Source organism: Alkaliphilus metalliredigens QYMF (genome assembly GCF_000016985.1).
Lineage (GTDB): Bacteria > Bacillota > Clostridia > Peptostreptococcales > Natronincolaceae > Alkaliphilus_A > Alkaliphilus_A metalliredigens.
The window spans coordinates 3,859,154-3,916,824 of sequence record NC_009633.1; the positions used below are offsets into that span (position 1 = coordinate 3,859,154).

Sequence of the window (57,671 nt, forward strand, 5' to 3'; positions counted from 1 at the left end):
AGCAGGAGTCCAAATATTAAAAATAATATAGAGGCCATAAGAATGTTACTTTTCAAGGAATCTAAAGAAGATAAAATTTCCTCCGTAGGAACAGTAACTGCCAGGGACCAATTTGTATTTCCTACAGGTGCAAATGCAGCGAACTTTTCTATACCATCATAGTTATATTCATCAAAACCAGTTTCACCAGTGGTCATTCTATTTACAATTTCAGCCAAACTCGTTAGGGATGGATCTGTTTCTGCCATCTCTATGGTGTTATCAGCCGATCTAACAGCTTCTTCTGCATAATGAGCTACTGTTGTTCCCACCTGATTTACCATAAAAGCCGTGCCAGTATCCCCTAACACAATATCATTTGTTATGGCACTGAGTTCGTCACCATGTCTCGCTCCAATTAAAACCCCAATTATATTGCCTCCCTCTTCTTGAATGGGAACAGCATAATTAACAATCAGCGTAGTATTATCTTCTCTACTTATTATAGGATCTGTCACTACTGACTTTCCTCCCAGTGCTTGTTGATAATAGTCTCTTTCCTTCAGATTAATGGTGATGCCTGCCATCGTAAGTGTTTCTCCTTCTGTATCTCCTATACCTAAGGATAGATATCCTCCTCTTTTAGCTTCTTTTTCCAAGTAAAACATCTTTTCCTCAGGTAAAATATTAGGATCTGCTATTTCAGCTGTATTAGCTATGGTAAGTAATTCACTAAATCGTGTATTAATACGTTCCTCTACTACCCTAGCTGACTCTGTTGCAGTTTTTGTTGATAGTTCTTCCGCTACTGTGTATACAGCATTTGTAGAAGTGAAGTAAGCAACCCATCCTAATCCTATACAGACAAGAATTAATAATCCGCCTAGCATTATCCCTAACTTTGTCTTTATGCTTGTCATATTGATCTCCCCCCTAGTTAAACTATTAACAATATTGTATTATACATAGCAGTTTTTAGCAATCTTTATTGTCGTATTATGTAATATAATATCTTAATTCCCCTCATTTTCCATACTTATAAAAGTAGTTACTCCTAACTTAAGTGACTTCCCACCAGGAACTCTCTCGAAGAGCAGACCCAAGGGGATAGGACTATTGTTCCTACATCTGGGTCTCTACAGCTTTACTCACCTTACGAAGTCTTCCTTTAATAGGTTTATTTTGCAACTCCTCAAGAACCAATTCACCTTTATCATTCAATATTTCTACAAAGGTAGAGACATCAACTACATTGATGATTCCGATATCATCTGCAGTTACACCTTCTATGCTACACAGTGTACCCACAATGTCTACTGGTCTCATCTTTGTTTTCTTACCTGCGTTGATATGTAATTTCAAAATTTCTTTGCTTAGTGGTGCACCTTTTGTTTCTTTGACTTCGGGTTTGGTATTTATTTTTTCTACAAATTCCTCTTTTGAATCATTCACCGTTTCGATCTCCGGTCTTTGCATTAAAGGAATCTCTTTACCGATATATCGATGTATATCCTTTAAAAACTTATCTTCGTATTGTGTCACAAAGGTAATGGCTCTACCTTCCCTGCTGATACGTCCAGTTCTACCAATTCGATGCACATAGCTTTCTTTGTCTTGTGGTATATCATAATTAATGACAAGGGAAATATTATCTATGTCTATCCCCCTAGCTGCAACATCCGTTGCTACCAAATATCTGAAATAACCTTGTTTAAACTCATTCATAACTCTAACTCTATCACGTTGCTCCATTCCACCATGAATCTTTTCACAAGTATAGTTTAGCCTGATTAGCTCATCATTAACTTCATCTACTCTTTGCTTTGTATTACAAAATATGATACAGCTATCAGGGTTTTCTACTATGGTTATATCGCTTAAGAGCTTCATTTTATCTCTATACTCTACAGTATATCTTTCTTGGGAAATCCTATCTACCGCTGAACTTTCTTCTTCTATTTCAGCATGTATCGGATCTTTCATATACCGATTAGATAAGGTCTCTATGGCACTGGGCATCGTAGCTGACAATAACATTGTGACACGTTTTTTCGACAAATCCTTTATGATTGTCTCTATTTGATCTACAAATCCCATATTAAACATTTCATCAGCTTCATCTATCACAAGATACTTTATTTGTGATGTATCAAATGTCCCTTTTTCCATATGATCTATAATACGTCCAGGGGTACCCACCACCACATGTGTCTTTTGTTTCAATTCCTTTTCTTGATGATAAAAAGGAGCCTTCCCATAAACCGCAGCCACTTTAAGCCTTTTGAACCTACCTATATTAAACATGTCTTCTTTAACTTGAATAGCCAACTCTCTTGTGGGTACAAGCACCAATGCCTGGGGCTTGTTTTCATCCCAATCCACCAATTGGCAAATAGGAATGGCAAATGCTGCAGTCTTTCCGCTTCCAGTTTGGGACTTAACTATGATATCCTTATGCTCTAGTATTGCTGGTATCACTTGTTGTTGTACTTTCGTAGGACTTTCAAAATTCAACATACTAATGGACTTTAATAACTCATCACTTAATTGATAATCGCTAAAATTTGACTTTATCATTTAATCAACTCTCTCTTTTAATATTTCTACTGTCATTATTATTAGGAATATTTATTTTTTTATGTTACTGCACTGAATTTCATGCTTTTTTTAATAAATTATTGAGTACCCAAAACCATAAGTCAGGGGAATATACAACCAACTTAACCTTCTTATCGTCTATTTATTACGATAAAATTCTTTAACATACTCTTCTCCTGATTGAAAGTCACTTCTATTCATGATAAATGCTTTTCCTATTTTAATCAGCATTCTTTCGGCTCTTATTCTATCTTCTATCTTGTTGATATCTGTGATGTCCTGAACTTTTGCATCTCCAACTACCCTTCTAATCATCTCAAGGCCTGCGAACCCAGCGGTGTCTGATAATATACCCTCTAGATACCACTCCATAAAACCTACTTCTTTTGCCATAACATCTGTTACGATCTCTTTATAAAGTTCAATGAATTTTTCCTTAAATAACAGGACAATTTCATCTATGGTACTTTCAATCCATTGAATAAATTCATTTGCGCCTTGACTTTTATCAGTTACATAGGCATTGACCCAAGCAAAAAACAAATTTCCAATTACATTTCCTAGATCATAACCAATTGGCCCATAAAAAGCAAACTCAGGATCTAATACCTTTGTTGACTGTTTTGTTACAAAGATGGAACCGGAATGAAGGTCTCCATGGATTAACCCTTGTGGATGATTCATAAATTGATGCTTTAATATACCCGCTTCTAGAATGAGTTTTTTATCTTGGTAAAGATTTTTTTCCATAAAGAGCAAGTTTTCTTCCAAAACAATGTTTCTACCTTTATAATTGATAAAAGGCTCTGTAAAGACAAGATCCTCTGAAATTTTACATAAATCTTTGTTTACATATCTTTTTACATTGTCTTTTTTCATTCCAGAGTCCATGACTAAATCCGTTGTTGGTAGAAGTGTATTCACAATAAACGTACTGATATGATCTGCTAGTCTAAGAAAAACCTTTCTTTCTAACAAAGCTTTTCTAAGGTTCTCATGATCACCTATATCCTCCATGACAAGGCAACACATAATGGGATCATATTGGTATACTTTAGGTACAAGGCCAGGAGCTAATTTCTCTTGCATCATTAAGACTTCCCCTTCGATTCGATTACGATCAACATCTAAGGGACGGCCTGATGACCTAAGTAGTGTATCAGCCTGCTTAACCACGACAGATGTTTTAGCGTTCACATCCCAAACACGAAAGACATAATTGATATTACCGTCCCCTATTTCTTCGGCTCTTAGTTTAGCCCCTTTTTCAAAAAAATCTAGCTTTTCCTTGACGTAAAGAATGACATCTTCTTCATCCATTTTAAAATGGGAGCTAAATTTAGACAATTGATCATCCCCTTATACGCACTCTTTATTTTAATAATAGTCCTCAACATCAGTTTCAAAATATCGATTTAAATCATAGGGACTAAAGATGCCCTTATCTGTCACGACACCACCCACTAAGTGGGGCGGTGTGATATCAAAGGATGGATAATATCCCTTCACACCCTCCATGGTGTTTTTAATTCCCCGAAATTCAAGGACTTGACTAGGATCTCTTTCCTCGATTTCAACCTGTGAAATATTATGTTTATCCTGATCTGGTATGCCCGTGACAAAATAGGGCACTTCAAAATGTTTGGCTACAATGGCTATTTGCAATGTTCCGATTTTGTTCACAACATGTCCATCTAAACAGATGGCGTCTGCGGCAGATGTAAAAACATCTATCCCCTTATTCTTCATCACAAATGCTGGCATATTGTCTGTTATGACGGTCACATCAAAACCTTGATCATAGGCTACACTGGCAGTGAGCCTAGCCCCTTGAAGGTATGGTCTTGTTTCTGGACAAAATAACTTTATGTTTTTATTCTGTTTTTTGGCTTGCTTTAACATCATACCAACGATTGTTTCACCAAAGCATTGGGTCATGATATTACCATTTCGTGGGAATAAATCCACTAGATACTTGGCTACGATCCCAATTCTAGCGTACCGATTGTTGATAGAATGAAGTGTATGCCGAAAGATTGCTTCATCAACTTTATCCCCGCTTTCCATTGCTTTGTGAGCGGCCTTTAAACATCCCTTTACAACCAAAGTCATTCTATTAGCTGTGGTAGGTCTAGCATTTGCCAATTTATATGCCGCATCCTCCAAGTAGTTCACCTGTTCTCCATAGGAACATTCACGACATTCATAAGCGGCTAAAGCCATGCCCATTCCTGCAGCCGTATAGGGGCCAGCACTTTGGGTTACCATATCGGCAATTGCCTTTGCTACTGCTTCATGGGTGTGACAAGTTACAAAGTTCACTTCAGTGGGATATATCCTTCTGTCTAGTATGCTTACTTTACCATTTTCATACCAAGCCACATTTTCATAACGTAGCATAAATGCTAAATCTTGATCAACTCGTTCCATACATTACCTGCCTTTCTGATAGGCTCATCCTTCTATTTTTTCTCCTTTACTTGTCCATAACTTTGAAACAATCCTAACATCTTATCCATCTCTTCATCTGCTAGAATCTTTGGTTGTCCTAGTGCTCTTGTTCGACAATAAATTTCAGCACAAAATTCAATTTCCTCTGCTTTATTGAAGGCATTAGGCAAGTCATTTGCACCGGTCAATAAACCATGATTCGCCAATAAAACAGCTTGTCGATCTTCCATAGCCTCATATGCATTTTCAGCCAGCTCTTTGGTGCCGAATGTTGCATATTTTGCACATCTGACATTTTTCCCACCTGAAATAGCCACTAAATAGTGTACAGCCGGTAGTTCCCAGTTCATACAGGCTAATGTAGTGGCGTATGTGGAATGGACATGTATGACTGCATTGATATCCGTCCTTCTCTCATAGAAAACCTTATGCATTGAGTACTCGCTAGATGGCTTCTGATTTCCATCCACTACCTTGCCATCCATATCCATTACTACAATATCTTCGGGATTTAATTTAAAATAATCAATCCCACTGGGTGTAATGGCCATAAATTGTTCTTCTCTAAAATAAACACTGATGTTTCCACCGGTTCCTTTTGTCAAATTACTTTGAATCAACTTTTTTCCATAGGCTACAATTTGTTCTCTTTCTTTTTCAAATATCAATGGAATTCTCCTTTCTAACGCTTCATTGAATCATCCTTGCAATATTTGCTGATAAACTACTGAGACACACCTTATTTGTATACATGTTCTACTAACGCACTTTCTTCTCCTAGTACTCCTAGCTCCAAGACACACTTTTAATCTGGGCCTTTTTTTCATTTTCTACTCATACATCATAGTCTATCTTACTTAGTCTATCTTATTTTCTATGTTTTGTGTTCAACTCATCTGAATATTATGCTATAATAAATTAAGTTCGATGTTTTTTTACATTTATCGACATTTTACCAAAAAAAATCTAGGAGGGCTCTTAATGAACAATGAAAAAGCATCAGTCAATCTAAACGATATTAAATTACAAGATGTTATCGACATTGGATTTTTGCAAAAGTTTCAGGATAATTTTGCCACTGCCATAGGTTTAGCAAGCGTTACTGTTGATACAGAAGGAACCCCTGTAACAAAGCCTAGTAGATATACTCGTTTTTGCAACTTTGTACATTCTACGGAAACAGGAGATAATCGATGTGCAGAATCTCATCGCAAGGGTGGTGAGGAAGCTGTACGATTAGGCAAACCCGTCACTTATGAATGTCATGCTGGATTAATTGATTTCGCAGCCCCTATTATGCTTGAAGGAAAGTTGATCGGAACAATTTTAGGAGGACAAGTATTAGAAAATTTTCAACAAGAAGAAAAATATAAACAAATTGCTTCTGAAATCGGTGTAGAAGAGATGAGTTTTGTAGCTGCTGCTAAAGAAATAAGAGAGATGTCAAATACAGAAATTCTTGCTGCAGCAGAAGTATTGTATGTTGTCGCTAACAACATGGCAAAAACCTGGTATCATGAGCATAAGCTGAAAAATGCAACAAATATATTGAACGAAAGTTTAAGTCAAATTGCCGCTACCATGGAACAGCTGGCAGCCTCTGCACAAGAAGTAAGTAGTTCTCAGAATAATTTAAATAAAGAAATTGAAAATGTTAATATCATGTCTCAACAAATTACCGAAGTTCTTGAGTTTATTAGAGAAATCGCAGATGAAACTCGGATGCTTGGCCTAAATGCAGCTATTGAAGCAGCAAGAGCAGGAACTGCTGGTCTTGGATTTGGAGTCGTTGCGGAAGAAATACGAAAATTATCTACTGAGTCAAAACAAACCGTTAGTAAAATAAAATCTTTTATTGATAATATCCAAACTTCTGTTACAAATACAGTAAGGATTGGAAGTGACACACTCTCAGTAACAGAGGACCAAGCTGCCGCTATACAGGAAGTCACTGCAAGTATAGAAGAAATAACTGCTTTAGCAGAAAGCTTAAATGAACTTGCCCATAATAATTAATCTATATTTTATAGTTCAAGCAATTGAATAATTAAAAGATCGGGGGTACTTATATGTCAAGTGTTCAATTTATTATATTTGAATTAGAACAACAACAATATGGCATTGAAATCGATTTTGTAAACGGCATAAATAAATTAAATGATTTGAAAATTTCCCACATTCCCAATTCCCCTACTTTCATTGAGGGCATTATTAACCTAAGAGGTAAAATCATTCCCCTATACAATTTGAGAAAACGTTTTCAATTTCAAAATAATACGATTCGAAAAAATGATGAAATACTTATTGCTATTGTAAATGATATTATGATCGGGCTCATCGTAGATGAAGTCGTCGACATTGTTAGAATTGAGGATACCGATATTGAGTCTACAGTTACACTATTTTCTTCTAATATTACCAACGAGTTTATCTCAAGTATCGCTAAAAAAGATGATCAAATGATTATTATTTTAAACGCAGAAAAAATCTTAACTGTAAAAGAACGAGATATCATTACTCCATTGATTGAAAAGTAAGAAACTAAAATAAACAATAGTTAAGCTCAACATATGTTTCCATCATTAGAAATTATGGTAAATTGGCCACACGAGTATACCATTTGAAATACATCCGCACTTCGTGAGGATGTATCTTTTTTGTCATCTATGTCATTCTCGTATAGAGACCTGCCACAATAAGGATAATCTATAGCTCACGGCCTCTCCTATCAAAAATGAATGGCACGTTTTGTTTAGTAAAAAAACAACATTTGAATCTGAGTAATACATATGGCCAATAGTACTGCCCCAATCAAGTCTACAGTAGGATGTATTAAAGGAGTTGTCAATATCATCATACCGACACTTATGATTAGTAAGCAAATACTTAATCCTATCATTACTCCTAGTTTCATAGAAAAAATCTTATCCTTATGGCTATAGGGATATATTATAAACCAAGTATCTTCTTTTAAACTTTTCCAGATTGATAATAAAAGATCTCCAATAAGATAGGCCATAAACACAATACCAATAGCATTCATGCTCCTTATGTCAGAAGGATCTCCTCCTCCAAAACCTCTATTAAACAAATAAATACTCGCAAAAGTACCTCCTATTATCTGAAGGAGAAACAATAGATTTCCCTTTCCCCTTAGAATGATCTTAAAATATAAAAGCAGTAATGCGCCTTTAGGAGTAAAGGGAATAAATTTCCTGCCACTAAAAATCCTGGTGGTTCTTTTCCTAAAAACTTTTTTGTTCTTGGATCCTTCTCCTAACAGAACAGTTAGACCCTTTACTCGTTTATTTACTTCTTCTTCTATGATCCTCTCCCAATCAATATATACTTTGTTTTTTATTAGAAAAGAAAGACTCGTCATAACTCCTAAAATGATAAGTCCAATACTTATTTGCATCGAACTTAGGGTTTTTAGATTATAGTAAAAAACAATGTAGCCTATGGCAAGACTACAAAAACCATAAAAAAGGTTTCTTATTATTCTTCTTTTCCATCTACCCCTTTGATTTTCTATAATAAACTTAGAATTTATTATAATTAGCTTAATAAAAATACCACCGAGCCATAGGGCAAGATACTTCATTATCTCTACTTGATAGTGAAGTCTATAGTAGAAATATAAAATGATCCAAAAAACACTCCACGTCCCAATATGAATAACCGCACTTAGTCTATGGGAATAACTAATGAACTGTCTTCCATTGATGCTCAAAGGTATTAAAAATACCTGATCTGCTGTTTTTAAGTATCCCTTAAGCTCTCCTCCCAATAACATCATCAGGACAAATGAATTTACAACCATTTTTCCTAAGGGATTTATTTCTCGAACAATGACTTCGTGAAATATTGGGTAAAATCCGTATCCAATGAATCCAAATATAAGCACAGCGTAAATAGCAATAACCCAGTCAATCTGAAAACTAATAAAACGAAAATGTAACTTATGCAAATACCCTATTCTTTTTTTCCAAATGGTAAATATAGGATTCATTCTTCCTCCACCAGCTTATCATAGATATCATTTAAACTACCATCCTCTAGATTTGATTCTTTCCTCAAATCCCTTAATGTTCCAGTAGTCACCACTTTTCCTTGATTGAAAAATATAAATCGATCACATATTTTTTCTGCCGCATCCAATACATGGGTACACATTAAAATTCCTGCCCCTGCTTCTTTTTTCTGTAACAGAAATGTTGTGAAGGAGCGAGTCGCCTTGGGATCCAGTCCCACAAAAGGCTCATCTACAATATAAATAGAAGGGTCATAAAGAAAAGCACACATAATCATTACCTTCTGTCTCATTCCCTTAGAAAAGGAATTGGGAAAATGATGTAGCTTGTCCTCTAAATGAAAAAGCTTTAATAAATAATTTTTTCTATTTTCAAAAATTTTCTTATCCATTCCATGAGACATAGCAGTAAATTCTAAATGCTCTAATAACGTCAGTTCGTCATACAACAGAGGATTTTCTGGGATATAAGCCATCTCCCCTTTGACTTGTTGTGGAGATAATTTAATATTTACGGCTCCAATAGTAATTTCACCATGTGTTAAGGGGATTATTCCCAAAATACTTTTGATGATTGTTGTTTTTCCTGCACCGTTTGGTCCAATTAATCCCACAATTTCTCCTGGTTCCACCTTAAAGGAAACCTCATGAAGAATAATATGCTTATCATACCCTGCGGATATAGCCTTCACTTCTAGTGTATTCATTACTTCCCCCCCTATTATTTTCTGGTCCACTTACCATGTTACCATAGGACAACCCATAAGGGTATAAGTTCATCAATTGATAAACTCTCATATCTTCCAATCATAGGCCGTAGGTCCCTATGACATCTATTCATATTACTTTTTAGTATCCTATAAATACAATACCACAATAAACCCCTATTAATACCAATATAGTTAAATTGAAAGTATAGTGGCAAATATAAATCAAACCATCGACTCCGCAACATGCACCGCAAACCACAAAACCCTACTTCACAAGAAGTAGGGTTGGTATTTAAGCATTACTTACATTTTTCAATTATCAAATCAATTGTTTCTTTTATGTTATCATCCGTTGAGTCTGCTGGGGATGCACCCTGTAGATCCGCCATGGATATGGCTGGATTATATGGAATATGGGACAAGATCTCTATATCCTTTAGGTGCGTTTTGATGAGTTTTAATTCTTCCTGGTTTCGCACTTTATTTGCTATGGCGTAAACTTTGTTTACACCAATATCTGTTGCCATTTTCTGTACATTTACCGCCGTCTCTAAGCTTCTTTGTCCAGGCTCTACCACTACGATAAAGACATCTATTCCTTCAGCTGTGCCCCTGGAAAGATGTTCTAAACCTGCTTCCATATCAATAATAACAGTTTCCTCTCTTTTTAGTACGATGTGATTTAGAAGCCTTTTTAAAAACTTGTTGTCTGCACAATAACAGCCGGATCCACCGGTTTTAACTGTTCCTACAGCAAGGAAGTCTACGCCTTTATGGTGAATAGAAAAACGCTCTGGTATATCTCCTACAAAGGGATTTAATGTATAGAGCCCCTTCCCTTGATTATCTCCAGTTCCCATTTTTTCCTCCACCAGTTCGTTCATTTCTGAGATGGGTTTTATGGGATGGTTTTTTATATCGATTCCTAGGGCTGCGGCAAAGTTGGCATCTGCATCTGCATCTATTGCTAATACTTTATATCCTTTTTCAGCTAATCGTCTTGCCATGAGTGCTGAAATAGTAGTTTTTCCTACTCCGCCTTTTCCAGTGACTGCGATTTTCATATGAAATTCCTCCTTATTTACACCTTGATATTTTTCGTTTACACTTACTGCATAGTTTCATTAATTTTAAATCAGCTTCAGATATTCCCTCTATCTTCTTTCGAATATAGGTTAATTTTATTACTTGAATTGGTTCTTTGCATTCTAGACATTGATTGATTTCATCATATTTTTTAGATTCAAAAGTCATTACTTCTCCTCCTCTAAGGTAGAAGTAACGTTCAATGCAGCCCTTTTTTCCTCTATTACATGGATTATCTTTGAAGCTGCTTCCAATGGGTCCTTCTCTACAATAAAGTATCCATCCACTATGTCTTTTAATCCCGAAGTCAATACCTCTGCCACAAGGGGGCTACCTCCAACAGGAGGCATTAGTCCGATATGCACAGGCATTCCCAATCCAGCGGCCCATGTTCCTATGGCAATTGCTTTTTCACTCATTACCTCTGGAGCCGATGCCACCACTGGTAATTGGTACAAATCTATATTGAGTTCATTAGCTAAGTTAACAGCTAAATCCACGGCTCTGCTGTTGTCAACACATGAGCCCATGTGGAAAATTGGTGGCAATGGAGCATCCAAACCAGCTTCTTTCCCAAGCATGGTTAGTACAGCTTTCAGACTTTCTCCTGCATATTTATTGGTTGCCTCGGAGTTCATTAATGAGTTTTTGGCGAAGGCTCCAGCTCCGCAGCCGGTGGCCAAGATTAAAATATTGTTTTCTAGTAATTTCTTTGCCATATGAACAAAGTTATAGTCCTGGGTTATTTTTACATTATTACATCCAGCAAATAGTACAACGCCTCTTATGTTTCCATTGACGATATTATCTATCAATGGCCGCAAGGGTTTTTCACTGTCAATTTTACTTAGAAGGTTAGTAATGGATTCCGTACTGAATCCAGCAATGATCTGACTTTTCTCTTCAGGGATTAGTATCTTATTTGGATCACGTCTTTTATATGCCTCTATTGACTGTTTGACTATCTTTCTTGCATTTTCCACAGCATTTTCATCATGGAGTTCAAAATGATCTGCGCCGGGGATCTTTGCCTCGGGCATAGTTGTGAAAAGCTTTGTATGGTAACAAGACGCAATTTTTGCAAGAGATGGCATGATACACTGTACGTCTACCACCATGGCTTCTAAAGCACCGGTTAAAATCGTAAGCTCTTGGGAAAGGTAGTTCGATGCCATGGGAATACCTCTTCTTAATAGAACCTCATTTCCAGTACAGCACACACCGACAATATTAATCCCTGCCGTAGCTCCAGCCGCCCTAGCTTCCTGTTGCATTTCGTCGACCACATCTACTATGATTTCGCTTAGTAAAGGGTTGTGGCCATGTACGGCAATGTTTACAGCATCTTTTTTAATTACGCCTAAATTAGCTTCACTTATGACCGGCTCCGGCGTGCCGAAGAGAACATCTGAAAGGTTTGTCGAGATCTGCATACCCGTGTAATCACCTATGGCACATCTCATACCTGCTAGCAATAGATTTATCGGATCAGCGTCTGTCCCCAAATGAGTTCTAGACATAATGTCCGCAACTGATGATTCTATATTATTTAAGGCCACACCCAAACCTTCAAGTTTTTCTAGCCTAGGTGGGGTAATGCTATTACTTAACCAAGTACAGGGCTCTTCTTCTATACGAGAATAATCTTTTAAACTTTCATAGGCTACCTGTTCTGCTATTTGGTATATATCTTTTCCTTCAATACTGATATTCATTTTTTTAGCGATGGCCCTTAATTTTTCACTATCTTTAATGGCGTAACTCTTAGATGTTTTTTTACCCACTTGCATAAGGGTCTTTGCTATTTCTTTACCATGGGAAGAGTGGGCTGCAGTCCCTGCTGCAATCATTCTTACTAGGTTCCTAGCAACTATTGTATCTGCATTAGCACCACAGATTCCTTCCTGTGGACCATTTCCAAATGGGTCAATACGACAGGGTCCTTTCATACAGATCCTACAGCATATTCCTTTTTCTCCAAAGCCACATAAAGGAAGCATCTTTTCGTAGCGGTGCCATACAAGATCTATATTTTCATCCTCAGCTTTGTTAATTAAACATTGATTTGAAAGATTATGACAATTTCCCATATTTTTCATCCTCTCTTTTGCTTGTTTTCTAGGGTTTGTCCCATTTATTTTTATAAAAGACTTATTGCTTTGGTAGGACATGCTGTATAGCACAAGGGGTCTTCATCCTTTGATTGTCTATCCATACACATATCACATTTATTAGCAATCTTTTTTATTTTTTGATCTTTCGTATAAAAAGCCATGGTAATCACTCCATAGGGACAACCTTGTTCACAGATTCCACAACCTGTGCATTTGTCATCATTTATTACGACTACTTTTTTTTCCTGGGTTATGGCTTTAGTGGGACAGAGTTGTAAACAAAAAGCTTCTTGGCAATGTCTACAATGGGCGGGGATTTTCATATCTTGACTTTGAGTGACTATAATATTAGGTACGACAGTTCTGTTTATCCTTGCTTCATCAACAGCATATATAGATGCTTTTCTCGATGTACAGGCTAATTCACATCCTTTGCATCCCAAGCAATAAGCCGAATCCGCCGTAATAAACTTCATTTCTTTTTCATTGATAAGAATCACTCCTTTTTTATAAGACTTTTTAATATTAATTTTCTTTTAATATTGATTTGCCTTTATATAGAAGCAAGTTTTGTGCCAAAAATAAAAACCCCTGTAATAGAGCTTATTAGAGGGGTTTTAGATGTGAAATAAAAAACAACTGTCAAAAGTATTTTACAGTTGTAAAATATTTTTGACAGTTATACAATTGGTTTTACACTAAAAAAACTTAGCTACTGATTCCGAAGCGCTTTATTTTATTGTATAAGGTTTGTCGGGTAATACCTAGTCCTTTTGCTGTTTGGGTTTTATTGAAATCATATTTTTCTAAGGCATCTATGATATTTTGTTTTTCAGATTGATTCATTTGTCCTTCTAAAGCTTGAATAGGTTGAATTTTTGTAGTAATTTCTATTTCCCTTGCAATATCGCTTCTTTCAATCATTTTTTGTTCACTATTAATGGCAAGTCTCTTTACTAGGTTTTCAAGCTCTCGTATGTTTCCTGGCCAATTGTAGTGAATTAGTTCTTTCATCCCTTCTTCACCAATCTCCTTTAGTTCAATCCCCACTTCTCTGCAGAAATCTAATAATATTTTATTGGTTAAGCTAGGGATTTCCTCCAGTCGTTCTCTTAATGGAGGAAGATTAATATTGATTACATTTAACCTATAATATAAATCTTTCCGGAATTGTCCCTTGCTTATCATTGTCTCTAATTCTTGATTGGTGGCAGCGATGATTCGAACATCCACTTTTTTGGTCGTAATGCCACCGATACGCTCAAATTCTTTCTCTTGCAAAAATCGTAAAAGCTTCGACTGGGTTTCCACTGGAATTTCACCAATCTCATCCAAGAATACGGTTCCTCCATGGGCCATTTCAAGTTTTCCAGCTTTACCATTTTTATTGGCACCAGTATAGGCTCCAGCTTCATAACCAAACAGTTCTGCTTCAAAGAAATTTTCAGGGATCGTTGTGCAATCTATGCTAACAAAAGGATTGTTCTTACGATGGCTTTCATTATGAATAGCCTTGGCAAACAAAGTTTTTCCTGTCCCACTTTCTCCCCTTAACAAGGTAGTTGCATCGGTTTTAGATACCTTTTTCATATATCGGATAACTTCTCTCATACAGTCTGAATCCACAGATAAGTCAGCGATGTTTTCAATATCATTATTTTTTTCCTTGACTTTATTTTTATAGTACTTCATTTCTCTTTCTAAAAAAGTCATTTTGTCCAACATTAGCTTAACAAATTCTGATTTAGTCGGAATGAGCTGTCTAAGGATTCCATTTCCTTCAGCTACGGGACTTTCAAAAATGATATATTCATCGTCTTCAATATCTTCTTGCCAGATTGCCGCATTTCCCGTTATCAATACTTCTTTATATTTCGTAGTCCAACCTAAAGATTTTATATTTTGATTTTCCACCTTTTTCGAGTCAATGTTTAAGAAGTCATTGTATTGTTTATTAATTTTAATAATGATTCCATTAGGGTCAATCAGTGCTAGACAATTAGGCATACTATCAAGGATTGTTTTGTTGAAGTTATTGATTTCTACTGCTTTTTTTAGTGCCTTGTGTAGGCGCTGATTCATATTTGAAAAGTTCTTAGTCTTATGTTCCACTTTGTTATAATCTTTGGTTAGTTTTAAGGAGTGTAGTGCCAAATTCACCATATTGTCTTCTTTTTCAGCAGTCGAATGATTAGTTTGAGGCTTAATGGATTTAGGTGTTAGCTCAAACTCGCAATATCCATCTCCTAAAGCGTTACATTTAGTTTCTATGGCATCCATGTTTTGACCACATATGTTACTAATAGCCCCCGCTAGAATTCCCCCTTCAAAATAGCATATGGCTTCACCTTTGTATTCCATCTCCCCACATGTAAAACATTCATATAATTGAACAATAATTTTCTCATCAGATATTAAAGTAATTCTAACCTGACCAATACCCAATTCAGCCATTTTTTCTGTTAACATGTCATAATCCTTAATACTAAGTCTGCTTCCGAAGTTTTTAGCAGTACTATAATATATATCCTTTCCTACATTTTTCACTTCATTCCCAGTGTTGAAAGTAGTAGTTAAAGACCCTAGGTTTCTTTCTAAATTATTCATGCTAACCCTCCTTTAGATGTCGTAAAATTGATTCATTAGATTTTTATTACTTATATTATATTATATTATATCATGTATTGAGATAAGAAAAATCCCCCAAACTCTTTAGTCTGAGGGAATGTGAAATACACTTCTATTTTCATTTAAAGCAAAGCCTCTAGTTCTTCAACAGCTGATGTAAATAATGCAAGGGCATTATTTACAGGTGCCTCTGTCTCCATATCGGCACCAGCCTTTCTCAAAATATCAATTGGATAATCTTTGGATCCACTAGACAGAAATTCCGTATAACATTTTACTGCAGGTTCACCCTCTTTTAGTATCGCATTTGAAAGTGCAATGGCTGCAGAAAAACCAGTAGCATATTGATAGACATAAAAATTGTAATACATATGTGGTATTCTTGCCCACTCATATTTGATGGCATCATCAATCACCACATCTGGTCCAAAATACTTTTTATTTAGATTCAGGTAATGATCACATAAGAATTCTGCCGTTAGGGCACCTCCCTTTTCAACATGATCATGGATATCTCTTTCAAATTCAGCAAACATCGTTTGTCTAAAAATAGTGCCTCTAAACTGCTCTAAATAATGATTAAGAATATACTTCTTCTTGTCTTCGTCGTGAATATTTTTAAGCAAGTAATCATTAAGGAGTGCTTCATTGGTGGTAGAAGCCACTTCCGCCAAAAATATTGAGTAATTACCATACACGTAGGGCTGATTTTCCCTTGTCAAGTAGCTATGCATCGAGTGCCCAAGTTCATGGGTTAAGGTAAACATGCTATCTATATTATCTTTGTGGTTTAAAAGTATGTAGGGCTTAGAATCATAAGTTCCCCATGAATAAGCGCCTGAACGTTTGCCCTCAGTTTCATACACATCAATCCAGCGCTGTTCAAATGCCTCTCGGATAGTCTTTTGATAATTCTCACCTAAAAGGCCTAAGGATTCCGTCACCATGGTTTTTGCTTCTTCATAAGGTATATCAAAATCTACATTAGTTACAATGGGTCTATAGATATCGTAAAGATGTAACTCATCCAAACCCAAGACCTTTTTTCTTAACTTCATATACTTATAAAATGTCTCTAAGTTAGCATTGACTGCTTCAATCAATTGATCTGGAACACTTGTGGGAATGTTGTTTTGAAACAATGCCGCTTCACGTGCAGAGGGATGCTTGCGCACTTTACTAAAGAAAATATTTTTATTGACTTCACTTTGCAGCAAGGTAGCAATGGTATTGATATGCCCTTCATAAACTTTATAGTACTTTCCAAAGGCATCTTGGCGTAATGTTCTATCTGCAGACATCATCAGTTGTATATAAGAACCATTGGTCAATTTATGTGGGTCACCCTTAGCATCTACTGCATCTTCAAATGTCATATCCGCATTGAGTAACATCCCATAGGTATTGCTGGGCACATCGCCTAGTTCGCCTACCTGGGCCAGAACAGATTCCATCTCCTCTGAAAGGGTGTGCTTTTTACTTCTAAACAAGTCTTCAAAAAATTGCTCATACATTTTTAATGGTGGATATAAGCTCATTTCTTTTATTGTTTCATACGCTGCACTCAATATTTCTGGAGTAAAAAATGACCCCATTTCACTAATTTCTGTAGCAAGCTTCTCTGCACGTGCTGTCATGCTCTGATAAGTGGCATTCTTTGTATTTTCATCCTTCCTTAATCTAGCATAAGTGAGCACGTTAGTGATCATTCTTGAAACTTTTTCATGTTCTTTAATAGCCTCATAGAGCCTTTCTGGACTTTCTAAAATCCGCCCTTTAAATCCTTTAAAGGCCTCTGCATTTTCTCTTACGGCTTTAAATGCCTCTTCCCATTCATCATCACTTGTAAATAAATCACTAAGATCCCAACGGTATTGTTCTTGAATTTCTGATTTATTCATATTGACCTCCTCTTTTATCTATTCATTGTTATATTATCCTTACATACCACGATTAATCATCCCAGCCAAAATACTTGACTAAAAAATACAATACGTCCTACTCTAATCTATCTTTTCAAATCTTTTAAATGTTTTACCCTCTCTTGTAAGCTCTTCTTGCCACATATCAACGGGTCTTACCCAAATCCCTTTTTCTCCATATAAAGCACGATAAACAACTACATCTTCTAGGGTTTCACTGTGTTTTGCCAGTGCAATTACTTCATATTCATTGCCCTTGAAGTGGCGGTACCTTCCCAACCCAATTGAATTACTCATTTCTTTACACATCCTTTACTCATATCACATCTTTTATTCATTCATTATTTTTCATTTACCTATCCAAATTAAAGTAACCTTCCCCTGTCACTCTCTATTACTCAGTCGATCTTCTACTGCTCTAATTTTGGCTCCAGGGGGTAGTGCTCCCATGACAACTTCCTCCCACGGTTCTCCTATTATGGACTCCATGATCACGATTGCCCCACGGTCATCCTTTGTCCTAATTAACCTACCACATCCTTGTTTTAATTTAAGCCCCATTTCAGGATAATCTACCGTCACTTTTGGATCCAATCCCTCTTTCTTCGCCTCTTCACGTTGTACTTCAATTAAAGGATCCAGAGATGGAAAAGGAAGTTGCCAAACGACTACAAGGGATAATGCCTCCCCAGGTATATCAATTCCCTCCCAAAAGCTAGTACCAATCAGTACAGATGACACTTCTTCTCTAAATTTCCGAACAAGATATCCTCGCTCTCCTTTATCCTCCCATAAAACTTCAAAGGGTAGCTGATAGTCTTTGAATCCTTTTCTTATTTTCCGAACTTCATCTAGGGAGCTGGTAAGTACTAGGGCTCCTCCCCCATTTAACTTTAATAAAGAGACTAATCCTTCAATACCAAGAGAAAACCCAATATCTTCATGACTATTTGAAGAGGGTTGAGGCAAATGAACAACAACTTGTTCTTCAATGTCAAAGGGACTTTCAACAGTAGAGCAGGATGTTTTTTTCAATCCAAGGGTACGTGTAAAGTAACTAAAATCACCTTCATTGCTTAAGGTTGCAGAGGTAAATACCACTGGTAATCCCTTCTGAAACAAATGTATATCCAGCATTTTACTTAACTCTCTTGGAACTACCCAAAAGCTACCATCCATTTGATCTACCCAAGTGATAACATCCCTACTTTTATTCCTACAAAATCTGTCTAATGCCATCATTGACCTTTCTATTTGTGTTTCATATGTATGTAGCAAACTGGCAGGTAGGGATTCTGTGTACAGCTCTTGTTCGACTTGTATCTCAAAGAGCAGACGATCTAAATCCTTATAAAAAGTATCCGCTGCTTTAAATAATTTATCATCTACCCGAAGTGCTAAGCGATCCGAGGGCTCATCTGCAATCACACAGCGATTGAGTTTTATAAAGAAATCAGACGAAGTTTGTTCTAAGTCAACGGCAATTGAAATGAGGGAATCCCTAGCTCCTTGGATTTCTTCTAGAGAAAGGATAATGTTATCAATATCCTCCTTAATAATTTGTTTTCCTGCCCTCATGGCTGCTGGAAGCATCACTTTATGCCCCTCATCAAAAATAACTGCAGAATAACTAGGAAGGATAGGTGATTTGCCACCATCAATTTGTTCGTCCCGTGTCCATAGGTCATCAAAAAAGACTTCATGATCAGCAATAATTAAATCCCTGGCAGGTCGATAATGTTCCCTTGCCTTAACAAGTTTACAAAATCCACGGCTAGAACACATATCGCAGGACATAGACTCATCCCATCCAATCTGCTTCCACACACGATCCGGTACAAGTGGCATTTCTGAACGTTCACCACGATTGGTTTTCGCTAGCCATTGGTTAATCTCATTAGACATTGCATTTGATTTCTCTGTAAAGAGTCCTCTGGATTCATCAACCCTGGCATCGCAGATATACTGACGTGGGTCCTTTGCCATTCGCGCATCTATTTCTAGTCCAAGTATATCTGACAGAGTCTGAATATCTCCCTTAGGTCCTGCCAGTTGTTCTTGAAGTGCTGTTGAGGCACATGCAATCACCACAGGTTTTCCGCTGAAGCGAGCATAGGCGATTGCAGTAAGTAAGTAGGCGAATGTTTTGCCTGTACCAAGTCCAGCTTCAGCTAAGTGAACTTTTTTATTGCAAACTGCATCCGCAAGTTGAAAGGCAGTGAATATTTGTTCCTCACGGACTTCATATCCGTGTTCAGGTAAAATATCGTAAAAAACCTCGCCAATCCATTCCGCCAATTTAACTGGAAATTCTTCTTTTTTATCGTAATGAAAGAGTGCTTTTAATCTTTCGGACATGCTTAGTTCCCCCCTGCTTGACTATGCAAATTTTATCTAACACCGTAGTGCATCATTTATTAGAATAACCATCCCATTGCCTTTATATTTTTAAAATTTCATTGCTTAAAATGGATAGATTTAACCCTCTACTCCTTTTTAAGCTTTTTAAGTATATCCTCTTTGTTCACTTTTGTCGAATCAGCTTTCCTTTTTTCGTGTTGGTTGCTAAAATCTCTCATCAGCATAAATCACCCATGTAAAAAGGACTAGATCTCTCTAGTCCTTTGCTTTTCAATCTATTTCCTCGCTAAATTCTTCTAACATTCCATTTTATAAATACAACTACTCCTATACTTAAAATAGTAGATAATATCATAATATTGTACAGGTTTACATTCATCTCTATTAATTGACCATATATCAATTGACCAGGCGCAACACTTGCTGTAGCAACAGCAGTAGAAAAAGCACTTACCTTTCCAAGCATCTCTTCTCTTACCTCTTTTTGAATATAGGTTAAAGAAATCGTGTTAGATAAAGCCAGGGATAACATGATCCCTAGACCTCCAATTGAATAAAGTCCTAAAGCCAATAATTTATTCTCCATGGTTAAATAAGTAGCAATTCCCATAGTTATAATTGCAATTACCATAGGATACATCGTTTTATGAATTTGTTTCATTTTGAACAATTTAGGTCTAAACGTTATTAACAAACTGCCTATCATCATTCCTAAAACAAAAATACCTTCTACAAAACCAAATACAGTTGAAGACATATTCAGTTTTAGTTTAATAAAATAAGGAGATATAATACTTAAAATTGGTACTACAAAAATATTAGTTAGTCCATAAGAGACGATAATTCCTAATACCACCTTCTTTTTTTCTTTTAAATATATAAAACTTCTTTTCATTTCCCTTAGGGATCTTAGAATAGGGTTTTTAAATTTTTCTTTTATTTGTATATCTGGAATATCTAGAAATATCTCTAAAATAGCTGCTATTAAAAAACTAACAGCATTTAATATTACGATTATTTTTATATCTAAAAAACTATATAATATTCCTGCAATGATAGGTCCAATTAAGTTTACTATGGCCCCAACTTGTTGAATAATTCCATTAGCTGAAGCTAATTTTTCTTTACTAACAATTTGTGGGATACAGGCTGTAACAGAAGGACTATAAAGAGTATAAACAATAGATAGCATAAACATAACGCTCCCTACTATCATTGTATTATCTCTTCCGCTTATTAGTATTATTGAATATAGAATCATTAATCCAGCACTAAAAAAATCTAGATAGAGCATTATTTTTTTTCTATTAACTGTATCTGCTAACAGCCCTGCAATCGGTGCAAATAATATATATGGGATAGTTGAAATTGCTAATATTCTAGAAAAAACAGCGGCACTTCCTGTTATATCTAAAATATATAAAGACATACAAAATCTTTGAATTGCATTGCCAAATAATGATATTATCTGACCCACAACGACTATAATAAAGTTTTTATTTTTCATTTTACCCCCTTAGAAGTTCATAATCTACGCAAATGGGGTAATTTTTATTATCACTTAATTGTAATTTAACATCAATTCCATAGATCTCTTTTAGGTTTTCTTTAGTTATTGTTTCCATAGGAACGCCGTTACAAATAATTTCACCCTTTTTAAGTCCAATAATATTACTTGCAAACCTACATGCATTATTTAATTCATGGAGCACCATTACAATCGTAATGTTTTTATCTTTATTTAGTTTTTCCAATACTTGTAATACTTCAAGTTGATAAGACATATCTAAATAAGTTGTTGGCTCATCTAACATAATTATGTCTGTTTCTTGTGCCAAAGTCATTGCAATCCAAGCTCTCTGTCTTTGTCCCCCGGATAGATTTTCGATTTCTCTATGGGAAAAATCCTTAAGGCCTGTTTCCTCTATTGCCCAATCAATCATTTCTTTATCATGAACATTAAGACCACCTATCATTTTTTGATGAGGAAACCTTCCATAAGCGACTAATTCTTTGACAGTCATTCCACTTGGACAAACTGGCCCTTGGGGTAAAAAGGCGATTTGAGTTGCTATCTGTTTTTCTTTTTGAGTTTTAATGTTTTTTCCATTTATAAAAATCTCTCCGGTTTTCGGCTTTATGATCCTTGCAATACTTTTTAGCAAAGTTGATTTTCCACATCCATTTGCACCTATAATAATACTTATCTTTCCCTTTGGAATTGAAAGATTCATATCATCTATTATTAGATTTTCTTCATATGCTACTGATAATTTTTTTACACTTATAGCTTCCATTTATTTCTCCTTCATCATTAAATAAATAAAATAGGGTACTCCAAAAATCGAAATGACAATTCCTACTGGTATTTCAATTGGAGAAAATAAGTTTCTTGAAACTGCATCTGCAAATAAAATGATTACGACACTTATCATTGCAGAGATTACTAGAAATTTTTTATGATAGGGTCCAACTAACTTTCTTGCTATGTTAGGCGATAATAACCCAATAAATGCCACATTGCCTGCAAAGGCGGTAGCACCACCAGCTAAAATAACTGCATAGGTTAAGAACTTTTTTCTTTCTTTATTTACGTTTAGTCCAAGGGCAATCGCATGTTCATCAGACAGATTAAGAACATCTAGTTTTTTATAGTTTAATACGACTAAGATAAACATGAAAGCAACTAATGGAATTATTATTCTTGCATAGTTCCATCCTGCTCCCCAAAGACTTCCAGAGGTCCAAATCAGTACTCTGTTGTAGTCACCAACCCCTCCTCTAAAAGTAAAGAAGGTAATAAAAGCATTTAGTCCTGCATTCATCCCAAGTCCTATTAGTAGTAATCTCTTTGGCTTAATACCATTTCTACTTGATAGGAAGTAAATGATAAAAGCTGAAATACCTGCACCTACAATGGCCATAGAGGGTAATACATAAACCGATAGGGGACCAAGCACGCTATGGTAGTTTGTAGTTCTTAAAGAAATAAATATAACTGCTGCCACTGCGGCACCTGCATTTATACCAATTATACCTGAATCTGCCAATTCATTTTTTGTTATCGTCTGAAGTAGAGCTCCTGCTGTAGATAAAGCGATTCCAACGAAAATTCCCACTAACATTCGAGGAAGCCTAAGATGTAAAACCGATGCATTTTGAAATTTTGTTCCTCTACCTAATAACGTTTTTATAGTATCCAAGGGAGCTATTTTGTAAGTTCCCCAACTTAAATAAATAATAATAGATACTAGGAATAAAATAAGCAGTACTAAACCCATCATTCTAAATCTACTTCTTTTCATATCAGCCTCGCTCCTTTCTTACCACAGCGATAAAGAAAGGAACTCCTATTAAGGCTGTAAATATTCCAATTGGAGTTTCATAGGGGTTATAAAACATTCTTGCAGCTATATCGGAATAGACTAACAGCACCGCTCCTAATAGAAAGGAAAAAGGTATATTTATTGTATAATCTTCTCCAAATATTTTTCTTACTATTTGGGGAACGATTAGTCCAACAAACCCTATATTTTTGCCAACAGCTACTGCTGCTGCGCACATGGGGATCATAAGAAGAAAGGTTAATAACCGTATTCTTTCAGGATTTTCTCCCAGACTAATTGCCACATCATCCCCTAAACTTAGTAAGTTGATTTTTTTTGATAATAAAGTAGCTAATATTAAGCCTATTATTCCAACCGATGCTACTAAAATAAAATCTGACCAAGTTGCATTTCTAAAGCCTCCAGAAATCCAAAATGCAATAAAATGTGATTGATTTGATAAAAGTCCTATTATAGTTGTCAAAGAAATGAAAAAAGTACTCATGGCAGTACCTGCTAAAAGTATCTTTGTAATAGAACTTTTTTTAGTATTTTTTGATAAAAATCCGATGACTATTATTCCACTAAGAGCTGCTCCAATTAATGAAGCCATCATAACATTTGTTGTATTTATGGTAATACCAACAGCATAGAATATCGCTACAACTAAAGTAGCTCCTTGACTTACACCTAGAAGCGAAGGTTCTGCTATTGGATTTCTTGTTACTCCTTGAATCATAGCACCGGTTATCCCTAAAATACCTCCTGTAAATAATACACTGAGGACTCTAGGAATACGTACATCTCTAATTAACATTAATTCCAGGGTTTCGCTATAATTAAAAATACTATTCCATATTTCTGATATTCCTATATGAGTTACTCCTAGACTGATGGCAAGGAATAACCCGATTATTAAAATAAAAATACTAAAAACTAAAAAAGTTATTTTATTAATTTGTTTCATTTAACATCTCTACTATTTCACCTAAAAATACTTCTTTACCTATTGAGCTATATCCTTGTATAAAGTATGGCGAAGCATCTAATTCAATAACCTTACCTTCTTTTACCGGAGTTAGACTATTCCAAATCGCATTTTCTTTAAGTACCTTTAAGTCTTCATCTGTTGCAATAACAAAGATATAGTCTGATTTTATTGAAGCCAGTCCTTCATAAGTTACTACAGGCAAACTAATATCACTTTGTTCTGGCATACCTTCTGGTTTACTTAATCCCATATCCTGATATAGAGTGCTACCAACTCCTGCTCCATCAAATACGTAGAATTGACCACCACTGGCTAAGAATGATAAATAGCTTGTTTCTGCACCATAAGTTTCTTTAATCTGATCTCCAATCTCTATGGCTTTTATATTATAGTTCTCTAACCAATCATTTGCAGCTTCTTCTTTATTAAATACTTTCCCTAAAGCCTTAACATCCTTCTTCCAATCTAAAGCTTCCAATTGAATCATTACTGTTGGAGCAATATTATTTAATTGATCATACATTTTTTCTTGTACTGTTGAAATGATAATTAAGTCTGGAGTTAAATTCATGATTGCTTCAACATCCATAGTATCCTGCATACTATAGCCTAATATAGTAGCACCTTGTAAAGTATCTTCTAAATATGAAGGGAACTTTTTATAGTCATAGGCATCACTGTTGGCAGTTCCGATTACCTTATATCCTAATATTGATAAAATATCACTATTACCACTAAGGTCCACTATTTTTTCTGGATTTTCAGGAATTTCTACATCGCCTCTCACATCGGTTATTGTAATCATTTTAATATCTTCATTTACTTCTACTTCTGTTACAGTGGAATTGCTTGAACAACCAACAAGAACTAGCATGGCTATACAAGCAAATAAAACTGTTTTTAATATTGAATTTCTTGTCATTTAATATCTTCCTCTCAAAATTAAAATGTTTTTATATTTACAACAAGACTCATTGTATATGATAATCGTTATCAATTCAATACTCGCACCCAATTTAGTTATTTTTACATCTAAACGAAGTGTTTTAGTTGAATAATTACGTATTATTAGGTATAGTATTATTTGAGTAAAATTATATATGGATTGTGGATGGGAGTAATGGAATTTAATAATGATTAGAAAAAAAGGGGGATTTACATGATAGTAAAATCTAATGAAGAATTTAAGGCTGAAGTTTTAAAGATATTATCCTTTAGTGAAATTAAAAGTGAACACTCTACTTTACATACAAATAAAAAGAAACCAGAACTTGGCTATTTAATTAATTATTCAAGGGATGGTTACTATGATTTAGGCATTGCAGACTATACCATCCCTATGGATTTTTCCATATCTTTTGACAATCCTGAATTTTTAGTACGTTTTGGTGTAGTATATGAAGGTATTACAGAATTCAAAATTGAAAATAATCCTGTATCTTCTTTTTCTCCTTCATCCTTCTTTGTTGTTGAAAAAAATCTAAAGGGGCAACAAAACTGGAAAAAGGGTCAACATTTTCATGGAACTGAAATAACTATTTTCGAGAGTTATTTTAATGAAATCATAAAACCTAACTTCCCAAATGCAATGGATTTTAGTGCTTTTATAGAGAATTATACTTATATTTATCTCCCCTTAGAAATTGTAGAAATCATTCAACAATTACAAAGTCTAAGCTTTCAAAATTCCTTAACCAGTATTTATCTAGAAAGTAAGATTTTAGAGTGTGTGGCTATTTTAATCAATGAGGTTACTAAATCCGTTGAAAATGCTTTTACGAATCAAATAAACTATGGAAACATCAATATTGGCAATAACAGAGTAATAAAACTAACCTCTTCTGACATCCATGCGATTCGGAAGGCCCATGATATTTTAGAGGAAAGATATAGTAACCCTCCTAGTATTAATGCCTTAAGTAAGATGGTCTTTTTAAATGAACAAAAGTTAAAGGCAGGATTTTCTAAACATTATCATATGTCTATTGGTGAATATACCAATCATCTTAAAATGACCATTGCTACAAATCTTCTATCTACAACAGATCTAAGCATTGAGGAGATAGCTTATAAAGTTGGGTATAATTATTCTGCAAATTTTTCTAAAATGTTTAAAAAAACATATGGAAAAACGCCATTGAAATTTAGAAAAACAAAGTGAAAAAACGTTAAAAATTGTCATTGAATCCCATTTTCCTCCACAATGTTTACTAACCAAACTTTATTGTCCTTAATTGTCTTCATCACTTTTGTACTCTAAAATATCTCTCGGCTGACATTCTAAAGCCTTATATTGTTATCCCCTTATTAATTTGGACAAAGCTAAAAAGCATTTTTCATTACAAAGAAATGTTATATAACTTTCAGTGCCATACAAAACACCGACCCTATCAAGCGTTTGCATTTATGATTTGTATTTGGTATCATATGATTTGCAACAACATTATAAATATATTAGAAAAGGTGGAGGAAAGAATGAGCCCAACGCTTTATAAAACAACAAGTTCAAATTCCGAATTGATATATGGATAATCACGAGGAAAAACGTCAGCGACGTGTTCGATATAACGGCACCCATCCTAAAGTTTTCAAAGAAAAATATAAGGAACTGCAACCAGATAAATATGCCGATGCTGTGGCAAAGGTTATTCAAAAGGGTAGCACTCCTGCTGGTATGCATCGTTCAATTTGCGTTAATGAGATATTAGAATTCTTAAAAATCACCCCTGGACAAACTGGATTAGATGCAACACTAGGTTATGGTGGTCATACTTTAGAGATGCTTAAACGTTTGAATTCAAAGGGGCACTTGTATGCAATTGATGTAGATTCTATTGAATTACCCCGCACCCAAGAGCGTTTAGAGGGCTTAGGTTATGGCTCCGAAATTTTAACGATCAAGCAAATGAACTTTTCCAATATAGATCAAATTGCTTTGGAATCAGGACCATTGAATTTTGTATTGGCAGATTTGGGTGTCTCTTCAATGCAAATAGACAATCCTGAAAGAGGATTTTCATTTAAGAGTGAAGGGCCTTTAGACTTACGGCTGAATCCTAACAGAGGTATATCCGCAGCAGCTCGTTTAAAAACCATTTCACAAGATGAGTTACAAGGTATGTTGTTAGAAAACGCCGACGAGCCTAATTCCGCAGCAATCTCCCGTGCCATTATTTCTGAAATTAAAAAAGGAATAGACATATCAACAACAACTCAGCTCCAACAAATTATCAAAGATGCTCTGAAATTTATTCCACAGAATACTAGGAAGGATGAGATTAAAAAATCCTGTCAACGATGCTTTCAAGCGTTGCGAATTGATGTCAATGATGAATTTGAAATGTTATATGAGTTTTTGGAAAAACTTCCCGCTACCCTTGCTGAGGGTGGGCGCGTTGCTATACTTTCATTTCACTCAGGAGAAGACCGTCTGGTTAAAAAATCATTTCAACGGTTTTTTCGTGAAGGCGTTTATCGAGAAATAGCTCCGAATTTCATTAGACCATCAACAGAAGAATGTAATACCAATGGTCGTGCCCGTTCTGCTAAACTACGTTGGGCTATAAAAGCATGATTTGTAAATAAGAGTAAAAGATGGTGTTCTTGACATTATCAAATATACTCCACCAATTTGGAAAATTACAACTATACGTTGTCACTGCACTCAAAAACTTATAATAAAAAGAGCCCTATTTTCAGGCTCTATTGTAAAGATGTTAATTTTTATAGTTTAGTAGATATAGTCCCTATTATTTTTTAACTATCAGTGAAACACATTCAACATGAGTTTTGATAGAAGTATGATGTTTTTTCGCAGAAATGTTAGAAAAATCATACTTCTAGTATTTACCCTTCATTTATCTTCCTTACACTTTAAACTTATTCATTTCCCCTTGCATGTCTATCGCCATACCATTTAATACTTGTGCTGTTGATGCTACTTCTTCAACGGAAGCATTCATTTGTTCTGATGAAGCAGCAATTTGTTGAGCCACTGCAGAGTTGCCTTCAGATATAATGGTAATGGCATCTACTTTAGACACAATGTCATCTTTACTATTGTTGAGTATATTGATGGAACTACTAACATTTTCAATTTTAGGTATCATAGCTCCTATATTTTGCAAAATTTCCTTAAAGGATTTTGTTGTATTATGTACCACTCGCTCTTGTACATGGATATTTTCCATACCAACTTCTGTGGTTTTTAATATCTTATCTCTATCTAAAGTAATATTTTCCAGTAGTTGATTAATATTTTTTGAAGAGACTTTAGATTGTTCTGCTAATTTTCTAATTTCATCAGCCACTACAGCAAAACCCTTCCCTGCATCTCCCGCCCTGGCTGCTTCTATTGCAGCATTTAAAGCTAAAAGGTTGGTTTGTTCTGCAATCGCATTGATAAGTTCTGTAATTCCACGAATTTCAAGAATTTTTTCATTTAATAAGTTCACGCTTTTGCTTACTTCTTTGAAAGAGCTATTTATGTATTCAGTGGAGGATGTTAATTCCTGTACTTTTTCGTTTCCTTCTGTAATCATTGTATCTGTTTCTCTTGTACTACTTTGAATTTCTCCAATAGCAGAAACTATGTTTTGTAGCTCTCCACTAAAATCATCCATAATGTCTTTAATTTTAACTAATTCTTGAGTTTGTCCATTAGATCCTTCTGCTACCTCCTGTATCGCATTGGCCACTTCCTGTGATGCCTCTGTCATTTGTTGGCAAATAGTGGTTAATGTGTAGGAGTTGTCTGTGGTATTATTGGCGTTTTCCTTGGACTTCCTCATCATACTAGAAAAATTTTCTAATGTTTCTGCTAAAGCTCTTCTCATCATGGCAAACTCATTTTTCCCTTTTTTATCTATAGTGAAACTTAAATCTCCATCGGCTATCTTTTCATAGATCTTAATCATTTCTTTAATAGAAGCATTGAAAACCTTTACAATAATCATAGACAATAACAATAAAATTGCCAGTGCAACAGTAGACACCGTAATGATATTTTTAATATTGTTTTCATAGATTGCTAAACTTTCATTATTCAAATTCTCTGCTTTTTCCCTATTGTGTTGAATAACAGCATTGAAATTGTTAGTAATGGCCCGACTTCTTGTATCCATTGCGAAGGTATCGGACTCATTTACATCTTCTCCTGAAGATAAATCTTCTTTAACTTTATCCCAAGCTTCCATATACTCATCATAGGTTTTTACTGCAATATTTAATAGTGTTACTTCAAAGGAATTTTCATCTTTTTCTACTAAATAGTTCTGTACCATTTCCCGATAATTCTTGTTCATCGCTTCAACATTATTAGCGATACTTTGACTATAGTACCCCATATCCAACATCCTTAATGTTTCCACTCTTATATTCATAAATTCATTGTTTATTTTATTAACCTCTTGTATCGGAAGTACCGCATGATTATACATATCACCTACATTCCCATAAATTTGATTCATACCTGTATGACCTGTCACTCCTACAATACCTATAAATATAAGACTAAAAACCACAAGTGCTATGATACTATACTTCATGGAAAGATTATTAAAAATTCTCTTCATTACCTTTGCCCCCTATACACATTATGATAGTAATAATATTTTGTATTTTTATTACATAATATCACATAATTGTATATATTAATATATTTTTCTACATTTATCATTTATCATTCATCACCAGTTTACAAGTTCGATTAAGTTCTCCCATCCTTATGGTGGAAGGCCTGAACCGATTCTTTAATTGTAGAAAAAATTTATTATTTGATAGTTGAATGAGAAAGAAGTACTATTTTTATTGACAGCGCAATAAGTATTGCGTACAATATAATTGAGCAAAACTAATACGAGGAGATGATCAAATGGCTAGTATAGAAGTAAATATAGAAGCACCAGACTTTGAAATTGAAGACTTCAAAGGAGATAAATTTAAACTTTCTAACTTCAGAGGAAAGAGCAATATTCTGATTGTACTTAATAGAGGATTTGTTTGACCCTTTTGCAGAAAGCATATGATGCAGTTGCATCAAAATTACGATAAATTTGCAGAAAAAGATACAGTAATAGTTGCAATTGGACCTGAAAATGCAAATAAATTTAAAACCTATTGGGAAGAAAATAATCTTAAATTCTACGGTATTCCCGATGAAAAACATTCAGTGCTTAAATTATATGGACAGAAGGTAAATCTGTTTAAGCTTGGACGAATGCCAGCACAGATGTTAGTAGATAAAGCGGGAGTGCTGAGATATGTACACTATGGACATTCTATGAAGGATATCCCCGAAACTTCCGAAATAGTTAAGCTTCTAGATACACTGTAAACTTTAGTAATATAACATTTCTAAAGACTTCTAATAGGTGTTGGTTCTTTGTCGACGAGTGTTGCTAATGGACCTAGTGTTTTCTTGGGGCAAACTATTTCTGTGTTATTCTTTTTCCGTACCTGCCTTGGCATATTATACCACCTCAGCAAAATTATATCATGATGATTGGCACCAGACAGGTCCCTGTTCCTAATCATATCAGATACCCCCTAGGGTGTTGTTTTGTGATGAGATTAGTAACCCTAGGATTTAGGTATCTGATTTTGTTATTTTATGGAACTATTTTTGAATCACTACATTTATAGTCTCCTGAACCTTCCTTACAATCCCATTAGAAATAGATCTTAGAGAAAAAAGTACGCCCTTTACAATGAATGGTAGCCGACTAAATTGGTTTGGACTATCACTTATGAGATACGTCCATGTTGAGGAAGGTCCTTTTAGTTTTTCTTTTTCTATGTCAACTCCATCCTTTGTAACATTTGCTTTTATAAAGGTCTCTATTATATCCTTTTCAATATTATCCAGCATATCATTGAAGGCTTCAATTGTAATAGACTGAAATCGATGCAATGGGTTCTCTTTCCCGATTACCACAAGGTGTATCCCTTCTCTAATATAAGATACATACTCTAAATATTCGGCCCAGCATTTATTTATATGAAAAAGAGTAATTTGCTTCTCCACCTTGTATAGAACATCTTTTCCTACCAAATCTAGATACCTGTCGTATAACACTGGACATTTATTTGATAATAATGAAAGAGGCTCTCTATCCACTAATATTTCATGTCGTTTTTGATGGATAATTCTTCGTTGTTCCTCTATGACATAGGAATATTCCCATAATTGTTTTCTTATATCGGAATTATATCCCTCAACAATGCGTTGGCCACTATTTATTTTTCTGTTAATCATCGTATTATCTAATGATTCACTTTGTTTTTGTGTATAGTATTCTTGGGGAATCATTTTATCAATCTCGTATTTTTTTATTAAGTCATCTTCTAAACTTATGAAAAATTTACTCTCCCCAGGATCCCCCTGTCTACCAGCCCTCCCCCTTAATTGATTATCTATTCTAGAACTTTCATGACGACTAGTCCCAATTACATATAACCCGCCTTTGGTAACAACTTTTTTCCTATCTAGTTCCTTCTCTCCTCCAAGCTTAATGTCTATACCCCTTCCAGCCATATTAGTTGATACCGTAACCGCTCCATACTTTCCTGCTTCAGCAATAATTTTAGCTTCCTCCCAATCATTTTTGGCATTTAATACATTACACTTTATTCCTTCAGTGTTAAGAGTGGTGGCAATCCTTTCCGATTCCTCTACACTGCTTGTTCCAATTAATATTGGTTGTCCAGTGGCATTGATATTCTTTATCTCCAAAATTAATGTCTTCTCTTTAATCTCTTTACAAGTAAAAATCTTATCTGGATAATCCTTACGAATACAAGGTTTGTTTGTTGGTATTAAAACAACTTTTAATTGATACATTCTATCAAGCTCATTCATTACTGATATTGCTGTTCCCGTCATTCCTGCCAATTTAGGATATAGTTTAAGAAAGTACTGTAAAGCTATAGAGCCCATAATCCTTCCCTTAGTTTCAGATACAAGCCCTTCCTTAGCTTCTACAGCTTCGTGGAGGCTATCAGGCCAATGCCGTTTATCAGCAACTCTTCCTGTAAACTCATCAATTATTTCAATTTTTCCTTTACGTACGATATAATCTATTTCTTTTTTCAGTAAAATCTCTGCATGTAGTACGCAGTTTAGTCTCGTAAGGAGCTGAAGATTTTCTGATGCATATAAATTTCCACAGCCTGAAACTTTTTCGATCTTTATTAATCCTTTTTCGGTTAATACAACATTATGATGGTGTTGGTCTATTTCATAATCAACGTTAGGCTTCAAGGACCTTACTATCTCAATTAAATGATCATAATTAAACCCTTCTTCTGATACATTTCCTGCAATTACTAGGGGAATTCTTGCCTCATCAATCAGGATTGAGTCAGCTTCATCAAGGATTGCATAATTAAAAGGTCTATGGACTAGATCTTTGACTTCAGTACATAAAAAATCTCTCAAATAATCAAAACCTGATTCTCTAGCAGTAACATAGGTTATATCTTTTAGATATGCTTTTCTTCGTTCCTCTAAATTCATATTTTCCTTCACAAAGCCACAGCTTAACCCAAGAAATTTATAGATGGGCCCCATCCACCTAAAATCTCTTTCAGCAAGATAATCATTAAAAGTGAGTATATGTACTCCTTTTCCTGATAGTGCATTTAGGTAAGCCGGCATAACCGCTGAAAGGGTTTTTCCTTCACCCGTTTGCATTTCTACTACCTTACCTTGATGCAAAGCAATGGCCGCCATTTTTTGCACATCATAAGGAGTCATACCTACTACACGCCCTGCAACTTCTTTAACTAGAGTAAAGGCTTGAATTAGTACTTCATCCAAGGGAATACCTTCTTTAACTTTATTCTTAAGATTTTCTGAGATTTCTCTTAACTCTGTATCACTTGCGTTTTTATAATTTATATTATTTATTTCCTCTACAGTTTTTTTATATAATTCTATATCATAAACTTCCTTATTTTTAAAGTTCTCAAAACGTTTACTAACTGATGATATATTTTTAAGCATGACAAAAAACCTCCCGTATTAACAATTTAACATTAGAAAAACCCGTTAAAAATTTATGCTATTAAAGGGTAGTTAAATTATCTAACTGTTGAGGTTGTATTTTTAAAAATCTGTTTCATTGTAAAAAGAAGTACCCATAGAATCAATAGTATATCAAAAGATATAATTAGGTGGTTAGACATTGACATTAGAAAATAAATAGAAATAGCACAAGTACTAGCCATAATATCTATAATTACATCAAGATATAATATGTCTTTACTTAATAGATTTTGATAATATAATATTTCACACAAGTAAGAAGCTCTCTGATAATACATTGAGCCCTTCACTGTAAAGCCTGATGTTAAATAGATGAAAAAACACATCATTACTGCTAGGGAAATCCATAAAAATACCATATCAAAACCCCTTAGTAAATTCTTAATATTATCATTATACTATATTTCTATAGTTTTGCACAAAGAAGACAAAGGGACAGGGACTTGTCTTTTTTCAGCAAATCATATATGTACTAGGTGTCTCTCTTTATAACTTCAACAATGTTTCCCACATTTCCTCGTTTACAGGAATATTTTCTCTCATATTATCTACCCGTTCCCTGGCTGCTTCTGATTCAAATCCCCTACTTATTAGAACTCTTTTCAGTTCACTTTTCAGCTTGTCATAAGGTACTCTCATTAATAACCCTCCTAACGTACTCTTTTCATCAAATATTTTTCATTTCACTTCTAACATGGACATCTGGCCTTAACACGTTTAGGAGCACACATATTATCATTAAGATAATAGCTACTACAATAGCACTCATACCAGCAAAAATACCAAATGCATCTGATAATGCCCCAGTTATAATTGGCATGATAATCGCACCAATACCTCCTAACATTAACAAGACACCCATGGCCATAGGATAAGACTTAATGATACCCCCAACTGTAGAAACTGTTGTAGGATAAATCCCTGCCATAAAAAAACCTAATCCCATAATAGCAATGGTAATCACCTTTAAGTTATGTGTAGAAAGCAACAATAGGTAAAAAACCGCAGTTCCACAGCTAGTTGCTAAAAGTAGTACTTGCTTTGATACTCTATTTCCCCAAAATGCACAGGTTAATCTACCAGCAAGAATAACCAACCACAATAGAGAGGCTAGTATTTGAGCATATTTTATGGTCATAATATTTGAATCAATAAAGTATTTAACCATCCACCCATTGATAGCTGCCTCTGCACACAAATAGAAAAACAAAATTCCAGCACTAATGCAAAAATCCCTGTTCTTCAAAAATTCATAAGACACCTTTACTCTTTCAACCTGTTTTACAGTGTCATCCATTTTCATCCTTGAGAAGAGAAGCATAGAAATAATAGCAAGAGTAATAATAACGCCGGCAGCTATTTTCCAGCCTAATTCCTCAGAAATGTTTGTAGATAGAATAACTAAAAAGGGAGCAGTTAAGGCACCCACCGCAAAAATACTATGTAAAACATTAAGTGCAGCTGGACTGCTATTAGATACCTCATTTACAGTGGTGTTATTGAAATTAGAAATACTACCACGACTTAAACCAGTAAATAAAAACCCTAACATTAATAGAACTGGATTACCTGTTAAGATCATGATTGAAAATCCCATCACAACAAAACTACATAAAAATATAATTGATTTTTTTCTTCCTAAATACAGAGGCAATATCCCTGCAATAAACCCAGCAATTAAATTACCTGTTTGGTGGGCAGAGATTAATCCACCACTTACTGTATTGTTTAATCCATATTCCATGCTAATTGCAGGGAGCAGTGAACCTAAAATCATAGCATATAAACCATTGACTGCAAAAACGAAAAAACAACAATTCAAAATATATTTTTGCTCTTTATTAAGCTGTGTGTAAAAGGATTGATTCTCCATATTTTCTAATTCTCCTACCTCTAGTTGATCATCTTAATAGTTATGGCACAACAACCTTACTTATTTTTTATTGATAAAATCCTCCCTATAGGGCGTAAATATGTCCAAAAGTATCCCCTTTTTAGTGCATTTACAACCGTGGACCAGGGTAGGCTTTTTATATAAAGTATCTCCCTTCTTTACGATCTTTTTAATTCCGTTAATTTCAAACTCAAACTCTCCCTCCAAAACATAGGAAAGCTGGGTATGAGGATGACTATGCAGTGGTCCCACAGCATCTTTGTCAAAGTGTATTTCAACTGCCATCAGCTGATCTCCGTATGCTAATATCTTTCTTTTAATACCTTCTGACACTGTTTCAAAATTGCAATCTTCTGCAAAAACAAATGGCTCATTCATCATTACTACTCCTCTCAGAAAAGATAGCATTTTTTAAAGCTGTGGCTATTTAATAAACATATTTTTTTAGTGTTTCTCTAACTGCACCCTTTTTCGAAACCAGTTCTGCAAAATATCCTTCAACTTTTTCCCCTATGCCTGCATCATACAGATTTACACCAAATATAGTTGCATTTGATAAGATCGGTTTAAGCTTGTCATGGAATGGTCCCTTATCACCAAGAGCAATTGTTGTAACATAATGTACTACCTCTCCCAGTAGCGGGTCTGGACTTAACTCGATTTTATCTCCATTGTCATCAATGCCCATCAAGTATCTGCACCATCCGGCTAATACAAGGGGAATAAGCTTTAAATCTGTAACATCTAAATCTTCTCTTGCCATATAAGCCTTTATCGTTTCTCCAAAACGAATTCCAAGCTTCTGAGAAGTATCTGACGCAATTCTCTGGGGTGTATCTGGTATAAATAGGTTTGGAAGCCTTACTTGAAGTACTTCATCAATGAATTTCTTTGGATCAATAATTTCTGGATTCACAACTACAGGTAATCCTTCCACATACCCTATTTTCTCTACTAATGTCCTCAATTCAGGATCTTGCATTTCTTTTGATATCAGCTCATAGCCTAACAGACATCCGTATATAGCCAGGGCTGTATGGAGGGGATTAAGGCAAGTACAAACCTTCATTTTCTCCATCTTATCGACGGTTTCCCTATCTGTGAAAATGATACCATCTGACTCAAGGGTCGGTCTTCCATTGGGAAAATTATCCTCTATGATCAAGTACTCTGGCTCCTCTGCATTTACGAAGGGAGCTGCATAGCTACTTCTTGAAGTAATCACATCCTCTAGATCTTCAAAACCAATATCTTTTAACATCTTTCTTACACTTGGATCAGGTCTTGGTGTAATCTTATCAATCATAGACCATGGGAAAGATACTGACTTGGAATCCCTAATGTAGTATTTAAACCCATAATGTACCAGGCCACTTTCTACCCACTTTTGGACAAAGGTATTCACCGCATAAAAAAGCTTTGTGCCATTATGTGACATATTATCCATACTTACCAGTGCAAGTGGTGTTTTTCCATTCATGTATCTTTCATATAAAAGAGAAGTTAGTTTGCCAATATAGCTGACTGAACTTTGGGGCCCATTGTTAAAGTCTTCAATTACAGCAGGTAAGTATTCACCCCTACCGTCCTTTATGCTGTACCCCTTTTCTGTTATGGTGAAGCTTACCATTTGCAGACTTGGATTTGAAAAAATTTCTTTTAATCTACTCCAGCTTTCATCCCTTTGCACGTCGAAGACCAAGGATTCAGTAATACTAGCAATGACAGTCTTTTCCATGCTGCCATCTACTTTTATCGTAACAAGAACTGTCAAGTTATCATGGGGGTGATATATTTTCTCTATACTCTCCCCACCTACAGCAATAATCCCCTTGCAGCCTTTACCTTCGTTTAGGATATTTTGTTGTGCATTGGCCATAAGTGCTCTAAAAATATTACCTGCTCCGAAATGAATCCAGGTAGGATTCGCCATTGTATTTGCTTTAATTTCCTCGATATTAAATTTTGGAAGCTTAAATTCTGCATCTTCCCAAACCTTTTCATCCTTTAAACCTTTTAAATTTAACTTCATTTTAGTCCACCTCTTTCTCTAGGTTTATACTTATCCATTAAATTCATTGGAAATATTCATATCGTCCTAACACAAGCATCAAAGATAAAAGATGACCTACAGATTCTTATTAAATATCTATAGGTTGATATATTTCAGATTATTTTTTAGATGTCTTCTCTATTGCTTCCCATAATCCATTTAGATAGGTTGCACCTAAAGCTCTATCATTTAAACCATAACCAGGTATCGCCTTTTCCCCCCAAATCATCCTTCCGTGGTCAGGTCTAATGGGTCCTGTCATGCCAATATCATAAAATGCTTTCATGATTTCATACATATCTAGAGACCCATCAGAAGATAGATGAGCCGCCTCGTCAAACTTTCCTGGTGCAAGATGGATAAGGTTTCTTACATGGCCAAAGTGAATTCTTCCCTTGAAGCTTCTTATCATATCTGGGATATCATTTTGAGGGTTTGAGCCTAAGGAACCTGTACATAATGTAAGACCATTATTCATTATGGGAACTGCATCTAATAGCCTCTGAATGTTCTCCTTGTTATTTACAATTCTTGGTAATTCAAATACAGGCCATGCAGGATCATCCATATGAATGGCCATCTTCATTCCATATTTTTCACAGGTTGGCATAATCGCTTTCAAGAAATATACAAGATTTTGAAATAACTTTTCTTCATCTACCTCTTTATACATTTGAAATAGTTCTTTTATTCTTGCAAGTCTATCTGGTTCCCAACCAGGTAGGATGAATCCACCAGAATTGGCTTCCATTTCTTCAAACATTTTATCAGGATCAATTTTATCCACAAGTTCCTGGTCATAGGAAAGAACTGTAGATCCGTCAGGTCTTTCTTTTGCAAGCTCAGATCTTGTCCAGTCAAATACAGGCATGAAATTATAGCATACTAAATCAATTCCTTCTTTGCCAAGATTTTCGAGAGTCTCGATATAATTTGCAATATATTGCTCCCTTGTAGAAATACCAATTTTAATATCATCATGTATATTTACACTCTCAATACCACTCAATTCAAGTCCTGCTGCTTCTACCTCTTCCTTCATAGCCCTAATGGCTTCTCGACTCCATACTTCTCCAGGTTTAGAACCATAAAGAGTTGTAATAACACCTACACAACCAGGAATCTGTCTTATTTGTTCTAATGTTACTGTATCATGTAGGCTTCCAAACCACCTCAATGTCATTTTCATTCTTGTAGACTCCTCTCTATTTTTAAATCAATATACTAGTATGGTAATGCTGCTCTATTTTTTTATCCATCCACTCTTGTATCTCTCTTAACTTCACAAATTATCGCTCTAGGAGGTTCATTGTGATACATGACACTTTTAAGTATATATAAAGACAAAGTTGTAAATAATATTTTGTAAACACGACTTCATCTTTATATAAAATATCATAATATTTATCTTTGAATTTTTGAAAATACATAATTATAGAAGGCTTCTTTTTGTTTACCTAATGCTCTATTGGTTAATATGAAACCATGTTTATCCCTTGACAATATAACAATCATAGTCGGTTTTTTTAATACGCCCTCAACGGCGTCCCATTTTAAATATGAACTTTGCTCTTCAGTGTTTATATGAATTCCATTATCATCAAAGCCTATCTCCATCTCATGTGGCAGAGTTGCTACCTGTCTTTTTCCTCGCATATAAACCAGTGCAGGTTGAATAACCGTAAATATACAAATCCCGATTATTAGCAGGATTTTCATAAAGCTATTTACATCTCCCCAAAACCTTGCTGTCAACAATAACATCGCAACAGTAAATATAATATTACTTACCCCTACCATTGAACCATAAACACCGTACATTGATAACTGCCAAATATCAAAAGCTGTTGTTTGATAATTGAATTTATATTTCATATCTCTCATTACCTAAATAAGGATGGAAGCCATAGACTCGTTGCGGGAACAAAGGTAATCAGTAAAAGGGTAATAATCATACATATATAAAATGGCAATGTAGCTTTTACAACCCGCTCCATTGGCACCTTCCCAACTGCAGAACCAATAAATAGTACCGACCCAACAGGTGGTGTTAAAAGACCTATACCACAGTTTAGAACAACCATAATACCAAACTGAATAGGGTCAATGCCGATTGAAGTTGCAATTGGTAGTAAGATTGGGGTAGCAATCAGTATTATTGGAGCCATGTCCATAATACATCCAAGCACCAAAAGGATAATATTCAAAAGCAGTGCTAAAAGTATAGGATTATCCGTAAGACCTATAATTGCATTTGATGCTAACGTAGGAACGCGCAATCGCGTCAGTAAAAATCCAAAAATACTAGAAGTTGCGATCAGAATGAGCACAATTGAAAGTGTATCTACACAGGCTTCAAGCACTTTCCAGACACCCTTCCAATCAAGGCCTTTATAAATATATACACTAACAATCAAACTGTAAATAACCGCAACGGCTGCAGATTCTGTAGCAGTAAAAACGCCACCAACAACACCTACTACAACGATCAGAACGGCTGCAAGAGCCCAAAATGAAATGAAAATTTGTTTTAATAAATTTATCATGCTGAACTTCTCGCCCTTTGGATAGTTTCTCTTAACAGAAATAATATAAGAGCCTATCATCAAGGTTATTGCCAGTATTGCGGCGGGTACATAGCCTGCAAGAAAAAGGCTTCCTACGGAAATACCACCTGCAGTGGTGGCATAAATAACCATGTTATGACTTGGCGGAACCAAAAGTCCTTCAACGGATGATGTAATGGTAATTGCAGTTGAAAAGTCATCATCGTAGCCTTGATCTACCATCATAGGAATTAAAATACTACCAAGAGATGCAGTATCTGCTGCTGCCGAACCAGAGATACCTCCAAAGAAGTAAGACGAAACGATGTTAACCATAGCCATACCTCCTCGCATCCAGCCTACACAAGCCTTCGCCAGAAGAATCAGTTTTTCAGAGATACCTCCAGATCCCATGAGAACCCCCATTGTAATAAAAAAAGGTACTGCCATAAGACTGAAATAACTAATCCCCTTTACCATCTGCTGAGCAATGGTATTAAGTGGAAGTCCTTGGTACATAAGAGTGAACACAGATGATATAGCCACTGCATAAGCAATAGGAAACCGTAACAATATCATGATGAAAAAACTACCCAACAAAATCAGTATCGCCATACTTTCAGCACTCATTGTATACCTCCTCTTTTACAAAAAATTCTTTAATATGATTATATATAGACTCGATTTCGAAAATCACCATGGCTGTACCTGCTAGGGGAACTGGAAAATACATCCAGAATCTAGAAACACTTGGCATGCTCACATAGGATCCTCTTGAACCCAGCAGCATTGCATATCTCCAACCAACAACTACCATAATCACTCCAAGTGCTAAAACAGCAACATCCGCAAGGATGTCCAAAGCGATTAAGACTTTTTTAGGCAAATACTTGTCAAATGCTGTCATACGAATATGTGCCTTTCTCCTGATAGCCAAAGCCGCTGAGAGAACTGCCATATATGCCATTAAAGTTAACACCACTTCTTCACTCCATGCTGGATCTGGAATAAAAGAAATGTATCGACCAGCCACTGCCATGGTGGTAATGAGAATATCTACTATTAAAAGTAACTTACATAATAAAAGGACAATCTTATAAACCATATCATATGCAGGTTTTATCTTGTCTATTGTATTAAAAATGTTTAACATACCTTACCTCCCCCAATAAATATAGTTTTTCGTTAAAATACTCGGTCATTTTACTTAAAAATATAGGCACAAAGGTTATGATTTACCTCTGTGCCTTTTAAACCCATCATAATTAAATCAATGTTTATTATATTTTCAATCCATCATTTTTTAAATACTATTGCATGTCAACAATTTTTTGATAAAGTTCAGCATTATTTGCTGTTTCAGAAGCAACGACATCTTTAACTGCTTCCTGCCAAGGTGTAATATCGCTAACTTCTACAATATTAATACCTTCTGCTTTTAGCTCTGCCAGTACTTTATTTTCAGCTTCCTCAGAAATTTCTCTATTAAATTCTGATGCATATCTACCAGCTTCCATAAGAATATCTTGCTGTTCTGTTGTCAGTTTATCCCAAGCTTCGTCTGTCATGACTACTTGGATCGCTCCAAGTGTATGACCATTAAGAATCATATTTGGTGCAACTTCGTGGAATGCATTTGATTTGTAGTTTGCAATAGGCTGTTCAGCACCATCAACTACACCTGTTTGAAGTGCAGAATAAAGTTCACCGAAAGATACAACTGTAGGATCGGCACCGATTCCTCGTACCATCCCATTCATAACAGGGTCATTTGATACTCTTAGTTTCATACCTTTTAAGTCTTCCATACTATTAACTGGATCAACTGTAAAGAAATGACGGAAACCTTCTTCTCCATAGAATAAACCTCTAACACCAGTACCATTTTCGTGTGGCTCTAGAAGGAATTCAGGAGCTAGGTCAGATGTAGCAAAGTTCCAAAAATGCTCACGGTTTACAAATGTAAAAGGAACAGAAAGTAATTTTGACTTTTCTCCGCCGTAGCTTGTAAGAGCAAAGGCTGAGATACGAGAAATATCAATTGTTCCTCCACCGCCAAGCATTGTATCTAGAACATCATTTTCTGATCCTAGAACACCGCTTGCCTGAATATCAATCTTAATCTTTCCACCTGAAAGTTCTTCAACTTTCTCTTTAAAGACATTTCCTGTTTGACCAACAATAGTGTCAAGTGGATTAACTTCTGCATATACAAGAGTAATCTCTGATGCTTCTTGATTTGTTTGTTCTTGAGTCGATTCTTGAGTCGGTTCTTCCGTTGTTGTTTGCTCTGGTGTTTGCATGCCGCAGGCTGCTAATGTTGCAACAATTAACACTAACGCGAAACCTAATGATAATAATTTAAAGCCCTTTTTCATGTAGTCCCCTCCTAATTTTTTTGCTTCATATTTGCATTGTAGAAAACTCCTAAAGAACCTTTTACTTAAATTAGTCTCTACATCTAGGAAATTTCTACATAAATGCCGCTAATTTTGCTTTACATTAGGGTAACGTTTTCATTAAAGCCTAAGAGAGTTCTTTATTCTATTCTTTAAAAATTCATAGTAGCTTTTATCCTCATGTTTTATATGTAACCATACTACCATACCAGTATCTCTAGAGTTAATTCTATTATCATTTAATTTCTAATTATCTGAAATTTCGACAGAATAAATATTGCTAAATTCATTTCATTATATGTCCCATAGATATTTTCACAAATTTCTTCTTGCCTTAAAATTCCATGGGAATACTCAATTACAGCATTCCCTCTATTTTTTAATCAGCTTTAAAGTATTGAGGATACTTTTCTTTTAACTCTATCTGCTCAAACAGTAGCTTTTTGATATGACTGTTTATCACTTCTTGGCCCATTATTTCATCATGAGTTCTAATACTCTCTAAAATCTGCATATGCTGCCCAATGATACTTTTCCAATTGATATCTGCAATAAAGGTAAGTATACGAACACGCTTGTATTCTGAATTAATTTGTTGTATGAAAGACCATGTTCTTAATCTGTTGCATCCCATAAATATAGTTTTATGAAACGCTTCATCCATCTCTAGAAACTCAAAAAACGCTCTCTTCTCTATTAGATTCTTTTGTGCATTGATATTCTCTTGAAGAACATCTAATAACTCCTCTGGAAATCTTTCTGTAGCAATCTTAAGCACAGACTTCTCTAAGCTCTCCCTAATAAATCTTGCATCTTCAACAGTATCTAAATCAATATAGGAAATATAAGTTCCTCTCTGGGGAAGGATGTAGAGTAAGCCTTCTTTGGCTAATTTAATGAAAGCTTCTCTGACCGGGGTTCTACTCACATTCAGAAGATCAGAAATCTCCTTTTCACTCACCTTATTCCCCGGAGCCATATTAAGGTTAATGATGTTTCTTTTGATGACTTCATATACATAATCACCAACTGTCATTCCATCTCGTTGTTTTTCTATTTGTAAAATCATATGTTCACTTCCTCGGAAGAATAATTTTATCCATTATATACCACATACTACTATACTAGCATAGTACCTATTTGCTGTCAATCATTACAGACAGATAGAGGACAGACAAGTTTTGCGTAGCTATTGGATTTTGGTTTGTATTACAACCTCATCAACTTGATTGAGCTTCGAATGTGATTCGTGTCACCGGTAAGTTGGCGCCTATGCTGGGCGCATAATGATGAGTACCTGTCGCAAAAGAGGCAGGTCATAGGGAGTGTCTATTATATGTAACTTTCGTTCTATTATAAGACTTCCTACAGCCCAAATAGATCTGATATATCTTCATCGGCAATTTCTCTCTTGCTTTTTTTACCTGCATTTTTTAGCATACTTTCCAGTTTTTGCTCCATTGATTTTCTGATAAGTTCTTGCCCATCTAAATCCCTGAGGTCGAAAAAGAGCATGGGATTTATGTCTAATCTGGCACCTATTCCATAAAATACTGCGGCCACATGCTTGCACATACTGGCCCAGTCAGGACAGCTACAGTCAAAATGGATTTCTTTGGGTGATGGAAACATGCCGTACTTTCTCTCTGTAAACAAAACCTCTAATTCCTTTGGAAATTTCCCTTCAATCATTTGTTCAAGTGAGTCGATTCTACGATTGCATAATGCTATGACCTGCTCCCATTTCTTACTGCTTAAAGCATCAATTCTAATCTTGACATCATAGGGTTTTGAAACACTACCCTGAACTTTAGCCTCTACGGATCCTTTAGATATCTTTAAGTCTAAGATGGTATTGTTGCGAACATAGCTTTTACCCCTTGCGATACGATTTCTATAGTCTGCATAACTTTCTAGATTTAAGTTCCATGCCTTTCCCCACCAACTTTTCGCCAGGGTCCTCCCTTCTATGATCACAGGTTCAATCTCAGGATTTTTCTTTTTTAATTTTTCCAGAGCCTTGAGGGCCTTTGCTTTTTTTTCTGCTACTGATTCATACTTTGGAAATCCGTAATAGCTCATTATTCTACACCACCCAATGCAAACATTTTCATCAATTCTTCATTATTGTACTCTGTAATCCACTGTTCGCCACCGGCGCTTAATATGTCTCCTGACAATTTCTGTTTTTCCTCAATAATAGCATCAATCTTTTCTTCTATAGTGCCTTTTGTAACAAATTTATGCACCATAACATTTTTTGTCTGACCAATACGAAAGGCTCGATCAGTTGCTTGATTTTCAACAGCCGGATTCCACCATCTGTCAAAATGAATGACATGGTTGGCCGCTGTCAGATTAAGTCCAACACCTCCAGCCTTAAGAGAGAGTACCATATAAGGAATATAATGCTCACCATTAAACTGCTCAACCATCTCATTTCGTTTTTTCACAGGCGTACCACCATGAAGCACAAATCCCTCTTTGGAAAATATGCCACTCAAAAAATCCGAAAGAGGTTCCGTCATCTCCCTAAATTGTGTGAAAATAAGTACTCGTTCTCTTTTTTCGTGTATTATTTGGCATATTTCTCTCAACTGTTCAAACTTGCCACTATGTTCCGATTTATAATCTTCTCTGCCCATATATTGATCAGGATGATTACAGATTTGCTTGAATTTCATAATGCTGGATAAGACAAGACCCTTTCGCTCAATCCCTTCCGCCACTTTCAGCTTTTCTGAAATCTGTTCAATCAGCTGCTTATAGAGGGCGATCTGTTTTTTAGACAATGTGGTATAGGCATTCATTTCCAGTTTGTCTGGAAGATCCACTATAATACTTTTATCAGTTTTCAGTCTTCTCAATAAGAAGGGCTGGATCATCTTGCGAAGTTTTGCATATCCGCTTGTGTTATCCTCAAGCCCTTTCGTAAATTCAGTAAATTCTTTAGTTGTTCCCAGTAGCCCCTGATTCAAAAAATCAAATAATGACCATAGATCACTTAATCGGTTCTCAATGGGTGTTCCCGTCATTGCAATTCGCATTTTGGCTGAAATCCCTTTTATGGCCTTGGTCTGCTTGGTTCCTGGATTCTTTATGGCTTGTGCTTCATCTAAAATCAAATAATCCCATTGTCTATTTTGGAGTACTTCCAACCTAACTGCCATACCATAAGTGGTGATGTATAAAAAATTTCCATCCCTGATTTGGAGAGTTTCCGAGCTTTTAGAGTCACTTTTATGAAGTATTTGATAGGGCATTTCAGGAGCAAATTTTTCGATTTCCTTCTGCCAGTTTCCAATAAGCGATGCAGGCAAGATAAGGAGCGCCTGCCCACTACTATTGACTCTGCGATATTCCAAAAAAGCAATCATCTGAACCGTTTTACCCAGTCCCATGTCATCCGCTAAACAAGCACCAAATCCCAATTGGGACATTTGGTTAAGCCAGTGATAACCCGTTTCCTGATATGCTCGTAGCGTTGCATGAAACGAAGATGCAGTGCCTACTTTTTCAATTCCAGCAGGATGAATCAAACTTTCTTTCATAGATCTGAGCCATTGACCATTAGATACGGATACATCAATCTCATCAGTTGAGATATTCAACAACTTATTCATATTTAATTCTAACCTCATTGCATCTCCAAGAGACAAAACTTCATCTTTTGTTAGGTCCTTTACCTTGTCAAAGGCTAAAAGAACAGCTTCTAGTTTCTTTTTGTCAATTTCAACCCATTTTCCTTTATATTGAACTAGCCCTTCAGCCATGTCCAAAAATGCTTTTAAGTCATGCTCTGTTATTACGTCGTCTCCTATATTTAGAGAGGGTAAAAAGTCCATAATAGCATCCAAACCAATCTTGGATGGCTCTTTTTCTCCCACCGTGACCGAAAGTCGGATGGAATTATTTCTTTTACGCCACCAATCTGGCACTCTGCACATAATTCCAGCTTCTTCATAAATCACTATTTCCTTTAAAACTGTATACGCCTCCTTAACCGTTAGTTTTAAAGGCGAGAACAGTTCACCACTTTCAAGTAATTCTGAGATGAAAGCGCTCTTTTCAGCTGCCTTGATAACCGTAGAAATGAGCGATAATAATTTTTTTTCGTCCCCATCAAATTCTGCTAATGCATTTTTCAAGGGTGTGTGTACTGCGCGCTTACTTTTAACTGGTTTTGTTGAATAGGTAGCCATAAAGGCAAATGGATACTTTTCTTCTTTATTTTCAACCAAATGAAAAAACACTCTTCCCACCACATTGATACTTGCATTATGCTCGACAAAATATCTGGCAACTGTACCGTCATAGTCCTTAATTTCCGACTTAAAAACATCAAGTAACGCTTCCCATAATCCTCGAAGCCAGTTGTCATCAACATACTCCATACCAATTAGAAAAGGGAGTTCTTCCTTAAGCTGATATAACTCGCCCTCGGACAAATCAACTTGTACTGCATCCCGGTTAAGTTCAATTTCTGATTGTTGACTTAGTTTTTTTATCAACATTTCTGCAATGTGGTGAAGATACTCAATAGAGGGTGAAAACCATTTCTCCTTTTTTAAAAATCCAAGATGAAATAAGGCACTGTATTTATCGGTTTCAAAGGCCTCTATCCATATTTTAATTGTATTATCAGGTTGATTTTTAACTTCATCAATAACAAAGGTTTCTGGCAAAAAGTAGGCATTAAGCACTTTTATTTCTTTCATTTTCAGACGTGTCATTTACAATTATCTCCTAGCATATTCAGAATTTTATTAACCTAATGTTTGAGGTCTTTCTATTTAATCATTTTGTTCACAAATTCAGAAAATTTCTTCTGCTCTTTCTTCAGACTGAACCCTTACAACTGCAGATTTTTTTTTGATTCCTAGTTTTGCCACAGCACTCCAGCTCCTTTAGTTTTAAATTTTTTTTCCCCTTTACTGTACATTCAAATAACTATTTTCTATCAAACAATTCATGACTACAACATCATTTTATTAGAAACTTTTCTAGTATTCCAGCCAAGACTCTGTGCCCATGCCCGAACACTAGCCCTTTCTTCTTTATCTTCTCCTTCATAAATAGTCCCTAATAAATCAGCAAATCCACTTAATCCCCCAACATTATCAAGTACAGATATGCCATCTTTATTAATACAAACTGGTTTATGCTTACTCAATACTGTATCTTTCGCTTCTTCAAGCTCATATTCGTCAATAATGTTTTGTTTCAGTAGATTATCACAATCTTTGTGTTTAGTTATGATAACTATCCAGTTATCACCAAAGTCATAATTGTAAATAAGTTCCCTTGTTACAGGAAATAATTCTTCTGAATCAATCGCCTCACTTTGAACAGCAATAACTCTATCAACTTCTAGTCGTTCCAACATGAAGCACAGGGACGCAGTGAAGCACGGGGACGGGGTTATTGCTTTGGTTCTGTATAACATATTATAATTTCCAAATAATATTCGCCGAGACCCCAGTAACTCTTGCCAGCTGCCTTGTTGATATTCCTTCTATCTCTAAGGCTTTCTTTAACATCATTTCCTTCTTTTCTTTTGATTCATTTTGTAACGTCCATGCTTCTACCTTAAATTGATTTTTTATTATCTGTCTTAATTCATCATCTGATATATTCTTCTTTTTTTCCTCGATTTCTAAGCACTCATCATTATTATTCTCTTTGTTAAATTTAATAAATAATTTAATAGCTATATCATTGTCTTTAGCAAATATTTTAAGTACATATTCCTTATCTATTATTTTGGGGGTTACTGAATACTCCCTATAACTACTCCATCTATAGTCTTTTATATTTCTTATCATTCCTGCTCTTATAGGATTTTGATGAATGTATCTTATAACCGTCAAAAAATATGATTCCGTCTCTACGGGTTCACTTTTAAATCTATCTTGAAATAAAGTTCCTATCCGTTCATATTTTTTGTTATACCAATATACATAGCTTCCACTTATACGTCTCATTATTTGTTCTAGTGGTTCTTTTCCTTCTTTTAACAATAGATGTATGTGATTATCCATGAGGCAGTATGCATATATACTATATTCACACTTTTCTTTATATCTTATTAACGTCTGCAATAGCTTTTCTTTATCTTCATCATCCTCAAATATGCTCTGTCGGTTTATTCCTCTCAATATTATATGATATGTTCTAGTTTCACTCTTCTTTCTGGCTGTTCTTGGCATAATTATCACCTCAAGCTCATCTTACTATAATTTACTTCACAAAGCAACAACCCCGTCCCTGCGCTTCTTCCTAGTGACCTTGGAGTTGAACCGCCAACCTCGTTATGAGTTGGCGGGAATCCAGGTATTAACGCTTTTAAAAGAAGAAAAAGATAACAAGACAGTAAAATAGATGATGGGTAAAGAAACACACATCAATTTTGATCAAAATAATCAAAATTTGATGTGCGTTTTTTTACAGATATTAAGGCATAAAAACTGGACGTTTTTTAGAAGCCTCGCTATTGTGTATAGGTAGTTTTTATTATATATCCTAGATCCGACTACTCTTTTTAAACCATTCCTTCAAATGTCCATACAATTCAACATAAAGAGTATGAATATCTTTGTATTTCTCAACATTTTTATTAATAGGACTAATTTTATTGACAACCTTAATCATAGCTTGACAGCCTTCCTCAACGGTGACATATCTTTGGGCACCAACAGCAGCTAATATTGCAGCTCCTAACGCTCCTCCTTGATTCGTATTAATTTCTTGAATCTCACTAGAAAATACATCTGCTAAAATTTGCTTCCACAAAGAGCTCTTGGCGCCTCCACCAATTACACGCACCTGCTTAATGGGAACTTCTAGCATTTCCAGTATTTTCAGTGAATCATACAATCCAAATGCGACCCCTTCTAATAAGGCTCTCGTCATATGACCTCTTGTGGTAGTGGCTGTCATTCCTACAAAGGAGCCTTTTGCATCTGGGTCGGAGTAAGGAGTTCTTTCTCCCATTAGATAGGGTAAGAAAATAAGGCTTTTGCTTCCTATCTCTGTGGCTGCTGCTTCCTCCAACAATGTCTCCAGATCAACATTGGGCTGCACTAAATCTGCCCACCATTTTAAACAATTTGCTGCAGACAGCATCACACCCATTGAATGATATTTGCCATTGGCATGACAGAAGCTATGTAGTCTATTTCTTTCATCAACAGCGTAGGCTTCGTGGGATGCAAATACAACCCCTGATGTACCCAGGGTTACGGAGACAATTCCCTCTTCAACAGTACCAGTTCCAATGGCACCAGCCGCCTGATCTCCTGCACCGCCGACAACAAGAATCTCACCCTCCAAGCCCAGTTCTGCTTTTACTGACTCCGTAACAACGCCTGTCACTTCATAGGATTCATATAATTTAGGTAATTGTTCTTCCTTTATCTCTAAAAAATCTAGCATTTCCTTTGCCCACTGTCTGTTTTTTACATCCAGCATAAGCATTCCAGATGCATCAGACATGTCTGTGGCGTAATCACCAGTCAGCATCAAACGTATATAATCCTTAGGCAATAAAATATGTTTTATCTTAGCAAAAACCTCTGGCATATTTTTTTTTACCCATAAAATTTTAGGTGCTGTAAAACCAGTTAATGCTTTATTACCGGTTAGCTGACTCAGCTTATCTTGACTAAAAAAATCAGTTATTTCATCACATTCTTTCTTTGTTCGTTGATCACACCATAAAATGGCAGGTGTTAAAACTTTATTATCGCCATCTAATGCCACCAAACCATGCATTTGTCCGCTAAAGCCGATTGCACCCACTTCATTCCGTGGAATACTTAGATTATGTATCAGTTCCTTTATAGCCAAAACAGTTTGTTCCCACCAATCTATTGGATCCTGCTGTGCCCATTTGTCCTGAGGAAAATAAACAGGGTATTCCTTAGTTGTATCTCCTAGAATTTCATTATTATCATTTATTGCTAATATCTTAACGGAAGAGGTTCCTAAATCAATTCCTAAAAAATACATATTATCCCTCCATCCAAAAATAATTTTTTCCTTCTAAATAATATTTTTAGTATAATTAAAAAGGTCTTCAAGGGGAAGCAATGCTGCCCCGATTAAAGATCCCTTATCCTTAAGAGCTGAAAAAACAACTTTAGTTCCTTCATATTCTACAAAACTGCTCTTCATATTATTTCTACCATTAATCAAGGTCAGCATTTCTTTTTCATATTTCCCTAGCTCTCCTCCAATAATTACAAATTCTGGATTCAAGCCTAAAATGATATTTTCTATCCCAATAAAGAGACAATCAATATATCTCCCAATCGCTTCCTTAACTGAAGGCATATTAAAGCTTTCTTCAGAAAAAATTTCATCCAAAGTAGATACTTTTAGTCCAGTGGACTCCTCATAATATCTTGAGAGTGCTTTTTTTGAGGCGTAAAGTTCCCAGCAGCCTGTCCTTCCGCAATTACAGGGTCGAGGTTCATCAGATATTCTCATATGTCCAAACTCTCCAGCCTTCTTATTGGAGCTTTTATAAATATGCTGATTTACTATAATACCTGTACCAACACCTTCCGTAATGGATACATACACGACATTGCGCATATTTACAGTTTTACCAATTTCTTTTTCAGCATATGCAGCTATATTTGCTTCATTCTCTATAAATACCCTCAGTTGTAAACTATCCTGAAATTCTTGAAAATTAAAATCTCTTACTCCTATATTAGGAGCATTCTCTAGAATAAGCCTATCCTCATCCACCAATCCTGGCAAGGAAATGCCTACACCTAAAATCTTGTTTTTACTGATATTATTCTGTGTCATAAATCTTTCTATTTCAGTCTTTACCTCATCCAATACCCCTTTAAAGGAAAGGTCTTTTACATAATCAAATGAAGCTTCATCAATGATTGTGTTATTTAAGTCTATCAATAATATTCGAACTTTATCGGGAGAAACGTCCACTCCAACTGAAAACCTTGCATTTTCTACAAGCTTTAAAATCATAGGCTTTCTTCCGCCAGTAGAATTACCAACTCCTGCTTCTTCAACAAGTCCTTCCTCTATCAATTGATTAATATTTGTGGTTATAGTTGGAATACTTAATTTAAGTGCAACAGCAATTTCATGCTTGGTTATTTCATATTTTTGCTTAATCATATTAATAATGTTTGATCGATTGATTTCTTTAATTTGATCTTGACTAAATGTCTCTAAGTTTATCATGATTGAAACTCCTTCTTCAATTGATGTATCAATACTATACTATATTATAGCAAAAGTAAAAGTATATGATTTATATAATGCAATAACTCTATTTAATCTTAGCATCGTGAAAAAATAGATTCAAATCAATTAATTTCCTTCTGTTTTCTATCCTATTACTTATATATATATCTATTTACAATATCCTCCAGCATTTCTTGACGACCTGATTCAAGTACAATTTTATCATGCTTTAAGGCATATTCTGCAAGTTCCTCAAAACTTGTTGCATCCTCTATAATTTTCTTGCCGATACCAGCAGTATAACTTTCATAACGCTTTGTCACAAAGTTTTCCAGTACCCCATCTGTCAACAGCTTGTCAGCCACCAATAAGCCTTTGGCAAAGGTGTCCATACCAACAATATAAGCGATAAATAAATCATCTGGCTTGAATGATCCCCTTCTCACCTTAGCATCAAAATTTAGTCCACCTGGTGCTATGCCACCATTTTTTAATACCTCATACATAGATAGGGTGGCATCATAAATATTGGTTGGAAATTGATCCGTGTCCCATCCTAGAAGCAGATCTCCCTGATTTGCATCAACACTACCCAATACCCCATTTATACGAGCCATGGCTAATTCATGCTGAAATGTATGTCCTGCCAGTGTGGCATGATTTGCTTCAATATTTAATTTAAAATCGTCGATTAGATTATATTTTCTCAAAAAACCAAGAACCGTCATTGTATCAAAGTCATATTGATGCTTTGTTGGCTCCTTCGGTTTTGGTTCAATAAGAAATTGTCCTTCAAAACCAATATTTCTTGCATAATCCTTTGCCATTTTTAGGAACTTAGCTAAATTGTCATTTTCAAGAGCAATATCTGTATTAAGAAGGGTTTCATAACCCTCACGACCACCCCAAAAAACATAGTTTTCTCCCCTCAAGCGATGAGTAATTTCCAATGCCTTCTTTACCTGTGCCGCTGCAAATGCGAATACATCTGCATTTGGAGATGTCGCAGCCCCATGCATAAATCGAGGATGACTAAAGGCGTTAGTAGTGCCCCATAAACATTTTATACCTGTCTCCTTCATTTTATCTTCTATACGTTCAAGTATCGTATCTAAATTGTCCAGCTTTTCTTGTAGTGAATTCCCTTCAGGTGCAATATCCAAATCGTGAAAACAAAAAAATTCGATTCCTAACTTTGTCATAAGTTCAAATGCTGCATCCACTCTTGCCTTAGATAACTCTATACCATCTAAACTATTATAGTCTCTTTCCATTGTAGGCTGCCCAAAGGGATCAGTTCCATTACCAGTGAGGGTATGCCAATAGCTGAGGGCAAATCTCAAGTGATCCTTCATCTTTTTACCTGCTACGATACGATTAGCATCATAATATTTAAATGCTAAAGGATTAGTTGAATCTCCCCCCTCAAATTTTATTTTATTAATTTCCAAAAAGTGTTCTCTCATCTTTTTTGACCTCCTTTTTATATGATGTTTTTGATTTGGACTTAGATTTAGAATACACGTCAAATGCCACAGCAAGAAGCAATACCAGTCCTTTAACAATTTTCTGCCAGAAAACACTGATCCCCATAATTGACATACCATTATTGAGAATACCCATAATAAATCCGCCTATAATCGCCCCTGGGACTGTTCCTATACCTCCCGAGGCCGATGCACCACCAATAAAACATGCTGCAATTGCATCTAATTCAAATCCATCTCCAGCAATCGGTGAAGCTGAGTTTAAACGACCTGAGAATACAATTCCTGCTATTGCTGCTAATAACCCCATATTGGCATAGATCCAAAACAGTACCTTTTTCGTTTTAATACCGGAAAGTTCAGCTGTTTTTACGTTACCTCCCATTGCATAGATATGCCGTCCAACCACAGTTCTATTTGCAATAAATGAGTACACTAATATTAATATCATTAAAATTATGATTATATAAGGTAGCCCATTTGCTCTTGCCAACCAAAAAGAAAACAAGTTAATTATGATAAATGAAACCAAGGATCTCATAATAAATCCATTAAAGGGATTAACTTCAAAATTGTATTTTATCTTATTTCTTCGTTCAACATATTGAAGTGCAACATAAATAATAGAGCATATAAACCCAATTAGTATAGTAGCTATATGTAATTTACTTCCCTCTCCTCCAATAAAGTCGGGGATTGAACCAGAGGCAATCGTCACATATAGAGATGGTAGAGCTATCGTCTCACCATTCAGTATCAGGTTACTGATTCCCCTAAATACCAGCATCCCTGCAAGGGTTACAATAAAAGAAGGAATCTTAACATATGCAATCCAAAAGCCCTGCCACATACCAACCAGCACTCCCATCAACAGTGATAAAATAATAGACAGAGTAACTGGTAAACCCATTGAAACACTAAACATTGCAGATGTCGCTCCTATAAGTGCTACTATCGATCCCACAGAAAGATCTATATGTCCTCCGGATAAGATACAAAACATCATTCCTATGGAAAGTATAAGAATATAGCTATTCTGTAGAATAAGACGATGTACATTGATTGGTCTTAAAAGGATGCCCTTTGTCAATATTTGAAACAAAATAGTAATTGCAATCAAAGCTATCAGCATAGCGTATTGCCGCATATTTCTCCTGATGATTACTTTTATATTTTCCATCAGCCGGATCCTCCCTTAATACGTACTGGTTGCTTCATGCTTTTTCCTGCCAGAGCTTTGGATGATGCAACGCATAATGCTTTCCTGACAAGCCTCATGGGTTGGCATTTCTCCTACAAACTCTCCTTCGTTCATTATATAAATTCTGTCACATATTCCTAATAGCTCTGGCAATTCTGATGAAATAACAATAATAGATTTACCTTGATTAGCTAAGTCGTTTATAATATTATATATCTCATATTTGGCTCCTACATCTATCCCTCTTGTTGGTTCATCAAGGATGAGAACATCCGGCTCTGAAAAAAGCCATTTTGCAATGATAACCTTCTGTTGATTGCCTCCAGATAAATTTCCTGTATTCTGATATATGTCTGAGGTCTTAATTCGGAGTTTTTTACAGAATTCTTCAGCAACATGAATCTCCTCATTTAAATTCACAACTCCACGATTACTAATCTTCTTCAATTTAGCCAAAGTAATATTTCTTCGGATGTCATCATTAAGAACTAATCCACCAGTTTTACGATCCTCTGTTAAATATGCAAGCCCTTCCTGAATTGCTTGACTCACATTAGTCACATTCAAAACTTTTCCAGCTTTTATCATTTTCCCTTTAATGTTTTTACCATAGGAATGACCAAAAATACTCATAGCGAGCTCTGTTCTACCTGAACCCATTAATCCTGATATCCCAACAATCTCTCCTTCTCGGACATTTAAGTTAACATTTTTGATCTTTACCCGCCCTTCGTCTAATGGATCATGCACCAACCAGTTTTCAATCTCAAAAGCTATTTTCCCTATGTTTGAAACCCTTTTGGGGTACCTATCCATCAACTCTCTTCCAACCATTCCTTTAATGATTCGGTTTTCTGAAATTTCATCCTTACCTTTAACAAGGGTTTCAATGATTGTTCCATCACGTATAACCGTTATCTCGTCAGCTATTTTTGTCACCTCATTTAACTTATGAGAGATGATAATGCTGGTAATTTCCTGTTTTTCATTTAATTCCTTCAACAATTCCAGCAAACTGTCAGAATCTTCATCATTTAAAGCCGCAGTAGGCTCATCCAAAATCAACAGCTTCACATCCTTAGCTAATGACTTTGCAATTTCAACAAGCTGCTGCTGTCCAACTCCTATATCCTTTACTAATGCATCATGCTTAATATGTAGTCCCACTCGTTTCATAAGTCTTATCGCTTTTTCTTGGGTAGCATACCAATCGACAATACCTTTTTTTTGACATTCATTTCCTAAAAATATATTTTCAGCCACTGTCAAATAAGGACTAAGGGCTAATTCTTGATGAATGATTACAATTCCTTTTCCTTCGCTCTCCTTAATATCTTTAAACTGGCAATCACTACCATCAAAAACAATTTCTCCAGAATATGTTCCATAAGGATATATCCCACTGAGAACATTCATCAAAGTTGATTTTCCTGCGCCATTCTCTCCTACTAATGCATGAATCTGTCCCCTTTTCACCTGGAGATTTACATTATTTAGCGCTTTAACTCCCGGAAACTCTTTTGTTATCGTTCGCATTTCAAGAATATTATTGGTCATATCCCCTACTCCTTTTTTCAAATTATATGCTGTGATAGCAAACTACCACAGCATATATATTGATTCCCTTGCAAAAGTAAGCTAATCGCCCTTACATTTAAACTACAATTGATCTGGAGTATAATACCCTGAATCAATTAATAGTTCTTTAAAGTTGTCCTTGTCTGCAAACACAGGCTCACACAAGAAGGAAGGAACTACTTTAACATTATTGTTATAGGTTGTGGTATCGTTTACAGGAACTTCACTCCCATCCATAATAGCAGTAACCATAGCTACTACTTGTGTTGCTAAAGTTCTCGTATCTTTGAAAATTGACATAGATTGTTCGCCAGCAATTAGCATTTTAACATTTGTGATATCGCAATCCTGTCCTGTTAATACCGGAAATGGTTTGTCCGCTGAACCATAGCCAGCCGCTTTTAATGAAGCAACTATACCTTGGGCCAAACTATCATTAGGTGATAAGACTACATCAACATTTTTATCTGTATAATTGGCTGTCAATAGATTGTCCATTCTAGCTTGAGCACCTTCAGCTCTCCAGCCTTGGATTGCTACCTGCTCCATCTTTACTTGACCAGAATTAACGACTAATTTACCATTATCAATATATGGTTGCAGAACATCCATAGCTCCACTATTAAAGAAGAAGGCATTATTATCATCTGGAGAACCCCCAAATACCTCCAAGTTTAAGGGACCATTTCCACTATCAAGCTCAAGAGCATTCACTATGTACTCTCCTTGTATTTTACCCACAAGATAATTATCGAAGGTTGCATAATAATCTACATCTGCAGAATCTAATATTAAACGGTCATATGCAATAATTTTGATGCCTTCTTTACCAGCATCTGACAGGACTCCTTTTAAAGCTGTTCCGTCTATAGAAGCAATTACAATTACTTCACAACCCTTAGTAATCATGTTCTCAACCTGTGTAACCTGCTGTTCTACTTTGTTGTCGGCATACTCTAATATAACTTCATAACCTGCCGCTTCAAGCATATTCTTCATATTATCTCCGTCTTGATTCCATCGTTGCAATGATTTTGTAGGCATTGCTACACCTATAAGTTTGTCTCCCTTTGCCGTTCCCAAATCGCCAGAATTGCTCGTCTGGCTTGTGCATCCAACCGTAGAAAGCATAGTAACAAGAAGAACTAAAGCCAATAACCATAAACCTAACTTTTTCATTGAATAGACCCCCCTAAAATTTTTTTTATTGAAGTGAGTCAAAGCAAATGTCAGTCTGTACAGTTTTTGAGAGCTCATTTTTAACAATCGAATTGTATTGTCCACTACTCATCTTAATTGTTAAAAAAGCGAACTCATTTTTTCCATATAATGACTCTAATTTAATTATAAAATACTTCTTATACTTTTTCAACCCCCTTTAAAAAGTATTTTTAAAATGACTTTAAAAAGTATCTAAAAAAACACAAAACCTTCTAAAATACTTGTGTAAACTAAGTCAATTGAGTTAAAGGAATTTATAAATTGTAGTATGCTTATATTCCTTTCCTTTTTTTAAAATACAAGAAGGAAAATGCTTATGCTTCATACCATTTGGAAAATACTGTGTTTCCAAGCAAAGTCCACTCCATTTTTTATAGCTTACTCCGTTTTTCCCTGTAGCTGAGCTTTCAAGATGATTTCCAGAGTAAAATTGTATCCCAGGTTTTGTTGTATATACCTCCATTCGTCTACCACTGACAGGATCATGGACCTCCGCTGCTTTCTTTTTTAAATCACCATTGCTTCTCAGAACAAAATTATGATCATACCCTTGCCCCATTATGATTTGCTCTTCATCACTTTCAAGCCCAGTAGCTATTATTTTCATGTTACGAAAGTCCATAGCTGTTCCCTCTACGGAACGGATTTCTCCTGTTGGCAAACATTCTTGATTTATAGGGGTGAAATACTCAGCATCTATTATAAGTTCATGTCCTCCAATGTCGCCCTTATCGTGGCCCGAAAGGTTGAAATAGCTGTGATTAGTTAGATTTACTATTGTATCTTTGTTAGAGATTCCATAATAGTCTATTCTTAAGGCAT

Annotated in this window: 49 protein-coding genes (2 of these 49 running past the window's edge); 5 read left to right on the top strand and 44 right to left on the bottom strand. The window is 35.4% G+C overall.

The genetic code is table 11. The features are described 5' to 3' along the window. From AMET_RS18455 to AMET_RS18475, 5 genes are all read right to left on the bottom strand, one after another. On the bottom strand, positions 1–899 hold the start of the coding sequence (locus AMET_RS18455) for a methyl-accepting chemotaxis protein (RefSeq protein WP_012064833.1). Its footprint begins 1,102 nt before the window's first position; only the first 899 of its 2,001 coding nucleotides appear in the window; its start codon is at positions 897–899; its stop codon lies off the left edge, out of view. A 202-nt stretch (positions 900–1,101) separates the two neighbouring features. Beyond that, the gene (locus tag AMET_RS18460; RefSeq protein WP_012064834.1) at positions 1,102–2,556 is read right to left on the bottom strand and encodes a DEAD/DEAH box helicase; all 1,455 of its coding nucleotides are present in this window, start codon (positions 2,554–2,556) and stop codon (positions 1,102–1,104) included. Positions 2,557–2,715: 159 nt separating this feature from the next. After that, entirely contained in the window at positions 2,716–3,924 is a 1,209-nt protein-coding gene (gene mtnK / locus AMET_RS18465) for an S-methyl-5-thioribose kinase (protein WP_012064835.1), read from the bottom strand. Between the two features lie 30 nt (positions 3,925–3,954). Then, positions 3,955–5,007, bottom strand: a complete 1,053-nt coding sequence (locus AMET_RS18470) for an S-methyl-5-thioribose-1-phosphate isomerase (RefSeq protein WP_012064836.1) — start codon at positions 5,005–5,007, stop codon at positions 3,955–3,957. A 32-nt stretch (positions 5,008–5,039) separates the two neighbouring features. Then, positions 5,040–5,696 carry an L-fuculose-phosphate aldolase gene (locus AMET_RS18475; protein ID WP_012064837.1) on the bottom strand — a complete coding sequence of 219 codons (657 nt, stop codon included), beginning with the start codon at positions 5,694–5,696 and terminating at the stop codon, positions 5,040–5,042. A 313-nt stretch (positions 5,697–6,009) separates the two neighbouring features. On the opposite strand from AMET_RS18475, the gene AMET_RS18480 reads away from it, so the two are divergent. Further along, on the top strand, positions 6,010–7,044 hold the full coding sequence (locus AMET_RS18480; protein ID WP_012064838.1) for a PocR ligand-binding domain-containing protein: 1,035 nt from the start codon (positions 6,010–6,012) through the stop codon (positions 7,042–7,044). Between the two features lie 53 nt (positions 7,045–7,097). Next, positions 7,098–7,565, top strand: a complete 468-nt coding sequence (locus AMET_RS18485; RefSeq protein ID WP_012064839.1) for a chemotaxis protein CheW — start codon at positions 7,098–7,100, stop codon at positions 7,563–7,565. A 215-nt stretch (positions 7,566–7,780) separates the two neighbouring features. On the opposite strand, the gene AMET_RS18490 is transcribed toward AMET_RS18485, so the two are convergent. The 15 genes from AMET_RS18490 to AMET_RS18555 all read right to left on the bottom strand — a co-directional run bounded on the left by AMET_RS18490 (position 7,781) and on the right by AMET_RS18555 (position 25,121). Continuing rightward, complete coding sequence (locus tag AMET_RS18490; RefSeq protein WP_012064840.1) at positions 7,781–9,040, bottom strand: ABC transporter permease; 1,260 nt, start codon at positions 9,038–9,040, stop codon at positions 7,781–7,783. Then, positions 9,037–9,768 carry an ABC transporter ATP-binding protein gene (locus AMET_RS18495; RefSeq protein WP_012064841.1) on the bottom strand — a complete coding sequence of 244 codons (732 nt, stop codon included), beginning with the start codon at positions 9,766–9,768 and terminating at the stop codon, positions 9,037–9,039. The genes AMET_RS18490 and AMET_RS18495 overlap by 4 nt, the downstream gene beginning before the upstream one ends. Positions 9,769–10,070: 302 nt before the next feature. Then, on the bottom strand, positions 10,071–10,835 hold the full coding sequence (locus tag AMET_RS18500) for an ATP-binding protein (RefSeq protein WP_012064842.1): 765 nt from the start codon (positions 10,833–10,835) through the stop codon (positions 10,071–10,073). Between the two features lie 13 nt (positions 10,836–10,848). After that, entirely contained in the window at positions 10,849–11,025 is a 177-nt protein-coding gene (locus AMET_RS26330) for a hypothetical protein (protein ID WP_198135360.1), read from the bottom strand. Continuing rightward, positions 11,025–12,947: an anaerobic carbon-monoxide dehydrogenase catalytic subunit gene (gene cooS, locus AMET_RS18505; protein WP_012064843.1), complete on the bottom strand. Its 1,923-nt coding sequence runs from the start codon at positions 12,945–12,947 to the stop codon at positions 11,025–11,027. The genes AMET_RS26330 and cooS overlap by 1 nt, the downstream gene beginning before the upstream one ends. Positions 12,948–12,997: 50 nt before the next feature. Further along, on the bottom strand, positions 12,998–13,447 hold the full coding sequence (locus AMET_RS18510; RefSeq protein ID WP_242661325.1) for a 4Fe-4S dicluster domain-containing protein: 450 nt from the start codon (positions 13,445–13,447) through the stop codon (positions 12,998–13,000). Between the two features lie 232 nt (positions 13,448–13,679). Beyond that, entirely contained in the window at positions 13,680–15,578 is a 1,899-nt protein-coding gene (locus AMET_RS18515) for a sigma 54-interacting transcriptional regulator (protein WP_012064845.1), read from the bottom strand. Between the two features lie 143 nt (positions 15,579–15,721). After that, complete coding sequence (gene pepF / locus AMET_RS18520) at positions 15,722–17,500, bottom strand: oligoendopeptidase F (RefSeq protein ID WP_012064846.1); 1,779 nt, start codon at positions 17,498–17,500, stop codon at positions 15,722–15,724. A gap of 102 nt (positions 17,501–17,602) precedes the next feature. Beyond that, entirely contained in the window at positions 17,603–17,818 is a 216-nt protein-coding gene (locus AMET_RS18525) for a DUF1653 domain-containing protein (RefSeq protein WP_041721059.1), read from the bottom strand. A gap of 87 nt (positions 17,819–17,905) precedes the next feature. Next, positions 17,906–19,879: an ATP-dependent DNA helicase gene (locus tag AMET_RS18530; RefSeq protein WP_012064848.1), complete on the bottom strand. Its 1,974-nt coding sequence runs from the start codon at positions 19,877–19,879 to the stop codon at positions 17,906–17,908. Between the two features lie 289 nt (positions 19,880–20,168). Beyond that, positions 20,169–21,389, bottom strand: coding sequence for an MFS transporter (locus AMET_RS18535; protein WP_012064849.1), 1,221 nt, complete (start codon positions 21,387–21,389; stop codon positions 20,169–20,171). 1 nt (position 21,390) lies between these two features. Continuing rightward, positions 21,391–22,179: an ABC transporter ATP-binding protein gene (locus tag AMET_RS18540; protein WP_012064850.1), complete on the bottom strand. Its 789-nt coding sequence runs from the start codon at positions 22,177–22,179 to the stop codon at positions 21,391–21,393. Then, positions 22,180–23,187: a FecCD family ABC transporter permease gene (locus tag AMET_RS18545; RefSeq protein WP_012064851.1), complete on the bottom strand. Its 1,008-nt coding sequence runs from the start codon at positions 23,185–23,187 to the stop codon at positions 22,180–22,182. A 1-nt stretch (position 23,188) separates the two neighbouring features. Beyond that, positions 23,189–24,175, bottom strand: coding sequence for a FecCD family ABC transporter permease (locus AMET_RS18550; RefSeq protein ID WP_012064852.1), 987 nt, complete (start codon positions 24,173–24,175; stop codon positions 23,189–23,191). Then, positions 24,162–25,121: an ABC transporter substrate-binding protein gene (locus tag AMET_RS18555; RefSeq protein WP_012064853.1), complete on the bottom strand. Its 960-nt coding sequence runs from the start codon at positions 25,119–25,121 to the stop codon at positions 24,162–24,164. Before AMET_RS18555 ends, AMET_RS18550 begins: the two co-directional genes overlap by 14 nt. 237 nt (positions 25,122–25,358) lie before the next feature. Between AMET_RS18555 and AMET_RS18560 the strand changes: the two genes are divergently transcribed. Beyond that, positions 25,359–26,360, top strand: a complete 1,002-nt coding sequence (locus AMET_RS18560; RefSeq protein ID WP_012064854.1) for a helix-turn-helix domain-containing protein — start codon at positions 25,359–25,361, stop codon at positions 26,358–26,360. A gap of 363 nt (positions 26,361–26,723) precedes the next feature. Then, entirely contained in the window at positions 26,724–27,773 is a 1,050-nt protein-coding gene (gene rsmH, locus AMET_RS18565; RefSeq protein ID WP_012064855.1) for a 16S rRNA (cytosine(1402)-N(4))-methyltransferase RsmH, read from the top strand. Positions 27,774–28,065: 292 nt separating this feature from the next. Here rsmH and AMET_RS18570 read toward each other — a convergent pair whose 3' ends face one another. Next, positions 28,066–29,772, bottom strand: a complete 1,707-nt coding sequence (locus AMET_RS18570; RefSeq protein WP_012064856.1) for a methyl-accepting chemotaxis protein — start codon at positions 29,770–29,772, stop codon at positions 28,066–28,068. A gap of 299 nt (positions 29,773–30,071) precedes the next feature. Between AMET_RS18570 and AMET_RS18575 the strand changes: the two genes are divergently transcribed. Next, on the top strand, positions 30,072–30,533 hold the full coding sequence (locus AMET_RS18575; protein ID WP_012064857.1) for a peroxiredoxin family protein: 462 nt from the start codon (positions 30,072–30,074) through the stop codon (positions 30,531–30,533). A gap of 20 nt (positions 30,534–30,553) precedes the next feature. Here AMET_RS18575 and AMET_RS18580 read toward each other — a convergent pair whose 3' ends face one another. From AMET_RS18580 to AMET_RS18690, 23 genes are all read right to left on the bottom strand, one after another. Further along, positions 30,554–30,733 carry a hypothetical protein gene (locus AMET_RS18580; RefSeq protein WP_041721062.1) on the bottom strand — a complete coding sequence of 60 codons (180 nt, stop codon included), beginning with the start codon at positions 30,731–30,733 and terminating at the stop codon, positions 30,554–30,556. Between the two features lie 82 nt (positions 30,734–30,815). After that, positions 30,816–33,203 carry an accessory Sec system translocase SecA2 gene (secA2, locus tag AMET_RS18585; RefSeq protein WP_012064858.1) on the bottom strand — a complete coding sequence of 796 codons (2,388 nt, stop codon included), beginning with the start codon at positions 33,201–33,203 and terminating at the stop codon, positions 30,816–30,818. A gap of 528 nt (positions 33,204–33,731) precedes the next feature. After that, complete coding sequence (locus AMET_RS25940; RefSeq protein ID WP_012064859.1) at positions 33,732–33,884, bottom strand: hypothetical protein; 153 nt, start codon at positions 33,882–33,884, stop codon at positions 33,732–33,734. Between the two features lie 28 nt (positions 33,885–33,912). After that, the gene (locus AMET_RS18595) at positions 33,913–35,118 is read right to left on the bottom strand and encodes an MFS transporter (RefSeq protein ID WP_012064860.1); all 1,206 of its coding nucleotides are present in this window, start codon (positions 35,116–35,118) and stop codon (positions 33,913–33,915) included. A gap of 60 nt (positions 35,119–35,178) precedes the next feature. Continuing rightward, complete coding sequence (locus AMET_RS18600; protein ID WP_012064861.1) at positions 35,179–35,520, bottom strand: cupin domain-containing protein; 342 nt, start codon at positions 35,518–35,520, stop codon at positions 35,179–35,181. 46 nt (positions 35,521–35,566) lie between these two features. Next, entirely contained in the window at positions 35,567–37,171 is a 1,605-nt protein-coding gene (locus tag AMET_RS18605) for a mannitol dehydrogenase family protein (protein ID WP_012064862.1), read from the bottom strand. A 139-nt stretch (positions 37,172–37,310) separates the two neighbouring features. Next, on the bottom strand, positions 37,311–38,381 hold the full coding sequence (gene uxuA / locus AMET_RS18610; protein WP_012064863.1) for a mannonate dehydratase: 1,071 nt from the start codon (positions 38,379–38,381) through the stop codon (positions 37,311–37,313). A gap of 215 nt (positions 38,382–38,596) precedes the next feature. Beyond that, positions 38,597–39,076, bottom strand: coding sequence for a YcxB family protein (locus AMET_RS18615; RefSeq protein WP_157047294.1), 480 nt, complete (start codon positions 39,074–39,076; stop codon positions 38,597–38,599). Next, positions 39,076–40,368, bottom strand: a complete 1,293-nt coding sequence (locus tag AMET_RS18620; RefSeq protein ID WP_012064865.1) for a TRAP transporter large permease — start codon at positions 40,366–40,368, stop codon at positions 39,076–39,078. The genes AMET_RS18615 and AMET_RS18620 overlap by 1 nt, the downstream gene beginning before the upstream one ends. Beyond that, positions 40,358–40,891, bottom strand: coding sequence for a TRAP transporter small permease (locus tag AMET_RS18625; RefSeq protein WP_012064866.1), 534 nt, complete (start codon positions 40,889–40,891; stop codon positions 40,358–40,360). Before AMET_RS18625 ends, AMET_RS18620 begins: the two co-directional genes overlap by 11 nt. A 157-nt stretch (positions 40,892–41,048) precedes the next feature. Next, positions 41,049–42,116, bottom strand: a complete 1,068-nt coding sequence (gene dctP, locus AMET_RS18630; protein ID WP_012064867.1) for a TRAP transporter substrate-binding protein — start codon at positions 42,114–42,116, stop codon at positions 41,049–41,051. A 400-nt stretch (positions 42,117–42,516) separates the two neighbouring features. Continuing rightward, positions 42,517–43,206, bottom strand: coding sequence for a GntR family transcriptional regulator (locus AMET_RS18635; protein ID WP_012064868.1), 690 nt, complete (start codon positions 43,204–43,206; stop codon positions 42,517–42,519). 296 nt (positions 43,207–43,502) lie between these two features. Continuing rightward, the gene (locus tag AMET_RS18640) at positions 43,503–44,219 is read right to left on the bottom strand and encodes an SWIM zinc finger family protein (RefSeq protein WP_012064869.1); all 717 of its coding nucleotides are present in this window, start codon (positions 44,217–44,219) and stop codon (positions 43,503–43,505) included. After that, complete coding sequence (locus AMET_RS18645; RefSeq protein ID WP_242661327.1) at positions 44,219–46,855, bottom strand: DEAD/DEAH box helicase; 2,637 nt, start codon at positions 46,853–46,855, stop codon at positions 44,219–44,221. The genes AMET_RS18640 and AMET_RS18645 overlap by 1 nt, the downstream gene beginning before the upstream one ends. Positions 46,856–47,112: 257 nt before the next feature. Next, on the bottom strand, positions 47,113–47,523 hold the full coding sequence (locus tag AMET_RS18650) for an IS1096 element passenger TnpR family protein (protein ID WP_083761109.1): 411 nt from the start codon (positions 47,521–47,523) through the stop codon (positions 47,113–47,115). 61 nt (positions 47,524–47,584) lie between these two features. Continuing rightward, on the bottom strand, positions 47,585–48,346 hold the full coding sequence (locus tag AMET_RS18655; protein WP_012064872.1) for an REP-associated tyrosine transposase: 762 nt from the start codon (positions 48,344–48,346) through the stop codon (positions 47,585–47,587). Positions 48,347–48,659: 313 nt separating this feature from the next. Further along, a complete protein-coding gene (xylB, locus tag AMET_RS18660) occupies positions 48,660–50,147 on the bottom strand; it encodes a xylulokinase (protein WP_012064873.1) in 1,488 nt (495 codons plus the stop codon). 33 nt (positions 50,148–50,180) lie between these two features. Beyond that, on the bottom strand, positions 50,181–51,359 hold the full coding sequence (locus AMET_RS18665) for an ROK family transcriptional regulator (protein ID WP_012064874.1): 1,179 nt from the start codon (positions 51,357–51,359) through the stop codon (positions 50,181–50,183). Positions 51,360–51,514: 155 nt separating this feature from the next. Continuing rightward, positions 51,515–52,828, bottom strand: a complete 1,314-nt coding sequence (gene xylA, locus AMET_RS18670) for a xylose isomerase (protein ID WP_012064875.1) — start codon at positions 52,826–52,828, stop codon at positions 51,515–51,517. Further along, positions 52,803–54,029, bottom strand: coding sequence for a multiple monosaccharide ABC transporter permease (gene mmsB, locus AMET_RS18675; RefSeq protein ID WP_012064876.1), 1,227 nt, complete (start codon positions 54,027–54,029; stop codon positions 52,803–52,805). The genes xylA and mmsB overlap by 26 nt, the downstream gene beginning before the upstream one ends. A 15-nt stretch (positions 54,030–54,044) precedes the next feature. Next, on the bottom strand, positions 54,045–55,607 hold the full coding sequence (gene mmsA, locus AMET_RS18680) for a multiple monosaccharide ABC transporter ATP-binding protein (protein WP_012064877.1): 1,563 nt from the start codon (positions 55,605–55,607) through the stop codon (positions 54,045–54,047). Between the two features lie 102 nt (positions 55,608–55,709). Further along, entirely contained in the window at positions 55,710–56,807 is a 1,098-nt protein-coding gene (gene chvE / locus AMET_RS18685; RefSeq protein WP_012064878.1) for a multiple monosaccharide ABC transporter substrate-binding protein, read from the bottom strand. Positions 56,808–57,093: 286 nt separating this feature from the next. Then, positions 57,094–57,671, bottom strand: partial view of an aldose epimerase family protein gene (locus AMET_RS18690; protein WP_012064879.1) — the 3' portion only. The gene runs 472 nt beyond the window's last position; only the last 578 of its 1,050 coding nucleotides appear in the window; its start codon lies off the right edge, out of view; its stop codon occupies positions 57,094–57,096.

Bases quoted from the DNA above. Each gene is read 5' to 3' on its own strand.
- AMET_RS18535 (WP_012064849.1), bottom strand. From the start codon at position 21,389: ATGAAAAATAAAAACTTTATTATAGTCGTTGTGGGTCAGATAATATCA.
- AMET_RS18510 (WP_242661325.1), bottom strand. From the start codon at position 13,447: ATGAAGTTTATTACGGCGGATTCGGCTTATTGCTTGGGATGCAAAGGA.
- AMET_RS18460 (WP_012064834.1), bottom strand. From the start codon at position 2,556: ATGATAAAGTCAAATTTTAGCGATTATCAATTAAGTGATGAGTTATTA.
- AMET_RS18640 (WP_012064869.1), bottom strand. From the start codon at position 44,219: ATGAGCTATTACGGATTTCCAAAGTATGAATCAGTAGCAGAAAAAAAA.
- dctP (WP_012064867.1), bottom strand. From the start codon at position 42,116: ATGAAAAAGGGCTTTAAATTATTATCATTAGGTTTCGCGTTAGTGTTA.
- AMET_RS18655 (WP_012064872.1), bottom strand. From the start codon at position 48,346: ATGCCAAGAACAGCCAGAAAGAAGAGTGAAACTAGAACATATCATATA.
- AMET_RS18620 (WP_012064865.1), bottom strand. From the start codon at position 40,368: ATGAGTGCTGAAAGTATGGCGATACTGATTTTGTTGGGTAGTTTTTTC.
- secA2 (WP_012064858.1), bottom strand. From the start codon at position 33,203: ATGCTTAAAAATATATCATCAGTTAGTAAACGTTTTGAGAACTTTAAA.
- cooS (WP_012064843.1), bottom strand. From the start codon at position 12,947: ATGGGAAATTGTCATAATCTTTCAAATCAATGTTTAATTAACAAAGCT.
- xylB (WP_012064873.1), bottom strand. From the start codon at position 50,147: ATGTATTTTTTAGGAATTGATTTAGGAACCTCTTCCGTTAAGATATTA.
- xylA (WP_012064875.1), bottom strand. From the start codon at position 52,828: ATGAGAGAACACTTTTTGGAAATTAATAAAATAAAATTTGAGGGGGGA.
- AMET_RS18490 (WP_012064840.1), bottom strand. From the start codon at position 9,040: ATGAATCCTATATTTACCATTTGGAAAAAAAGAATAGGGTATTTGCAT.
- AMET_RS18615 (WP_157047294.1), bottom strand. From the start codon at position 39,076: ATGAGAGATATGAAATATAAATTCAATTATCAAACAACAGCTTTTGAT.
- AMET_RS18470 (WP_012064836.1), bottom strand. From the start codon at position 5,007: ATGGAACGAGTTGATCAAGATTTAGCATTTATGCTACGTTATGAAAAT.
- AMET_RS18570 (WP_012064856.1), bottom strand. From the start codon at position 29,772: ATGAAGAGAATTTTTAATAATCTTTCCATGAAGTATAGTATCATAGCA.
- AMET_RS18550 (WP_012064852.1), bottom strand. From the start codon at position 24,175: ATGAAACAAATTAATAAAATAACTTTTTTAGTTTTTAGTATTTTTATT.
- mmsA (WP_012064877.1), bottom strand. From the start codon at position 55,607: ATGACCAATAATATTCTTGAAATGCGAACGATAACAAAAGAGTTTCCG.
- AMET_RS18485 (WP_012064839.1), top strand. From the start codon at position 7,098: ATGTCAAGTGTTCAATTTATTATATTTGAATTAGAACAACAACAATAT.
- AMET_RS18600 (WP_012064861.1), bottom strand. From the start codon at position 35,520: ATGATGAATGAGCCATTTGTTTTTGCAGAAGATTGCAATTTTGAAACA.
- chvE (WP_012064878.1), bottom strand. From the start codon at position 56,807: ATGAAAAAGTTAGGTTTATGGTTATTGGCTTTAGTTCTTCTTGTTACT.
- uxuA (WP_012064863.1), bottom strand. From the start codon at position 38,381: ATGAAAATGACATTGAGGTGGTTTGGAAGCCTACATGATACAGTAACA.
- pepF (WP_012064846.1), bottom strand. From the start codon at position 17,500: ATGAATAAATCAGAAATTCAAGAACAATACCGTTGGGATCTTAGTGAT.
- AMET_RS18625 (WP_012064866.1), bottom strand. From the start codon at position 40,891: ATGTTAAACATTTTTAATACAATAGACAAGATAAAACCTGCATATGAT.
- AMET_RS18545 (WP_012064851.1), bottom strand. From the start codon at position 23,187: ATGAAAAGAAGTAGATTTAGAATGATGGGTTTAGTACTGCTTATTTTA.
- AMET_RS18540 (WP_012064850.1), bottom strand. From the start codon at position 22,179: ATGGAAGCTATAAGTGTAAAAAAATTATCAGTAGCATATGAAGAAAAT.
- AMET_RS18560 (WP_012064854.1), top strand. From the start codon at position 25,359: ATGATAGTAAAATCTAATGAAGAATTTAAGGCTGAAGTTTTAAAGATA.
- AMET_RS18595 (WP_012064860.1), bottom strand. From the start codon at position 35,118: ATGGAGAATCAATCCTTTTACACACAGCTTAATAAAGAGCAAAAATAT.
- AMET_RS18515 (WP_012064845.1), bottom strand. From the start codon at position 15,578: ATGAATAATTTAGAAAGAAACCTAGGGTCTTTAACTACTACTTTCAAC.
- AMET_RS18645 (WP_242661327.1), bottom strand. From the start codon at position 46,855: ATGAAAGAAATAAAAGTGCTTAATGCCTACTTTTTGCCAGAAACCTTT.
- mmsB (WP_012064876.1), bottom strand. From the start codon at position 54,029: ATGGAAAATATAAAAGTAATCATCAGGAGAAATATGCGGCAATACGCT.
- AMET_RS26330 (WP_198135360.1), bottom strand. From the start codon at position 11,025: ATGACTTTTGAATCTAAAAAATATGATGAAATCAATCAATGTCTAGAA.
- rsmH (WP_012064855.1), top strand. From the start codon at position 26,724: ATGGATAATCACGAGGAAAAACGTCAGCGACGTGTTCGATATAACGGC.
- AMET_RS18650 (WP_083761109.1), bottom strand. From the start codon at position 47,523: ATGTTGGAACGACTAGAAGTTGATAGAGTTATTGCTGTTCAAAGTGAG.
- AMET_RS18480 (WP_012064838.1), top strand. From the start codon at position 6,010: ATGAACAATGAAAAAGCATCAGTCAATCTAAACGATATTAAATTACAA.
- AMET_RS18555 (WP_012064853.1), bottom strand. From the start codon at position 25,121: ATGACAAGAAATTCAATATTAAAAACAGTTTTATTTGCTTGTATAGCC.
- AMET_RS18530 (WP_012064848.1), bottom strand. From the start codon at position 19,879: ATGTCCGAAAGATTAAAAGCACTCTTTCATTACGATAAAAAAGAAGAA.
- AMET_RS18605 (WP_012064862.1), bottom strand. From the start codon at position 37,171: ATGAAGTTAAATTTAAAAGGTTTAAAGGATGAAAAGGTTTGGGAAGAT.
- AMET_RS18635 (WP_012064868.1), bottom strand. From the start codon at position 43,206: ATGATTTTACAAATAGAAAAACAACGAGATGGAATGACAGTTGGTGAT.
- AMET_RS18525 (WP_041721059.1), bottom strand. From the start codon at position 17,818: ATGAGTAATTCAATTGGGTTGGGAAGGTACCGCCACTTCAAGGGCAAT.
- AMET_RS18580 (WP_041721062.1), bottom strand. From the start codon at position 30,733: ATGATTAGGAACAGGGACCTGTCTGGTGCCAATCATCATGATATAATT.
- AMET_RS18665 (WP_012064874.1), bottom strand. From the start codon at position 51,359: ATGATAAACTTAGAGACATTTAGTCAAGATCAAATTAAAGAAATCAAT.
- AMET_RS18495 (WP_012064841.1), bottom strand. From the start codon at position 9,768: ATGAATACACTAGAAGTGAAGGCTATATCCGCAGGGTATGATAAGCAT.
- AMET_RS25940 (WP_012064859.1), bottom strand. From the start codon at position 33,884: ATGAGAGTACCTTATGACAAGCTGAAAAGTGAACTGAAAAGAGTTCTA.
- AMET_RS18500 (WP_012064842.1), bottom strand. From the start codon at position 10,835: ATGAAAATCGCAGTCACTGGAAAAGGCGGAGTAGGAAAAACTACTATT.